The following is a 45,282-nucleotide window of genomic DNA, read 5'->3' as shown; positions in this document are numbered from 1 at the left end:
CTCCTGGCATCAGGGGTGGGTGAATCGCCCCCTTCCCTCCGCTTGCCTGCCGATGTGGCAGGGGCTTAGGGTTTCGATCTGTGACTGCCGGGTCGGCCATGTGCCATGAGCGAGTGAGGCACCCGGCTACTGCGTGAACGCCCGGCGGGCCAGGGGCCCGCCCATCGCCGTTTCCACGCGCCCACGCCACCGTTTGAAACCCCGCGCGATGCCGACGTGTCCACCGACGGGCTCCCCACTGGTCGGGCTGCTCCCCTGACCGGCCTTCGCCGTCAAGCCCGTACCTCGGCTCACCAAAACGGTTGCGGCCCCAAAGGCAGTCGCAGTTCGGAATGAGGCACCTCTAACCGTGTCGGCCCCCGGGGCGCGTTTTCTCGTGACCACGTCATGACGTCAGAACGCTCGACGTCGCCTTTGTCATTGTTTTGCGCCGCCTGTGCGCGGTTTCCGTCATTTCGGCGAACAACCGACATGACGCCAGATTTCGGAGAAGAAGCCAAAAAATGCCGAACGAGTTCAACCAAAAGATCATCGAGGAGTTTCGGGCCAACGGCGGGCGCGTCGGCGGTCCTTTCGAAGGAGGCCGGTTGCTCCTCTTGACCACGACAGGAGCGCGATCGGGCGCTCCGCACACGACGCCCGTCGGATACCTTCCGGACGAAGAACGGGTACTGGTGATCGCATCCGCAGCCGGCGCGCCCAAGCATCCGGACTGGTTCCGCAACCTCGTCGCCAACCCTCGGGTCACCGTCGAGGACGGCGTGTTCACGTATGAGGCGGAGGCCGTCGTGTTGCAGGGCGACGAACGCGACCGCGTCTTCGCCCGTGCCGTCGAGGCCGACCCCGGGTGGGGCGCCTATCAGGCCAAGACGACGCGCGTCATCCCCGTGGTCGCTCTCACGCCGGTAGCGGGCGGGCCTCCCCAGGCGTCGTCCCCGGGCGCGGCACTCAAGGCCGTCCATGACGCGTTCCGGCGAGAGCTCGCCCTGATCCGCAAGGAGATCGCCGAATCCGGCGCGAGCCTGGGCGCCCAACTCCGCGTGAACTGCCTGACCGTCTGCCAGGGGCTGCACAATCACCACACCGGCGAGGACGGGACGATGTTCCCCTACCTCGCCGAGCATCACCCCGCGCTCGGCCCCGCCCTGGAGCGGCTGCACCAGGAACATCAGAAGGTGGCCGCGCTCCTCGACGCCCTTCAGACGGTCGTGACCGCCGAGGACGCGGACCCCCGGTCCGTGCTCCGTGAAGTCGAGCGACTCACCGACGAGCTGGAGAGCCATCTGACCTACGAGGAGGAGCAGCTCATCCCGATCCTGGACGCCTCCTGACTCCCACTCACCCCCTCCTCGTGCTGATGCGCCGCCGGTCTGGACGTGCTCCAGACCAGCAGCGCCACCGTGCGCCTTGGGCTCGCGACGCCGTAGCAGCGAAGGCGAGGCGAGACACGCCCAGCCTGGGTCCCTCGTCTGCCCCGCGACCACAGACAACGGACGCCAGCCCGGGTCCTTCGTCCGCCCCCCCGACCACAGACGACGCCCGTTCAACCAGGGCGGGGTCCCGCCGAACCACAGACGACGGACGCCAGGCCAGGTCCTTCGTCCGCCCCCGCGACCGCGGACGACGCCCGCTAAGCCGGGCTGGCACCCGCCGAACCGCGGACGACGCCCCGTCAACCGGGCTGGGGCCCGCCGAACCGCGAACGACGCCCGCTCAGCCGGGTGGGCGTGCCGCCGAGCCGATCGGTGATCTCCTCGCGGGCGCGATCACCGGCCGCGCGGAACGACCGAGAGGCGGCCGGCTTGCTCGATGACGGCGACGTCGCCTGACAGATCCGTCCGATAGGTACGCATCCCCAGCAGGTGCAGGCGAGCCATGGTCAACGGGGCGGGATGCCCGTAATCGTTGCCGGCGCCGACGCTGACAAGCGCCGCACCCGCCCTCGTCGCGGCCAGGAAAGCGGGGTCCTGTCGAAGCGAACCGTGGTGCGGCACCTTCAACACATCGACCTGCGGGACGCCGTGACGCAGCATCCTGGCCTGTGCCTCGGTCTCCACGTCACCCGCGAGCAGCGCCGACCCGATCGGCGAGCCTCTCGCGTCGTACCACCGTACGAGCAGGACGACGCTGGCGTTGTTCGCGACGGCCCCCTCACCGGACCCCTCCTGGGGAGCCTCGGGCTCGGGGGCGAGCACCGTGAGCTCGGCAGCGCCGAACCTCCATCGGCCACCCGGTGGCACCACCCACTCCGGAATGCGCCGCGCGCGCAGTTCCGTCGAAACGCGCGTGCTCTCACCTTCGGGTACCCGTCCCGGACTGACGACGACGGCGCCCACACTCCGTCCACGGAGCACTCCGGTCAACCCGCCGACGTGATCGAGATGAGGATGGCTGAGGAACAGAAGCGGCACCCGCGTGACTCCCAGATCACGTAGGCATCGGTTCGCAGACCCCGGCTTCGGACCGGAGTCGATCACCACAGCGCTGCCGGGTCCGGTAGACAGGGCGAGGCCGTCGCCCTGCCCCACGTCGCACGCGACGAGCAGCCATCCCGGAGGCGGCCACGGCGACGTCGCCGGTCCGATGACCAGGACGGCGGCGAGCGCGGCGGCCAGCACCGCCGCGACGAGGTACCGGCGGAACCTGCGACGCAGGATCAGCCAGCCCAGGACGGCCGCGACCGCCAGGAGCGCGAGCCCCGGGACACCGCCCGGCCAGCCGACCGTCGCCGCCGGGAGCGCCGCCGCCCGTTCCGCGACGGCGATGATCCAGGCGGCGGCCGCCCCCGCGGGCCGGACCAGCAGTTGGGCGGCGGCCATGCTCACGGGGGCGACGATCGCCGCGCCGAAGCCGAGCAGGGTCGCCGGCGCCACGGCCGGGCCCGCCAACAGGTTCGCGGGGATGGCCACCACGTCGAGTTGCCCGGACATGAGCACCAACAGCGGCGTGACGGCCACCTGCGCCGCCGCGGGTACGGCTATCGCCTCGGCGAGCCAACCGGGCATCCGCAGCGCCATCCGGTCTCGCCATCGGGGAGCCAGCACGAGGATGCCGCCGGTGGCGAAGACCGACAGCGCGAAGCCGTACTGCCGGGCGAGCCCGGGGTTGAAGAGGATCAGGCCGAGCACCGTGGCGGAGAGCGCGGCCACGCCGTCCCGGGACCGTCCCGTGCCCATGGCGAGCGCCGCCACGATCCCCATGGCGAGCGCCCGGACCACGCTGGGCGAAGGCCGGGCGACGATCGCGAACCCCACCATGGCGAGGGCCGCCAGAATCGCCCGCGCGCGGAGCGGAAGCCCCACGAGCCTCGCGATCGCCAGGACGGCACCGGCGATGAATGCCAGGTTGGCCCCGGACACCGCCGTCAAGTGGCTGAGACCGGCGGCGGTGAAGTTCTCCTTGATCTCCTCGTCCAGGCGTGAGACGTCCCCGACGACCAGGCCGGGCAGCAGTCCCCGCGGCCCCTGCGGAAGCACGTCGCTCGCCTCTCGCAGGCCCCCACGCAGTGCCCCGGCGACCCGCTGCACCGCGGAGGGAGCGGACAGCACCTCCGGCGGCCCCCGCACCACCAACACGGCGGCCGTCAGATCTCCCCTGTCGGCCGTGCCCAACCGGCCGCGCACGCGGACGCGCTGACTCGGCAGCAGGGTGCCCCATCCGTCGCCCGATGCGAGGATGACGATCGGCACATCGACCCGAACCCGGTCGCCCGCCACCTGACCCCGTCTGTCCGGCGGCCGAGCCCGGGCGCCCTCCGCGATCTGGACGGAGAGCATCCGTGCCTCCACCACGAAACTGTCTCGGTGCGTCAGGCCACCACGCTGCGGTCTCCTCCGCGGGTCATCACCGATCTCGACCTCGGCGATGACGGTGGCGTGCCGGGCCGCGAGCTCCACCACGGGACCGGTGCTGACCGCGTGCACCTTGACGGCCACGACCGCCGCGGTGGCCGCACCGCAGGCCAACACCGCGAGAGCCGTACCGGCCACGGGGCCGCGCGATCGCCCCGCACCGGAAACCGCCGATCCGCCCGAGGGACGACGGCCGCTCCTGGTCAGCGCCCAGACCAGCAGCGCGGCGGACGCGAAGCCGACGGCCACGACGGCACCCGCCGTGGCGGAGCATCCGAGGAGCACCAGCGCGACCAGCCACGACAGGAGCGCCGGGCACACCAGACGCAGGGAATGGCTCGCCGCCCACGGGGTGCCGCCCTTCGCGGGAGAGATCGGGCCGGGCGGCTCTGTCGACGAGCCCGAGCCGCGCCGACGATCCGGACCACTCACGGCGTGACCCTGCCTTTCAGATCGGCGAACTTCTGCGGTCCGATGCCTGAGACGTCCTGCAGTTGATCGACGCTCTGAAATCCTCCGTGGGCTTCGCGATATTCGATGATCCGCTGCGCCAGCACCTCGCCCACGCCGGGAAGGTCCTGCAACTGCTCGTACGTGGCCGAGCTGAGGCTGATCATCGTCGCGCCGCCGGCGCCGATCGCGGGTGCCGCACCCTGCGCGGCGGCGGCGGGGGCTCCCACCACGATCTGCTCGCCGTCCACAAGACGCCGGGCGAGATTCACCCCGTCAAGTGACGCACCTGGGCGGGCTCCCCCGGCCGCCTGGATGGCGTCGACGACCCTGGACCCCGGCGGGAGGGTGAGCACTCCCGCCTTCCGCACCTTGCCCGTGACATGGACCGTCACCCCCGGCGCCGACGGGGGTGAGGCGAGCCCGACGGCACCCGGTACGGCACCGGACGGCGCGGCTGTCGGCACTCCTTCGGCGGAGCCGACGCCGATGGCGGCCGCCCCCGAGGGAGCGGGCGGGACCAGCGGGTCGGCTACCGGCTGCGATCGCCACGCGTAGATCCCCGCCACGGCCGCCGCGAGCACCCCGAGCAACACCAGGACACGCAGACCGGGACGGCCGGGGTCGAGCAATGGGGCGGTCTCCCTGATCACCCGGCTTCCCCCGGCAAGCGCTCGTCCCTTCGACAGCACGCTCGCCATCAGGCCGACGCCCGACCCTTCGCCGTCCAGTCGTCGGGTCGCACCGATACGGCCGGGCAGCGACGCCCCCGCCGCATCGGCTGCCCGCGGCGCCCGGCCGCTCAACGCGAGTCGGGGCCCCTGAGCCTCGGCTTCCCAGTCCTCGTCCGCCCCGGTCCCCTCTTCCGGATCCGCCCACCCTCGCCCTGCGTCGCCCTCCCAACCACGCCCCGCCAGCGCGCCACCCTCCCGGTCGGCCTGTACCTCCGCGCTCTCATCCGACCGGCTCGCCCGCCCTCGTCCTGCCTCGCTCTCCCATCCGCGACCCACCTGCGTACCGCGCTGCCGAGCCGGCCAATCTTGATCGGCCGGGACCAGCTCTCCACGCTCCCGATCTGCCTGAACCTCCCGTGGCCGCTCGGCCTGGAGCCCGCCTGCGTGCGCCGTAGGGACGGACTGTCTCTCGGTGCCCGAATCGGCCGATCGCCCGAGCCCACCCACGGTTCCGGCGACCGACGATCTCTGGGGAGAGAGGACAGGATGGCTCGGCCGGGGCCCCAACAGGAGGCGGAGGCGTGCCTCGGCGGCGAGGCGGTGGTCCGGCTGCTCCCTGGTTCGCACGCAGGCGACGTTAGGCGCGGTCACACCCCCGCCGGGGCTCCGCGATGCGGCCTGTGGAAATCAGCTCGCCTGTGGATGGGCCGGGGCGATCGTCACCGCGAGCAGGCCGGGGCCGACGTGGGCACCGATCACCGCTCCCACCTCCACCAGGAGCGGCCGGGACGCCATGGGGAGCCGGGACGCGAGGGCGTCCACGAGCGCCCCGGCCCGCTCCGCCGCTCCGAGATGCTGTACGGCAACGCGTACCTCGTCGCCATCGGCCGCCTCGACGGCGAGGTCCACCAGCCGGGCGATGGCGCGGTTCGCCGTCCTGACCTTCTCCAGCACGGTGATCGTGCCGTCGGCGAGGTCGAGCAACGGCTTGATCGCGAGCGCGGCGCCCAGCAGGCCGGCGGCGGCGCCGATCCGCCCGCCCCGCCGGAGGTATTCCAGGGTGTCGACGTAGAAGATGCTGCGCGTCGCGGCGGCGGACGCCTTCGCCGTGGACGCCACGTCCGTGAGCGCGCTGCCCAGACGGGCGGCCTCGGCGGCGGAGAGGACCGGGAAACCGAGCCCCATGCCGACGGATCCGCTGTCGACGACCTCGACCGGCACCGGAGACTCGTTGGCGGCCAGCCGGGCGGCCTCCGCCGTGCCGGACAGGGAGCCGGAAAGATGGACCGAGACCACACCGTCGGCTCCCTTGGCCGCCGCCTCGGCGTAGGCGGCGGCGAAGCGCTGCGGCGCGGGCTGCGAAGTGGTGACGGACGCGTGCTCGCGAAGCGCCTCCGCCACTCCCACAACCGCGGGGTCCGCCATGTCGTCGTACTCTCGGCCGTCGATGGCCACCTGGAGCGGGACGACCGTGATGCCGAGTGCCGCGGCCACCGACGCGTCCAGGTAGGCAGTGGAGTCCGTGACGACGGCGACCGGCATGGCACGAGGTTACCGGGCGGCCATCTCTCCCCCAATGACAGAGACCGTCCGGTTCATCCCTTCTGTCGCGTCAGAGCGGCGGCGTCACTGAACGGGGGTGCCGCCGCGCCACACCCGGCGCGGTTTGAGACCGAACGACCATGCGAAGGCGCCCTCGTGGTCCGCGTCCCACTGGACGATGTCGGCGAGCCGTCCGGGCGCGAGCACGCCGCGGTCGGGCGCGCCGAGCACCTGCGCGCCGCCGAGCGTCGCGGCGCGCAGCGCGTCGCCCACGCTCATCCCGAACGCGGCCACCGCCAGGCTGATCACCAGGGACATCGACGTGATGCCGCAGTGGCCGGGGTTGTGGTCGCTGCCGAGCGCGACCGTGACGCCCTGGGCGAGCATCCGGCGCACCGCCGGGAGCCTGCCGTGCTGGAGGGCGGTGCCGGGGCACACGACGGCGGGCACGCCGTACCGCGCCATCAGCGCGATGTCCTCGTCCGAGGTGTGGTGCAGGATGTCGGCCGACGCGCAGCCCATCTCGGCCGCGAGCTGGACGGCGCCCCGCCTGCTGTACGCGCCGGCGTGGATGCGGGGCAGGAGGCCGACGTTGCGGCCGGAGGCGAGGACCCAGCGGGCCTCGTCGATGCCGAAGTGTCCCTCGTCGCAGTAGACGTCGACGCTGTCGGCCCCGGCGGCGGACGCGTCCGCGCACCACGCGGCGGCCGCCTCGACGTAGTCGCGCTGGCGGCCGAAGTACTCCGGCGGGACGACGTGGGCGGCCATGAACGTTACGTGCACCCGCGGCATCATCGGCTCTTTCTCGAGCTCGCGGAGCAGCCGGACGTCGGCCAGCTCACCGTCGCGGGTCAGGTGGTAGCCCGTCTTGGCCTCGACCGTGGTGGTGCCGCCGAGCAGCCACTCCCGTAGCCGCTCGCGGACGCCGTTGCAGAGCGTCCAGGGATCGGTGCCACGGGTGACGGTGATGGTGGACAGGATGCCGCCGCCGGCCGCCGTGATCGCGGACGCGGTGGAGCCGCCGGACCGCATCGCCATCTCGGCGTACCGGTTCCCGGCGTACACGGGGTGGGTGTGGGCGTCGATCAGCCCGGGGGTGACGAGCGCGCCGCCGAGGTTCTCGACGTGGTCGACGTCGACGATGTCGTCGACGACGCCGGGCACGCTCTGCGGCAGGTCCGCGGCGCGGCCGACCCAGGCGATGCGGTCGCCGTGCACCAGGATGGCCGCGTTGCTGCACACGTCGTGGCCGGTCCAGAGACGGCCGATGTTCGTCAGGAGGCGAACGGTCATCCGACCACCTGCTTTGCGGCCGGGGACAGCGAGCAGTCATCGATCGCGGGCGAAGCGCCCGCCGGGCCCGCTCGGTGTCCGGAGGTCATCGGGGGTCTCCTGCCTCATCGCGCACTTCGTGCGATGACCCTGTCGCCGAGGTCGTGGACCCAGGCGATTTCAGTCCAGTTACGTTATTTCACAGGCTGGCTTGCTGTACAGAGTTATTGGGAAGAACGCCGCTGCGCCGCGGCAAGGCCGGGACGGCCGGAGTGTTCCCCCATCACCTACGATGGCGTCTCCGCAGGTCAGAGACGGTGGTCACGCCGACCTCCACGCGTGACAGCATTTGACGGCGCCACCATGCTACTCGCACAGAATGTCTGATAAGGCTTGCGAAATCGTAGCAAGGTCAACGGGAATGAGCCAGTATTTCCGCACTTAATCCCTTAAGTCCTGCTTTCGCGCCGAATATCCAATAAGTCGGGAAATGCCGCACTTGTGACTGCAGTGCAGCGAGTGACGCAGGAGAAAGAACCATCCCACAAACGGACGAACGCCGCCCCCGCGAGCGGGAGCGGCGTCGAAAGCGGAATCCGCGCCGGGTCAGACGGTCTCGACCGGCTTGGCCACCCGGTCCAACTCGGCGTAGAGGTCGCCGAGGACACGGGCGTGCAGCACGCTGCCGTCGCCGGTGTGCTCCACGGAGAGCACCTCGCCCTCCTGGTGCGCCCGCGCGATCAGGTCGCCCCGCTCGTACGGCACCAGCACATGGACCTCGTGGTCGAGCCGCGGCAGCTCACGCTCGATCAGCTCCATGAGCTCGCGGACGCCGGAGCCGGTGCGGGCGGAGACGACGATGCTGTGCCGTTCCTTCATGGTCAGCCGGGCGAGCACGACGGGGTCGGCGGCGTCGGCCTTGTTGATGACCACGACCTCGGGCACGTCGAGAGCGCCGTCGATCTCGGACAGGACTTCGCGCACCGCGCTGAGCTGGGACTCGGGGTCGGGGTGCGATCCGTCCACGACGTGCAGGATCAGATCGGCGTCGGCGACCTCCTCCAGCGTCGAACGGAACGCCTCGACGAGCTGGTGCGGCAGGTGCCGGACGAAACCGACCGTGTCCGCGAGCGTGAACAGCCGGCCCTCGGGCGTGCGCGCCTTGCGGACGGTGGGGTCGAGGGTCGCGAACAGCGCGTCCTCGACCAGGACGCCCGCGCCGGTCAGCCGGTTGAGCAGCGACGACTTGCCGGCGTTGGTGTATCCGGCGATCGCCACGGCGGGCACCTGACGGCTGCTGCGCCGGGACCGCTTGGTCTCCCGGGCGGTGGACATCTCCTTGATCTGCCGGCGCAGCTTGGCCGTCCGCTCGCGGATGCGCCGCCGGTCCAGCTCGATCTTGGTCTCACCAGGGCCGCGGCCGCCGATGCCGACGCCGCCCGCGGCGCGTCCGCCGACCTGGCGGGACAGGTTGCCACCCCAGCCTCGCAGGCGGGGCAGGAGGTACTGGAGCTGCGCCAGCTCGACCTGGGCCTTGCCCTCACGGCTCTTGGCGTGCTGGGCGAAGATGTCGAGGATGAGCGCGGTCCGGTCGATGACCTTGACCTTGACCACGTCCTCGAGCTGCCGGAGCTGGCCGGGGGTCAGCTCGCCGTCGCAGATCACGGTGTCGGCGCCGGACACGGCCACGATGTCGCGCAGCTCGACCGCCTTGCCGGAGCCGATGTACGTCGCGGGGTCGGGCCGGTCGCGCCGCTGGATCAGGCCCTCCAGGACCTCGGATCCGGCGGTCTCGGCGAGGAGCTTCAGCTCCTGGAGCGAGTTCTCGGCGTCGATCACCGTGCCGCTGGTCCACACGCCCACCAGGACGACCCGCTCCAGCCTGAGCTGGCGGTATTCGACTTCGGTGATGTCTTCGAGCTCTGTCGACAGACCCGCCACGCGCCGGAGCGCCTGGCGCTCTTCGAGATCGTAATCGCCGTTGACGAAGTCTTCGGGCTCGTTGCGCATATATGTCATCTCTACTAGACCAACACGTCGACACCCCTGGTGTCTTCCCCACGATGGTGACACGCGGCCCGGCGCTGACGCACCCCCTTATCCGCCCAGGTCAGCGAGGACCCTCCGGCTCTCCTCCGACCAGTGCCGCAGCCGCAGCCGCTCGTGCTCCTCAAGGGCGCGGCGGGCGTGGCTCAGGGCCCTCTCGCGGTCGCCGGTCTCCGCGGCCAGCAGGGCCAGCACCTGGTGAATGGATCCCCATCCCGCGGTCCCGCTGCCGTTGACCGCCAGCCGGTCCGCGTAGGGCAGCAGCCTCCCGTACAGCCACGCCGGGTCGGGGACGCCCAGCTGAACCGTCACGTACGACCAGACGACGGCGGCGAACTCGCCCGACCAGTCGTCGGGAACGGGGGTGCCCCAGCGCGCGATCAGCCTCGCCGCGAGGTCGCGGTCGCCCACGTCGAGGGCCGCGAGCACGGCCATGGGGCGCAGCGGCTCCATGTGCGGCTCCGACGCGCCCGCGATCATGTCGTTGAGGATCTCGGCGACCCGTCCCTGCCCCCGCCGGCAGGTGTAGAGCACGGACAACCGCACGTAGTTGAGTCCCCATATCGTGCTCGCGCCGAAGATCTCGCCCAGCTCGTCCACCAGGCGTTCGGCGTCGCTCCACCGGCCTTCCAGGGTGAGCCGCGCCGCCTGGGCGACCCGCACCATGGCCGTCAGCTCCGAGCTGCGGACCTCGCGCAGCAGGCGTTCCGCCCGCGCCAGGTCGCGGTCCCATTCGGCCAGTTCGCCCATCCTGAACAGGCAGTGCAGCCGGTGGATCCGGGCGATGAGCTCGGCGCTCGAGGAGAGCCGCGACACCGCGAGCATCTCCTCCACAGTGCGTACCCGCTCGTGCTCGCGCTCGGACACCCAGGCGGCGATCAGGTAGTTGCCGAGGACCTGGAGGAGCAACGCGGGGACCCCCAGCCGCCGGGCGATCTCCACGCCCTCCGCCGCCATCGCCTCTCCCTCGGCGCGCCGGGGCCCGTAGTGCAGCTCGATGCCGAGCGTTCCGAGCAGCGCGGCCCGGTGGGCGTCGTCCAGCGGGCCCGCCAGCAGGTCCTCCACCAGGGCGACCGCCCGATCGTCGACCACGCCGTACGGCCGCCAGTTCCAGACGCTGAGCGTGCCGTACACCGTCACGGCGTCCACCAGGACGCTCCGGTCCCCCTGGGCCGCCGCGACCTCGACGGCCTCCTCGATGGCGGCGCGGGCGCGTACGGTGTCGCCGATGTCGCGGCGCGCGCGGCCCAGCTCGACGAGCAGGCGGCATCGCCTGCCCGGATCCCGCTGACCGAGCGCGAGCAGGGCCTTCTCCCAGAGTTCGACCGCCTCGTCGTAGGCCCGCTGGGCGGTGGCCTGCCGGGCGGCCGCCGCGGCGTACTCCACCGCTTTGGCCGCCCCGCCGATCCGCGCCGCCATGGCGAAATGGTGGGCGAGGATCGGCAGCCGCGCCGCGCCGCCTCCGACGGGCAGGGACTCCAGCGCCTCACCGGCCCGCAGGTGGAGGCGGGCCTTCTCCAGGCGGCCCAGTCCCGCGTACATGGCGTCCCTGACGAGAGCGTGGGAGAAGCGGTAGTCGACCCCCTCCGGGGTCTCCACCAGCAGCCCGGCGGCCACGGCGGGTTCGAGCCGGGCCATCACCTCCTCGGCGGGGACGCCGGTGAGCGCCTCCAGCACGTCGAGGTCGACGTCGCGGCCCAGGACGGCGGCGGAGCCGAGCAGTTCCCTCGTGGCGTCCGGCAGGCGGGCGACCCTCCGGCCGATCACCTCGCGGACACCCTCCGGGACGCCGAGTGCCGCCGTGTCCAGCCGGTGCTCGCTGCCCAGCAGCCGGATCAGCTCTCCCAGATAGAACGGGTTGCCGCCGGTACGCCGGTAAAGGACGCGGGCGAACGCGGGGTCGGCGAGGTCACGGTTCGACAGGAACGCCGTGACGTCCTCCTGGGTGAAAGGGGGAAGCGTCATGCGCTCGGTCCCGGGGTCACGGGCCAGCGCGGCGAGCGTCTCGCTGAGCTGCTCCGGATCGGTGCCGGGCTCGGGCCGCAGCGTGGCCAGGACGAGCACGGACGCGCGGCCCAGCCGGCCCGCCATGTAGCCGAGCAGCCGCAGCGACGAGGCGTCGGCCGCGTGCAGGTCGTCGAGCACGACGAGGGTGGGACCGCCCGCCGAGGTGAGCGCCGAAAGCACCTGCTCGTACAGCTCGAAGAGGGCCGCGCCCGGGTCGGCCGGCACGTCCGTCCGCTCTCCGGCGAGGATCCCGGCGGCCCGCTCTCCCCGCTCGCCGAGTGCGCGCAGCGCCTGGAGCCAGGGCCAGAACGGCAGCGCCACGTGGTCCTCGACGCAGCGCCCCCAGACGACCGAGATCCCGCGCGCCTCGGCCTCCTCGGCGGCGGACTGCGCGAGGCGCGTCTTCCCGATGCCCGCCTCGCCGGTCACCAGCACCATCCCGCCCCGGCCGCGCCGTACGTCGCCGAGGCGGTCGGCGACGCGGGAGAGATGGTGAGCCCGCGCGATGAGCGGCTCGGGTCGGGGGCGCGGCGGTTTGGGCGCCGCGGCCGGGACCGCGGCGTGCGGGGCCGCGGCGGGCGGGACCGCGGCGTGTGGGAAAGGTGGATCGAGTGGCGCGGACCCGACCTCGGTGTGCGGGAGAGGCGGATCGAGCGGCGCGGCCCCACCGGAGACCGCGACCGCGTCGAGGGAGGCGGGCCCTCCCGGCACCCCGGCGCCGTCGAGCGACGCGGACTGATCGAACACCGCCTTTTCGATCCGCCGCAGTTCGGGGCCGGGTTCGATGCCGAGCTCCGTAGAGAGCCGAGCGCGCACCCGGCGGAGCGCGCCCAGCGCGTCGGCCTGCCGTCCCGACCGGTAGAGGGCGAGAACGAGCAGCCCCCAGGACCGCTCGCGGTACGGGTGGGACTCCACCATGCGCTCCAGGTCGGCGACGCATGATCCGCTGTCGCCCAGGGCGAGCCTGGCCTCGAGCCGGTCCTCCTCGGCCAGGGCTCGCTGCTCGACGAGGCGGGCGATCACCGGCTGGGCGAACTCGTGGTCCGCGAACTCCATCAGCGGTTCGCCCCGCCACATGCCGAGCGCCCGGTCCAACGCCTCCAGTGCCGCGCCGTACCGGCGCTCGGCGGCCGCCCGGCGGCCCTCCTCCGCCCAGGAGGCGAAGCACGAGAGATCGACCTGCCGTGGGGCGATGGCCAGCATGTAACCGGGCTCGCGGGTCAGCAGGACCCTGGGCGGCGTGCGCGGCGCGCGACCGGGTTCGAGGACCCGCCGGAGATGCGAGATGTACGCCTGGAGCGTTCCCGTGGCGCTCGATGGCGCCTCGTCGGCCCAGATCTCCTCGATCAGCCGGTCGAGCGAGACGATTCGCCCGGGTTCGAGCGCGAGCAGGGCGAGAACGGAGCGTTGTTTCCGCGGTCCCAGGTCCAACCGCCGGCCGTCTCCGGAGACCACCTCGAGGTGCCCGAAAAGCCGGAAGAACAACGAATCCATGGCGTTCCCATCTAATCGGCCAGGCAAGCGTAAAGCCTCGTCAGAGGAGGGACGCAATCCCCCATTTGAAGGCGACTTGCGGAGTCCGCAAGCCGGCTACAGGGAAGCCGCAAAAGCCGAGCTCCACCCTCGATCACGAGACCCCGACAAGTGAGAGAGGGACACAGACGAGATGAGCGACAGGAACCGGTACATGACCGTGGACAGCGTGGCGGCGACCCTGGGCCAGGACCTCCGCCGTACGGTGCGCGGACGGGTTCTGGTCAGGGGCGACGAGGGCTTCGACGCCGCGCGTGCTCCGTGGGACCCCGCCGTCGAGCAGAACGTGCTCGCCGTCGTGGAGGCGGAGGACGCCGCCGACGCCGCCGCGGTCACGGCGGCCGCGCGGCTCGCCGGCGTCGGCGTGGCCGCTCAGGCGTACGGCCACGCGCCGGCCGCGTTCGATGGGGCGATTCTGCTCAGGACCGGCCGGATGCGCGGCGTCCAGGTGGACGCCGGGGCGCGGACGGCCCGCGTCGAGGCGGGCGCGAGCTGGGGCGACGTCCTCCAGGCCGCCGGCGGGCACGGGCTCACGGGACTCGCGGGCAGTTCCCCCGTGGTGAGCGCGACCGGCTTCACCCTGGGTGGCGGGCTGAGCTGGTTCAGCCGGGCGCACGGCTTCGGGGCCGACGCCGTACGCGCCTTCGAGGTGGTGGACGCCGAGGGCGAGCGAGGCCGGGTCACCGCGGACTCCGACCCCGACCTGTTCTGGGCGCTGCGGGGCGGTGGCGGCGACTTCGCGCTGGTGACCGCGATGGAGATCGACCTGTACCCCGCGCCCTCCCTGTACGGCGGGCGCCTCGTGTGGCCGGCGGAACGCGCCCAGGAGGTGCTGGCGGCGTACCGCTCCGTCACCGCGGCGGCCCCGGACGAGCTGAGCGTGTGGTTCCACCTGCTGCAGTTCCCGCCGTTCCCGGGCGTGCCCGAGCCGCTGCGTGGCCTGTCGGCCGTGACCGTCGAGGCCGTCTTCCTCGGCGAGCCGGAGAAGGGGCGGGCGCTGCTGCGCGAGTTCGACGCCATCCCGGGCGTGATCCTCGACACGAGGGGCCCGCTGAATGTGGCGGATCTCGGCGACGTCTGCGCCGAGCCGACGGAGCCCACCCCGGCCCTGCTCCGCGGCGAGTTGCTGACGGCGCTCGACGACGCGGCGGCCACGGCGCTGCTGGCCTCGGCGGGGCCGGGCACGATCGCGCCGTTGGCGTACGTGCAGCTGCGGCATCTCGGTGGAGCGCTGGCGCGGCCGACGAAGAACGCCGGGGCCTGCGGCCGCGTCGAGGAGCCGTACCTGCTCGGAATGCTGGGCGTGCCGGCGACCCCCGAGCTGGCGGCGGGGATCAGGGAACGGCAGGCGTCGATCGTCCGGGCGCTGACCCCGCACACAAGCGGACGCAAGCCGTTCACGTTCCTGGGGCACGAGGAGGGCGCGGCGGCCGCGTTCCCGGGTGACGTGCTGGCGAGGCTGCGGGAGGTCAAGCGCGACCGCGACCCGATGGGGGTGTTCCGGGCCAACCATTCCGTGCTGGGCTGAGGTCCCCGTGTCTGTCCGGCCGTGTCTCACCCGCACGGCCGGACGGTCAGATCTTGAGCACGTTGATGGCGCCCACGCCGGTCTTGACGACCACCTTCCGGGCCGCGGACGAGTCGCGGTCGACGTCGATCTTCCGCTCGCCGAGGCCGCTCTCCGCGCTCACGTTGTAGCGTTCGGCCGGAAGCCAGAGTGCGACCTCGCCGGTGCCGGCCTCCGCTCTGATGTCGTCGGGCGCCGCGACGAACTTCAGCTTCACCTCTCCCGTGCCGGTCTCGACCGCGACCTTCCGGCTCGCGAGTCCGGAGGCGTCGACGTCGCCGGCGCCGGAGTTCAGGTCAAGCGGGCCGCCCAGCTCCCGGAGCGTGATGTCTCCCGCGCCGGTGTCGATCTTCACGTTCATCGCGCGCGGCACCTCGATGTGGTAATCGATCCCGCACCTGTTGCAGTCGTATTCGAGGGCCAGCGTGTCGCCGTTCACCCGGTGACCGTCGCGAGGCTTGTCCCCCGACCAGTGCAGTGTCTCCGTGACCCTGATGTCAGACCTGTCGGACGCGTTCACCGTCACATCACCGGCCCCGGTCCGCACGGTCATCGCGCTGACCTTCTCGGCGATGTCGTACGTCAGGGTGTCGCGCTCGCCACCGACGTTGACCCGCAGGTCACAGGCGGCAACAGTGAGGCCGAGGCCGAGCACGAGACCCAGCACGGCGATGTTCTTCCTTCTCATGCCCTTGATTTTGCTTGCGGCCGGGGAGATCGCCCATCGGGGAATCCCCCTGCCCTCCCCTGAGACGACCCCCGACATTGACCTTGCTCGCACCCGCAGAGTACCGTTCAATTCCATAATCCAGAACTAATTTTCCGCATTATGGAAATACGACGCGAGGAAAGGAAGCGCGATGGAAGGCGTTGAGATCAGAGGTCCGCTCCTGGACCGGTTCGACGAGATCCTCACCACCGAGGCCCTCGACTTCGTCGCCACCCTCCAGCGGGAGTTCAACGCGCGCCGGCTCGAACTGCTCGCCGCGCGGCAGGCCCGCCAGGCGGAGCTGTCGGCCGGCGCGACGCTCGGCTTCCTCGCCGAGACCACGGACGTCCGCGAGTCGAAGTGGCGGGTCGCGCCCCCGGCCCCCGGCCTGGAGGACCGCCGGGTCGAGATCACCGGCCCGGTCGACCGCAAGATGACGATCAACGCGCTGAACTCGGGGGCCAAGGTGTGGCTCGCCGACTTCGAGGACGCCAACGCCCCCACCTGGGAGAACACCGTCAGCGGGCAGCTCAACCTGCGGGCCGCCCTCGACCGTGAGATCGACTTCACCACCGGCGGCAAGACGTACGCGCTGCGGCCGGACGAGGAGCTGGCCACGATCGTGGTCCGCCCGCGTGGCTGGCACCTGCCCGAGAAGCACATCCTGGTGGACGGGGAGGAGATGTCGGCGTCGCTCGTCGACTTCGGCCTCTACTTCTTCCACTGCGCGGAGCGGCAGATCGCCAAGGGCCGCGGGCCGTACTTCTACCTGCCGAAGATGGAGTCGCACCTGGAGGCGCGGCTCTGGAACGACGTGTTCGTCCGGGCGCAGGAGCTGCGCGGGGTCCCGCGCGGCACGATCCGGGCCACCGTGCTGATCGAGACCTATCCGGCGGCGTTCGAGATGGAGGAGATCCTCTACGAGCTGCGCGAGCACTCGGCGGGCCTGAACGCGGGCCGGTGGGACTACCTGTTCAGCGTCATCAAGAAGTTCCGCACCCGGGGCCGGGAGTTCCTGCTTCCCGAGCGCAACGCGGTCACGATGACCGCGCCGTTCATGCGCGCGTACACCGAGCTGCTGGTCCGCTCCTGCCACAAGCGGGGCGCGCACGCGATCGGCGGCATGGCGGCGTTCATCCCGTCGCGCCGCGACCCCGAGGTCAACAGGGTGGCGCTGGAGAAGGTGCGCGCCGACAAGACCCGCGAGTCCGCCGACGGCTTCGACGGCTCCTGGGTCGCCCACCCCGACCTGGTGCCGATCTGCCAGGAGGTCTTCGACGGCGTGCTCGGCGACCGCCCCAACCAGCTCGACCGGCTGCGCGAGGACGTGCGGGTCACCGCCGAGGACCTGCTCGCGGTCTCCAAGACGCCGGGTGAGATCACCGAGGCGGGCCTGCGCAACAACGTGGACGTCGCCCTGCGCTACCTCGCGGCCTGGATGGGCGGGCTCGGCGCGGTCGCGATCCACAACCTGATGGAGGACGCGGCGACCGCCGAGATCTCCCGCTCGCAGATCTGGCAGTGGATCCACAACGACATCGAGCTCGCCGACACCGGCGCGGTCGTGACGCGCGAGCTCGTCGAGCGGATCATCGGCGAGGAGCTGGACAAGATCGCGGCCGAGCCCGGCTACGACGAGAAGCTGTACGCCGAGGCGACCGCCCTGTTCAAGGAGGTCGCGCTCGACGACGACTTCGCCGAGTTCCTCACCCTGCCCGCGTACGCGCGGCTCCCCTGACGAGGGGCTCCGCGGCCCGGCCCGCCCGGCCGCTCCCGGCCGGGCGGGCTCTCCCCCTGGCGATGTCCGCCGCGCGGTGATGGACTGAAGCGTTGGGCGTTTCATCCCGCATCGTGGTGAAAGGGCGGGCGTCTCGACGCCGAAGGAGATCCGATGTCCGATCCGGTCCTGGACCGGCTGGCCGTCCGGTTCGAGGAGCTGCTGCCGGCAGGCGCGGTGATCACCGATCCCGTACGCCTGCGGACGTACGAATGCGACGGGCTGACCCACCACCGGGCGATGCCGGGGATCGTCGTCCTCCCGGAGACCGCCGAGCAGGTCGCCGCCGCGGTCCGGCTGTGCGGCGAGTACGGCGTGCCGTTCGTGGCGCGCGGCTCGGGGACCGGGCTGTCCGGCGGCGCGCTCCCCCGGACCGACGGAGTACTGATCGTCACGTCCCGGATGCGGCGCATCCTGGAGATCGACCTGCCGAACCGGCGGGCGGTGGTCGAGCCGGGGGTGACCAACCTGGCGATCACCGAAGCGGTGCGCGAGCAGGGCTACTACTACGCGCCCGACCCCTCCAGCCAGCAGGTCTGCTCGATCGGCGGCAACGTCGCGGAGAACGCCGGCGGCGCGCACTGCCTGAAATACGGCTTCACCGTCAACCACATCCTCGGTCTGGAGATCGTCACCCCCGACGGCGAGATCGTGGAGCTGTCGGCGCTGGACCCCGGCTATGACCTGCTCGGCGCCTTCGTCGGCTCCGAGGGCACGCTCGGCATCGCCACCAAGATCACCGTACGGCTCTCGCGGACGCCGGAGGCGGTCACCACCCTGCTCGCGGCGTTCGGGAGCATCGAGGGGGGCGGTGAGGCGGTGTCGGCGATCATCGCGGCGGGCATCGTCCCGGCGGCCATCGAGATGATGGACGCGCTGGCCGTCGAGGCGGCCGAGGCCGCGGTCGGGTGCGCGTACCCCGAGGGGGCGGGGGCGGTTCTCATCGTGGAGCTGGACGGCCCCCGGGCCGAGGTGGAGCACCAGTTCGCCGCGGTGGAGCGGATCTGCCGGGAGACCGGAGCGTTCGAGATCAGGGTCGCGGCCTCCGCCGAGGAGCGGGCCGCCATCTGGAAGGGACGCAAGTCGGCGTTCGCGGCCGTCGGCCGGATCAGCCCGGCGTACATCGTGCAGGACGGCGTGGTGCCGCGCACGGCGCTCCCCGAGGTGCTGGCCGGGATCGACCGGCTCCAGGAGGAGTACGGCATCCGCGTGGCCAACGTCTTCCACGCGGGCGACGGGAACCTGCACCCGCTGGTCCTGTTCGACGACGCGGCCCCGGGTGAGGGCGAGCGCGCCGCCACGGTGAGCGGGCGGATCCTCGACCTGTGCATCGAGCACGGCGGATCGATCACCGGCGAGCACGGCGTCGGCGTCGATAAATCCCGATATATGCCGAAAATGTTCACGGAGGAAGATCTGGACACGATGCAGCTCGTCCGCTGCGCCTTCGATCCCCGCAGTCTGTCCAACCCCGGGAAGGTCTTCCCCACCCCTCGGCTGTGCGGCGAGGTGCCGGGCGTCCGCAAGGGGGTCCATCCCCTCGTCGAGTCCGGCCGGGCGGAGCAGTTCTGATGAACGCTGCGACCGGCCCCGGAGCCGCGCTCGCCGCGGCGGGCGTGACGATCCGGCCCGCGGGCCCGGACGACGCGGTCGCCGGGGTCGCGCCGCGCTGGGTGGCCCTTCCGGAGACCACGCGGGAGATCGCGGCCGTGATGCGGGTGAGCGCCGCGCACGACCTCGCCGTCGTGGTGGCCGGCGCCGGGACCACGCTGCACTGGGGCCGCCCGCCCGAGCGGTGCGACGTTCTCATCGACACCTGCTGCCTCAACGAGATCCTGGAGCACGAGGCGGGCGACCTGGTGGTCCGTGTCCAGGCTGGAGTGCCGGTGGAGACGCTGACCGAGGCGCTCGCCGCGAAGGGGCAGGAGCTGGCCCTCGACCCGCCCCTGGCGGGCGGCACCGTCGGCGGCCTGCTCGCCGCCGGCCTCGCGGGCCCGCGCGCCTTCCGGTACGGCACCGCGCGCGACCTGCTCATCGGGATCACCGTCGTCCTCGCGGACGGCACGATCGCCAAGGCGGGCGGCAAGGTCGTCAAGAACGTCGCGGGCTACGACCTGGGCAAGCTGTTCACCGGCTCGTACGGCACGCTCGGGGTGATCGCGGACGCGACGTTCCGGCTGCACCCCCTGCCGGCGGCCCGCGCGTGCGTGGTGTGGTCGGGCCCGACACTGGACGAGATCCTCGCCGCCGTCCCGGCCGTCACCGCGTCCCAGGCCGAGCCGAGCGCAGTCGAGCTGGACCGGCCCGCCCCGGACGGCCCCCGCGCCGTCGCGGTGCTCGTCGAGGGCGCGGCCGCCGCCGAACGCGCCCGGGCCGTACGGGACCTGCTGGGCGGGGAAGCGCGAATCGCGGACGAACCGCCGCGATGGTGGGGACGGCTCCCGGAACCAGGCTTTGTCGAGCCCGGAGGGCCCTCCGGTGGCGGGGGCGTCCTGTTGGAGATCAGGACCGTGCCGTCGCGGCTGCCCGGCCTCTTCGCCGGCGCCCTCGCCAGGACGGACGCCGCCGTACGGGGTTCCCTGGCGTCGGCGGTGCTCCGCGTGGCGCTCCCCGCGGAGACCGATCCGGCCGCCGCGGCGGCCTTCGTCTCCGCGCTCCGCGCCGAGCTGGCGGACGAGGGCCGGGTCGTCGTGCTCTCCGCGCCCGAACCCGTCGCACGGCGCGTGGACCTGTGGGGGCACGTGGGCGGCCTCGCGCTCATGCGCCGGATCAAGGACCGTTTCGACCCCGATCGCCGGATGTCCCCCGGCCGGTTCGTGGGAGGTATCTGACCATGGACCCCGAGCTGATCAAAGACTGCGTGCACTGCGGGTTCTGCCTGCCCACCTGCCCGACGTACGTGCTGTGGGGCGAGGAGATGGACTCGCCGCGCGGCCGGATCCACCTCATGTCGCAACACGTCGAGGGCACCCCGGTCACCCCGGAGATGGCGGGCCACTTCGACGCCTGCCTCGGCTGCATGGCCTGCGTGACCGCCTGCCCGTCCGGCGTGCGGTACGACCGGCTCATCGAGCAGACCCGGGCCGTGGTGGAGCGGGAGCACGTCCGCGCCCCCGAGGAGCGCGCGATCAGGGAGCTGGTCTTCGCGCTGTTCCCCTACCGGCGGCGGCTGCGCGCGCTGCGCCTGCCGATGCGGCTGGCCACCCGGCTGCGGCCGTTGCTAGAACGGGTGCATCCCTCCCTGGGCGCCATGGCCGAGCTCGTCCCGCCGCCCGCCCGGCCGGTACGGCTGCCGCCGCGCGTCCACGCCGTCGGACGGCGCAGAGCGACCGTGGGCATGCTCGTCGGATGCGTGCAGAGCCAGTTCTTCCCCCAGGTCAACGCGGCGACGGCGCGCGTGCTCGCGCTGGAGGGCTGTGACGTGGTGATCCCTCCGCGGCAGGGATGCTGCGGCGCGCTGTCACTGCACTCGGGCCGGGACGCCCGCCGGTTCGCCAAGGCCACGATCGAGACGTTCGAGCGGGCCGGCGTTGAGGCCGTTGTCGTGAACGTGGCCGGCTGCGGGTCGAGCATGAAGGAGTACGCCGAGGTGCTCAAGGACGAGCCCGGAGGCTGGGCGGAGCGGGCCGCGGCGCTGCGGGTGCGCGACCTCGCCGAATACCTGGTCGAGCTGGGACCGGTGGCGCCCCGCCATCCCCTTCCGGTCACCGTGGCGTACCACGACGCGTGCCATCTGGCGCACGCCCAAGGAGTGCGCTCCCAGCCCCGTGAGCTGCTGCGCGCGATCCCCGGCCTGGAACTGCGGGAGATCGCGGAGTCGGCCGTCTGCTGCGGGTCGGCGGGGACATATAACCTTTTCCAGCCGGGGCCCGCCCGAGAGTTGGGCGACCGCAAGGCCCGGCACGTCCTGGCCACCCGCGCCGACGTGCTGGTCTCCGCGAACCCCGGCTGTTCCATGCAGATCGCGGCCGCGATGCGCAGGTCGGGAGAGGGCGAGATGAGGGTGGCGCACACCGCCGAGGTGCTCGATGCGAGCCTGCGCGGGCTCGGCGCCCGGGCGCTGGGAGGCCGATGAGCGGGATGAGGACGGTGCATCCGTGAGCGTGCAGAGCGTCGAGCGGGCGCTCGACGTGCTGGAGGCCCTGGCCGGCCAGGGGGGCGCGGCCGGGCTGTCGGAGATCGCCGCCCGGACCGGCCTGCCGTACGGCACGATCCACCGGCTGCTGCAGACGCTGCTCGCGCGCGGCTACGTCCGGCAGGAGACCGACCGCAGGTACGCCCTCGGCGGCGCGCTGCTGCGGATCGGCGGCGCGGCGGAGCGGATGGTCGCCGCGTGGGCCGAGCCGTACCTCGCGAAGATGGTCGAGCTGTCCGGCGAGACCGCCAACATGGCGGTGCTGGAGGGCGACTTCGTGGTCTACGTGGCGCAGGTGCCGTCGCCGCGCCGGCTGCGGATGTTCGCCGAGGTCGGGCGGCGGGTGCTTCCGCACAGCACGGCGGTGGGCAAGGTGCTGCTGGCCGACCGGCCGGACGCCGGGGCCGTCCTCGGGCGTACCGGCCTGCCGCGCCGTACCGACCGGACGATCGTCGAGACGGACGAGTTGCTCGCCGAGATCGGCCGGGTCCGCGAGCGCGGGTACGCGCTGGACCTGGGCGAGGAGGAGAGCGGCGTCCACTGCCTGGCGGTTCCGGTGTACAGCGGCGGCCGGGTGCTGGCGGCGATGTCGGTGTCCGGGCCGGCCGAGCGGATCGACGCGCACGACCGCGAGGAGCTGGCCGCCTCCCTACGCGCGGTGGCGGACGACTTCGGCGTCTCCGTCTTCGGCGGCTGAGAGCTCCCCGGGGTGCCGGGCGGCGCGAGAACGAGGAGGATGGGCGCATGTGCCGAAGCATCAAGACCCTGCGCCCGCCCTTCACGGACGACGTGACCGACGACGACATCCGGGCCGCCGCGCTGCAGTACGTCAGAAAGATCTCGGGGTTCCGTGCCCCGGCCGCGCACAACGCCGCCGCGTTCGAGCGGGCCGTCGAGGAGATCACGCGGGTCAGCGCCGACCTGCTCGCCTCGATCGAGGTCCGCGGGGCGCGGTCCTAGGCTCACGGTCACGGCCCGGCGAGCGGCGGGAGAGCCGCCCCGCAGGCAACGTGCAAGCGAGGCCCAAGTCACGCTCCCGACACTTGGCGACATGGCATTCTTCTCCGACTTCTTCCTGGCGCGGCGGCTGCGCAAGGGGCCGACGCTGCTCCTGCCGTACGTGCCCGACCCGGCGGCCGTGCTGGAGGTCGTACAGCTGCACGCTTCGGACGCCCGGCCGTACGGCGACGGCCTGCGGGTGGGCGGCAATGTCCGGTTGCAGGGCCCGATCACGGTGACTCCGGAGCTGGCGACGAAGGCGGGGATCCCGGCCGGGTGGCAGACCGCCTACGTCGCGGGCAACATCGACGACGAGGAGGGCGGCGAGTACGACCGGCCCATGGCCCTGGCGGCCGGCCTGGCCGAGCGGCTGAACGGCACGGTGCACCCGCGTGGGCCGGAACCCCCGGCCGACCTGGCCGAGGTCACCGGCGGGCGGCCCGTCCCCATCGCCGAGCTGATCGCGTCGCTCGCCGAAGAGCTGCCCGGCCTGACCGCCCGCGCCATGGCCGGGGGGGTCACCGTGCTGAGCTGCGGCGGGAGCCCGATCGAGATCGTCGTGGAGGAGGACGAGGACGAGGTCGGCTACTCCGTCTGCGTGGACGACGGCGTGCACGGTCCGGGCCTCGCCGAGACGGCCCGCCGGGTCGCCCTGACCATCGCCGCCCGTGGCGGAGGCGTCGCCAGGGACCACAACGGGTTCCTGATCACCGAGACCGGCTGACCCGAGACAGGACGGCATGGAACTCGATCCGCGCGAGCGGCGGAGGACAGGGTGAAGGGCGCGTCCGCGCCCGCCCATCCCTGGAAGGACCCATCCTCCCCATGCCGATAGAAACCGGAAGTCCACCCCTCACGCCCTCCTTGGCGGACAGGCGGAGCGGGTGGTGAGTTCGACGGCTCCGCGTCTGGACCTGCCGGCCGGCGACCCGGCTGAGCCGGACGGTCCGACGGACGCCGGGCTGATCCGCGCCTCCCTGGAGAGGCCGGAGGAGTTCTCCGGCGTGTTCGACCGGTACGCGGACGAGATCCACGCCTACGTCTCCCGCCGTCTCGGCCCCGAACTCGGTCAGGCCGACGACGTGACCGCGGAGACCTTCCTCGTCGCCTTCCGCAAGCGGCACAAGTACGACCTGACCCGGCCGGACGCCCGGCCCTGGCTGTACGGCATCGCGGGCAAGCTGATCTCCGGGCATCGCCGCTCCGAGACGCGCCGGCTCAAGTCGCTGGCCAAAGCCGCGGGCGGTGCGGACGGGCCCGGGGCCGCCCTCCACGAGGAGGAGCGCAGCGCCGAACGCGTGAGCGCCGCCGCCATGCGGCCCGCGCTCGCCGCCGCCCTGGCGCGGCTGTCCGCGGCCGAGCGGGACCTGCTCCTGCTCGTCGCCTGGGCCGACCTCACCTATGAGGAGACCGCCGAGGCCCTCAAGATCCCTGTCGGCACGGTCCGCTCCCGGTTGCACCGGATCAGGGCGAAGCTCCGCCGCCACCTTCACCTTCCCGAGGAGCCAACCGCATGAACGACGAAATCGAGATGGTCCGGCAGGCCCGTCCGGAGGCCGCGCCGTACTCGCGGGAGGCCAGGCTCGCCGCGCGGCGCGCCCTGACCGGCCCGGCCCCACGCCGGCGGCGGCCGTACGGCATCGCGCTCGCCGGGGCGCTCGCGGTCGCGGCGGCGAGCGTCGTCGCGATCGGCACGCTCGTTCCCGGCACGAGGGACGCCGGGCCAGGCTCGGTGAGCACGGCGAGCGTCGGCGGGCAGGCCCCGGTCACCCTGCCGAAGATCGCGAAGATGTCGGCGGAGGAGGTGCTCGGCCGGGCCGCCGACGCGGTGACCGACCTGCATCCGCGCGACGACCAGTTCATCAAGGTCACGTCCGAGACGATGTACGGGGCCTTCCAGGTAAGCCTGAAAGCCGAGAACGGCGATCAAGTGGGCGAGAACCGCTACCTCTACCGGACCAAGCGGGCGATCTGGCTCTCGGCGGACGGCACGAGGGACGGCGCGCTCAAGATCGAGCGTCTGGCGCCACGCGCCTACCCCGGTTGGCCGCTTCCCAAGGAGGCGAACGAGGAGAAGCCGGGCACCGAGTGGAACAAGTTGCCCACCTGTGGCCGCGTCTCCGACACCGCGTACACCAGCCTGAAGAAGCTGCCGGAGGACGCCGAGGGCATGCGCGCCTACCTGTACTCCAGGGAGCACGGTGACCGGCCGGCGGACGCCGCCGCCTGGACGGCCGTGGGCGACCTGCTCAGGGAGACGTACATGCCCGCCGCGCAGCGCGCCGCGCTGTTCAAGGCGGCGGCGACGATCCCCGGCGTCACCGTCACCGAGGACGCCGAGGACGCGGCCGGACGCAAGGGCATCGGCGTCGGGCGCGAGTCGGCCGGCGTCCGCGAGGACATCGTCTTCCACCCCGAGACGTACGAGCTGCTGGGCGAGCGCGGCATCGTGGTGGACGAGAAGGAGGCCAAGGCGCCACTCGGCAGCCTGGTCGCCTCCACGGCCCAGCTGACGGTCTCGGTCGAGGACACGGCGCCCGAGGTCGACGACCCGTACGTGCGCTGCGGCTGATCTCCGGCTTTCCGCCGCGCGCCTGATCGAGGGCCCGCTCCCCACGGCCATAGGAGCGCGCCCTCGATCAGGCGATCACCTCGTCAGGCGCACTGCTCCAGCATGGTCGTCTTGTCCTCGGGGGTCACCGGCAGCGCGTACTTCAGCGCGACCTGCGCGAACCGCACGGCGTACGAGCAGCGGATCTCGGTGACGGGCGGGAGCCAGTCGGCCGGGCCGGAGTCGCTCTTCGACGCGTTCATCGACCCGTTCACGGGCAGCAGGTTGAGCGGGTCGTTGGCGATCTGCTTGCGCTTGGTGTCGCTCCACCGGGACGCGCCCATCTGCCAGTCGTAGGAGAGCGGCATGACGTGGTCGATCTGGACCTCGGAGGCCTTCTCCTTGCGCCACTCGATCATCTTGCCGGTGTAGGGGTCGTCCAGCGTCATGGAGATGAGGATGCAGGTCGACCCTTCGCGATATTTCAGCTTCTGACCGTCCCGGCGGAGGAGGTCGTTGCGGGTGTCGCACCCGTTGCGGCCGAACGGAATGTCGTCCACGCTGTCGGTCCACGCGGAGCCGAACTTGTCCCGGCTGTATCCGTCCTTGGTGCCGCGCTTCTTGGTGGCGACCTGCTCGATGAGCTCGCGGGCCTTCGCCTTCTCCTTCGCCCCCGTGATGGGCGCGAGTCCCGGCCGGGTCCCGTCGGGGTTCTCCAGCGGACTGGCCCCCCGCCCGCTCCCGCCGGCCTTCGGCGAGGCGCTCTTGGCGAGGTGTTCGACTCCGATGTCCGGCACGTCCAGCGGCCCACATCCCGCCAGTACGGCCGCCACCACCGAGAAACCGAGGATCGCCCTGGACCCGCGTACCCGCATTTCCACCCCTAGGTAAAGAAATTTCCTACCTAGGTATAGCAAAGGGTCAAGAAATAGTAATTATCAGGACATGTCAGGTTTTGCAGTCAAGGCCGGACATTAGGGCGACCGGTCACGTCCCGGCCGCGGACGGCCCGGCCCCGGCGGCGGCCGAGGAAACCGACGACGATGTTCCGCTGACAGGCCCGGCGGCGGACGACGACGCGGGGGCGGAGTGCGACGCGGACGCCGCCGGGGAGTCGGACGGTTCCGCTTCCGCGGGCTTCGCACCGCCCCGCCGCCCGCCCAGCAGGGCGCGGAAGGCCAGGCCGGCGGCGAGCCCCCAGAACGCGGCCCCGATGCCGAAGGGAGCGATCCCCGACGCGGTGACCACGAACGTGACCACCGCCGCGTCGCGCTCCCTCTCGTCCGCGACGGCGGCCTGGACCGCCGACCCGAGCGTGGCCAGCAGCGCCAGCCCCGCCACCGTCTCGATGAGCAGCGGCGGCGATCCGGCGATCAGCGAGACGGTCAGGCCGATGGACAGGCCGAGCACGATGTAGACGACCCCGCCGGTGACCGAGGCGATCCAGCGCCGCTCCCGGTCGGGATGCGCGTCCGGGCCCGCCGCCAGCGCCGTCGTGATCGCCGCGAGGTTGACGGCGTGCCCGCCGAAGGGGGCCACGGCGATCGTGGCGAGCCCCGTCGAGGTCAGGATCGGCCGGAGCCTCGGGTGGTAGCCGAACGTCGCGAGCATGCTCATCCCGGCCACGTTCTGGGACGCCATCGTGACGATGAACAGCGGGATCGCGATGCCGACCACGGCGCCGACCGAGAACGCGGGCGCCTCGACGGTCACCGCGGGCCACAGGCCGCCGCCGTGCTCCGCCCGGGGCTGGGTGAGCAGGATGACGGCGACGGCGACGACCAGCGCGCCCGGCACCGCCCACCTCCTGGCGAAGCGGAACAGCACCGCCCAGGCGACGACGATCGGTATCGCCGGCCCGGGGAACCGTACGACCGCCTGGACGGGGGCCAGGCACAGCGGCAGCAGCACTCCGGCGAGCATGGCCCCGGCCAGCGGGGCGGGGATGGCGTGCAGCAGGCGGCTGAACCGGTCGGACAGCCCGGCCAGCACGAACAGCAGGCCGGTGACGGCGAAGGCGCCCAGCGCGGCGCGGTAGTCCGCTCGGTGATCGGCGCCGTCCGACCCCACCGACGCCAGCAGCGCGGCGCCCGGCGTGGACCAGGCGACGCTCATCGGCATCCGGTAGCGCAGCCCGAGCACGATCCCGAGGATCCCCATCGCGAGACAGAGCGCCAGCAGCCCGGACGTCGCCTGCGCCTGGTCGGCCCCGACGGCCCGCAGCCCGGCTAGCACGACGGCGAAGGAACTGGCGAAGCCCACGACGGCCAGGACCACCCCGGCGAGGATCGGCTGCAACACGCGCCCCATGACAGAACTCCGTTCGTTCCGTATACGGAACAGAAGTTTATGCCGCCGCGTTCCGAGAACGGAACGGGTGGGCCCGATACTGGGCTCATGAGGGAGAACTCCGCCGCCTTCGCCGCCGAGGTGGGCCGCCGCGTCCGGCGGTTGCGCGCCGAACGCGGACTTTCGCTGTCGGAGCTCGCCCTGCGGGCGGGGGTCGGCAAGGCCACGCTGTCCGGGCTGGAGGCCGGCACCCGTAACCCGACCGTCGAGACCCTCTACGCGATCACCGCCCAGCTCGACGTGCCCCTCGCGGCCCTGCTCACCGACGCGTCGTCCGACCCGGCGCGGGGAACCGTCCCGGCGGAGGTCGTCCACGGGGACGCGGTCTCCGCGACACTCCTGGAGACCTTCGTGGACGGTCGCGTCACGACCGAGCTCTACCGGCTGCAGATCAGGCCGGGCCGGGTGCAGGTCTCCCCCGCGCACCCCCTGGGCGCCGTGGAGTTCCTCACCGTCTTCACCGGGACCGCCAAGGTGGGCCCGCTCGACAGCCCGATCGTCATCCCGGCCGGCGGCCACGCGAGCTGGGTGTCCGACGTGCCGCACATGTACGCCACGGAGACCGGCGAGGACGTGCACGCCTCCCTCGTCATCCGCCACACCTCCCCGGCGCCGCCGGAGAGGCCCTGACTCGCCGCGACGACAAAGGGGCGCCCGCGCCCGGTCGGTGAGACCGGGACGGACGCCCCTCACGCTTTCGCCGGCTCCCCGCGACCGGAGAGCCGGAGCTCAGAGGCCGTACTCCTTGGAGATGCGCTCGTGCCGCTCGACCTCGATCCCGACCTCGCGGGCGAGGTCGAGCCAGGCGAGCGGGTGCACCCACTGCTCGGTCGCGTCGTCGAGCACCGCGTCCAGCTCGGCCGGGGTCACCGCCGGCGGCACCGCGATCCAGCCGAACACTCCGGGCAGCTGCTCCCCGGTCGCCGGGTGGGTCACCTGGTAGTTCTCGTCGCTGTAGACCCACATCGGCCAGCCGCGCTCGGCGAGCAGCTCGTTGAACTCGGTCCACTCCTCCTCCGACGGCGCCGCGCCGTCGAAGAACCAGCTCGTGTACCCGCCGGGGCGCAACATCGTCACGCCCGCGAACGGGATGACGAAGCTCTCCCGCTCCTGCGGGTCCTCCGGGACCGGCTCGAGCGGACGCGGGTCGATCACGATCACGTCGCCCGCGTTGTAGTCGACGCCGCGCGGCTGCGGGATCGCGAGGCGCGCCGTCGCCGGACCGGTCCGTACGGCGAGCACCTCCCGCTGGCTGCCGTCGGGCGCGGGCAGGATGGCGCGGACGAGGTGCCACTCCTCCTCGATCGGCCCCTCCGCGGACTGGATCGGCATGCCCAGCTTGGCGGCGGCGGTGCGGACGGCGGGCCAGTTCTCGGCTGCGGTGGCCAGGACGATGATCCGCCAGGTGTCCTCCTCCTCCGCCTCGTCGGAGTCGAGGAGCGGCAGCATGATCTCGGCGCCCTTGGCGTTGTCGCCGAGCTGCTGCACGGCGCCCGACCAGAGCCGGCGGCCCTCGACGGTCGCTCCGGCGGCGACGGCCTGCTCCGCCTCGGCCGCGGTCTCCGGCCAGCGCTCGCGGGCGCGGTGCAGCCGGGCGAGGGCGAGGTGGGAGTGCCGCTCGGGAAGGCGGGCGGCGAGCTCCTCGACCCGCTCGTCCTGGTTCGCCTCGATCAGCAGGCCGGTGAGGTACGCGAGGTCCTCCTCGGTGGCGGTGGCCGGGTCGCCGTCCACGGCGATCATCTTCCAGTAGATGTCCGCCCCGGTGCCGGGGAAGCCGAGGAAGCCGAGCGTGGTGGTGTGGCGGCGGGTGGCCTCCAGGTCCCGGCCGGACAGCGGCCAGAGCCAGCCCACCCACCGCTCCGGGTCGGCCGTGCGGCCGTCGGCGGCGTCGAAGTAGGCGACCAGCTCCTCCTGCGGGCCGGGCGCGGGCAGGAGGGGGGCCGCGTCGACGGCGGCGCGCAGCGCGGCGATCCGCTCGGGGAGGCCCTCCGTGGTCCTGAGGTCGGCCAGCGCCGCCTCGGCCAGGTCGGCGAGCATCCGGGCCTGCCACAGGCCCTGGCGGGCGACGGCCAGGTCGCCGGCGGCCAGCGCCAGCTCCACCCGGGCCCGGTGCCCGCCCATCGTCTCGAAGTACGCGAGCCACTGGCGCAGCACCCGGCCGAGCTGCCAGCTGTTGGCGATCGAGCCGCTGCCGGCCAGCTTGGCGACCGTCCGCGCCCACTCCACCCACTCGCGCGGGTGCTCGCCGACGACGTCGAGGTCGGGCAGCGCCTCGACGGCCTCATCCATACGGCCGAGCTCGATCAGGACGGCGGTGCGCAGCAGCGCCTCGCGGCGCGCCTTGGCGACCGGGTCGTCCGGCTTGAAGCCGGTGGCCGCCTCGAGCGCGGCCAGGGCGGCCTCGGCCCGCCCGTCGGCGAGCAGCGCCTGCGCGGCGATCGCGCCGAGCTCCCAGCTCGCCTCGCGGCCGGCCGCCCGCAGCCGTTCGACCGCGGCCTCGGCGTAGGTGACCGCCTCGCCGGCCTTGCCCGCGTCGAGCAGGGCGGCGACGTACTGGGTGGTGAGCCCCGGGAAGGCGAGCGAGTCCGGCTCCATGCCGTCGAGCGCGGCGCCGACGGAGGCCAGCCGCTCGTCGGCGTATCCGGGACCGTCCGTGTTCGCCTGGGCCATCGCCAGCGCCTCGACCGCGACGGACGCGGCCGGGCACTCCCGGACGTCGTCCCGCTGGGCGAACTCGAAGAGCTGCCGCGCGTCGTCGAGCGCGACCGCGCCGTTCGCCCGGTCGCCCACTCGGCCGATCATGTGCCAGTAGCGGGCGAAGAGCTCCAGCCACGGCTTGCCGAGCACCTCCGCCTGCTGGGCGATGGCCGGGGCCACGACGTCGAGCTGCCCGTACCGCCCTTCGAGGGCCTGCGCGGGGACGTCACCCAGCGCCACGGCCAGACCGGCGTTGCCGGCTTCGTGCAGTTCCCGCTGGGTGTCGCCGACCCAGGCCCAGATGTCCACGTCCATGGGGAGTCAGTCTGCCAGCTCACCGACCATGCCCCAAACGCCGCGACCCCTGTGTTAACCGGGCGTTGGGGAAATCCGTCGGTTAGAGGTCCAGGACGGCGGGCCACTCTCCGGAGGCGACCAGGACGGCCGGGCCGGAGAGGTAGCTGGTCTCCTCGTCGAGGGTGACGGTCATGGTGCCGCCGAGCACGCGGACGGCCCAGGTTCCGGTGCTCTCGCCGGCGGCGTGGGCGGCGGCCACGGCGGTCGCGACCGCACCGGTTCCGCAGGACCGGGTCTCCCCCGACCCGCGCTCGTGCACGCGCATGGAGACGGTGCGGTCGTCCACCCGGTTGATCAGTTCGACGTTGACCCCGTCGGGGTAGACGTCGCGGTCGAAGCCGGGCTGCGCGGTGAGGTCGAGCCCGGCCACCGGGTCGTCGATGAGGCAGGCCAGGTGCGGGTTCCCCATGTTCACGTTCAGGCCGCGGTACTCGCGGCCGTTCACGGTCGTACGGCTCTCACCGAGGACGCGGGGCCGGCCCATGTCCACGGTGACGTCGCCCTCGGCGGCCAGCCGTACCCGCCTGACTCCGGCCCGGGTGGCGACGCCGAACTCGCCGGGCGCGGCCAGCCCCGACGCGACGAGGTAGCGGGCGAAGACCCGCACGCCGTTGCCGCACATCTCGGCCAGGCTGCCGTCGGCGTTGCGGTAGTCCATGAACCACTCGGCCCGGCCCGCCTGGTCGGCCACTTCCGGGCACAGCTTGGTGCGCACCACGCGCAGGACGCCGTCGCCGCCGATCCCCGCACGCCGGTCGCACAGCGCCGCGACGGCCGCGGCCGTCAGATCGAGCGCCGCGTCCGGATCCGGGATGATGACGAAGTCGTTCTCGGTGCCGTGTCCCTTGACGAACCGCATAGCAGCGGATTTTAGTCGCCGCCCACCATTCCGGACGCGACCTGCCTCCGGCTGAGGGGGGACTACCGCCGGATCAGGGCGAGTGCCCGGTCCGTCAGGTCAGGGGCGTCGAAGGGCAGCCACACGACGCGGGGGTCGCGGCGGAACCACGACTCCTGGCGGCGGGCGAACCGTCGGGTGGCCCGGATCGTCTCGTCCCTGGCCTGCTCCTCGGTCCACTCCCCCTCGAGGAAGCGCAGCACCTGGGCGTAGCCGAGCGCCCGGCTGGCCGTACGCCCCTCCGCCAGGCCGAGCTCGGCGAGCCGCCGCACCTCCTCGACGAGGCCGGCGTTCCACATGCGGTCCACCCGCAGGGCGATCCGCTCGTCCAGGATCGGCCGCGGCACCTCGACGCCGATCTGCACGCTGTCGTAGACGGAGTCGTACGACGGCATCGTGGCCGAGAAGGGCCGCCCGGACAGCTCGATCACTTCAAGCGCGCGGACGATCCGGCGGCCGTTGCTCGGCAGGATCTGGGCCGCCGCGACCGGGTCCTGCCGGGTGAGCCTCTCGTGGAGGGGGGCCGGTCCGATCTCGGCCAGCTCCTTCTCCAGTCGCTCGCGGATGGCGGGGTCGGTCCCCGGGAACTCCAGGTCGTCGAGCGCGGCCCGGACGTAGAGCCCGGAGCCGCCGGCGAGGACCACCGCCCGGTCCGCCGACCTGAGCCGGTCGATCAACGGACGGACCAGCCCCTGGTACTCGGCGACGCTCGCGGTCCGGGTCACCGGCCAGATGTCCAGCAAGTGGTGGGGCACACCCCTGCGCTCGGAGACGGTCAGCTTCGCCGTCCCGATGTCCATGCCTCGGTAAAGCTGCATGGAATCGGTGTTGATGACGTCGCCGCCCAGCCGGAGCGCCAGATCGACGGCCAGGTCGGACTTTCCGGCCGCCGTGGCCCCCACGACGGCGATGACAGGTAGCAGGCCCACAACGATAAGTCTCTCAACTCCTGGGTAAGGGGGTGCCGTACGGCCCGGTCGCATCGAATCGGGGTGAATGTCACGATGTCGATCATCGACAAGGTCAAGGAGATACTCAGCAACACGGCCGAGAGGCTGCAGAGTATCCCGAAGCAGCGTCACGCCAAGATGCACGAGACCATGGAGCGCGACGCCACAGGCACCGCACGCGACACGTTCGAGGGCACCGAGGGCAGGCTCGGCGAGGAGCCGGGCAGGAGGGAAGGCCCTGGCGACATCACCGGCGGGCCCGGTGGAGGCGGACCCCGCTGAGGCCGGCCGCGCCGACGGGCGCGAAGGGGGCCGCGTCGCCGCCCCCGAAGGGTCCCGGGTGCCGCTCCGCGAGTCCGGAGCGGCACCGGATCAGAGGTCCCAGTCCAGGGTGGGCTGCAGGTATCCCTCAAGGGTGAGCAGCCAGCGCTTCGACTCCACACCCTCTCCGCCGCTGAAGCCGCCCAGGCCGTTGCCCGCGACGACGCGATGGCAGGGCACGATGATCGGGATGGGGTTGCTGCCCATGATCGATCCGATCCCGCGCGCCGGAACGCCGGTGCCGCTCCGGGCGGCCAGTTCGCCATATGTCACGACGTGTCCGTACGGGACCGTGGCGAAGAGCGTGCCGAGCACCCGGCGCTGAATGCTGGACATCAGCCGCCAGTCGAGGGCCACGCCGAACTCGCGCAGGTCGCCGGCGAAATAGGCCGCCAGCTCCTCCCGGACCGGCGCCGTGCGGTCCGGGTCCTCGACGACGGTCATCCGCAGCCGCTCGCTGATCCGCGCCCGGGCCTCGGGGCCATCCTGGAACAGTGTGACGGCGACGCCGTCCTCCGTCACGGCGGCGAGGACGTCGCCGACTTTGGTCGGGACGCTGCCGAAGGCGACTGTCTCCATACGTTCCATTCTTCCGGTCCGTTCCGCCACAGCGGACACCGTCCCGGCCCGGAACAGCCGTGCTGGGAGGATTCCCACCACCGCGATAGTTTTCAGACGTGCTGCGCGAACTCGTCGTTCTCGGAACCGCAAGCGCCGTGCCGACCCGGCGGCGCAACCACAACGGCTATCTACTGCGCTGGGACGGCGAGGGATTCCTGTTCGACCCCGGCGAGGGCACGCAGCGGCAGATGCTGCACGCCGGGGTGAGCGCGCACGACATCACCTGGATCTGCGTCACGCACTTCCACGGCGACCACTGCCTCGGGGTGCCCGGCGTCGTGCAGCGGATCGCCCGGGACCGCGTCGGCCACCAGGTGCAGGCGGCCTACCCCGCCGCGGGCCAGACGTACTGGGAGCGGTTGCGGCACGCCTCGGCCTTCGCCGACACCTCCGTCATCAAGGCGCGGCCGGTGTCCGGCGAGGTCATGCACCTGCCCGCGGGACCGGTCACCCTCACCGCGCGGCCGCTCTCGCACCCCGTCGTGTCGTACGGCTATCGCGTGGACGAGCCGGCCGGGCGACGGATGCTCCCCGCCGAGCTCGCCAGGCGCGGCGTGACCGGCCCCATGATCGGGGAGCTGCACCGGAACGGCACGGTGACCGCCCCCGACGGCTCCACCGTCCATCTCGCCGACTGCAGCGCGCCGCGCCCCGGCCAGAGCGCGGCGTTCGTGATGGACACCCGGCTCTGCGACGGCGTGTACGCGCTGGCCGAGGGCGTCGATCTGCTGGTCGTCGAGTCCACGTTCCTGTCCGCCGAGGCGGCCCTGGCCACCGAGTACGGCCACCTCACCGCGGCCCAGGCGGGCAAGGTGGCGGCCGAGTGCGGGGTGCGCCGGCTCGTCCTGGCCCACTTCTCGGAGCGGTATTCGGCGGACGACGAGCCGCGCTTCCTCGACGAGGCGGGCGAGGCGTTCGGTGGCGAGGTCGTCCTCGCCCGCGACCTCATGCGGGTCCCGGTACCGAAGCGGCAGGGCTGATCGATCGACGGCGCGGTCAGGCGGCGTCCGCGGCGGACCATCGGGCCACCAGGTAGCCGACGCCGTAGGGCGCGTCCTTGTAGAGCAGCTCGCCGCACAGCCCGCCGGGACCGCCCTCGGCGATCGCCGCGGCGGCGAGGGTCTGGAACGCGGCCCGCCCGGCCACCCACAGATCCGCGGCCTCCGCCGGGTCGAGGGCGGCCAGCCGGTCCACCCGGGCGTTCCCGAGCGCGTCCGCCAGCAACTCGTCGTACGGCGCCGCCGCCGGGCGCAGATATCCCGGGGACTTCTCGGTCAGCCGGGCCGAGCCGTCCCCCATGGCGAGGACCGCGACCCGGTCGCCCGCCCGGGAGATCTTGGCGCCGAGCGCCGCGCACTCGTCGGGCGGCGCGTCGAAGGCGACCGCCTCGGACCGGACGGCCGGAACCGTCCCGGGAAGCTCCGCGTGGTCGAGCAGCCAGCGGCCGACGGTGAGCGACAGCGGGAGGACGGGGTCGCCCCGGCCCACCCGGACGTCCACGCCCCACGGCCGCAACGTGCCCGCGGCGTCAGCGGGATACGAGGCGCTCCGCTCGGCGCCGCCGAGCACGACGATCACGTCGGGCCGGGACCGGACGAGGGACCGCAGCGCCTCCGTGCACGCCGTACGGAGCGGATCGAGCTCGGACGCGGCCGATCCGGCGAGCTCGGGGACGATCAATGGCGGATGCGGGCATACCGCTGCGGCGACGAGCACCGCCCCAGGCTATCCGTCGCGACATCGGCCGCCGACCGTCCCGCCGGACGGGCGCGGGTCAGTTGCCGCCGGCGGGCTCTCCGGGCTCGACGACGCCGGCGCCTCCGGTGCGGTCCAGCCCGTCCGGGTCGCTCGTCTCGCCGGCGGGCGACTTGGCCGGCGACTTCCCGGTGGCGGACGACGTCTTCCCACTCGTGGTGGGCGCCGTGCCGCCGTTCGCGCCGGAGGTGCCGGAGCCGGACCCGCCGCCGGTCGCGGACGAGCCTCCCGCGGTCGAGCCACCGCCCGAGCCCGCGTCATCCTTACCCGCGCCGTCCTTACCCGCGTCATCGGGTGCGGCGTCTGCGTCCGGCGGGCTCTCGTCGCCCGCCCCGGCGTCGGCGCCCGGCGTGGGGCGGCCGTCCGCGGACTGGCCGTTCTGGGCCGGCCCGCCCGCTCCTCCCGAGCCCGCGACGGCGTACACCACGCCGCCGGTGGCCAGGATCGCGACGAGCGCGGCTCCGGCAACGATGCGCTTGTCCAGACCGCTCTTGCGGCGGGATCGCGGGCCGCCCGCCGATCTCGGCGGGTGAGCGGGAGTGAGCCGGGCCGGCTCCTCCTCGTGGTACGGCGGTCGATCGTGCGTGTCCAAGGTGAAACAGCTCCCTGCGGCTGGTCGGGGGAAACCTCCAGGCTTCCGAAGGGTCCGGCCAGCCTAGCCAGCAGAAGCCACCTTTCGCACATTAACCACTCAAATAACACCACTTCATCTGTAATGATCTTAAATCGCCCGAGGTGAAGCGGGTCGGCGGAACGGGATCGCCGAATCGGCGCCACGCGCCCGGCCGGTGCACCACACTGGTCCCCCGCCCGCCGTGACGGAGCGGCGTCGGCCGATCACGAAAGAGTCATGTCTTGTCAGGCTTGAGCGATTTTGCGGACGTCTCGCGACGACAGCACCCATGGCGTACGGGCATCGCCCTGGCGGGAGCCGCCGGCGTCGTCGCCCTGGCCGGGGTGGGCGTGCTGCTCGGCGCCGCCGGCGGTCCGGTGGAAGGCGACGACGGTCATCGGCGTCATCCCTCGATCGGCGGGGCGGCTCTGGGAGCCCGGGACTCCGCACGCGGCCCGGCGTCGCTCGGCCACGTTCACGGCCTGGACCCGGCGCTCGGCGGCGCGCCGGGGGCCGCGGACGGCTCGGCGACCGGCCGGAGCCCCAGCGGGCACGCCGGCACGCCGGTCGGCCGCAACGGCGACTCCGCGAACGCCTCCCGCGCCGGGACCGCGGCCATCGGCACGACCGGACCGGACCGCGCGCGGGCGAGCGACGCCAGCGCAGACGATGGGGAAACCAGCCACATCGGCACGGACGGCCTGGTCCTGGACCCCGGAGGGCTCGGCACGGTCCGCCTCGGCCCCGGCGGCCCGGGAGGAACGGCTCCGCAGTCCCTCACCGGGCTCACGCTGCCGCCGCTGTCGCGTCCCGCGGCGCGGATGTCGCCGGTGCCGTTCCCTCCCCCGGTCCGGAGCACCGGAGACGCGTGGCCGTCGCCCGCGCCCGGAGTGACGGCGGCCCCGAAGCCGACGCCGACCCCTCCGAAACCGACTCCCAAGACGGCGGACACCGGAGGAGCCTCGATCACCGGGAAGACGGGGACCGCGCGACGGAGGCCCGCCACGCCGTCCGACCGCATCCGGCCGCGCGGTCGGCTCTTTCCGGACCCCTGCGCGACCTTCCACGACTTCCGCCGGGACTACTGCTACCGGCTCCTCGACAGCATGACCGCGCCCCGCCCCTGAGCCCCGTACTACGCGGAAAAGGGACGGCCACCGCACGGCGACCGTCCCTTTCGGAAGCATCCCGGCGCTCGGCCAGGCCGAGCGCCTACGTCACGAGTGAGCGGAACAGGCCGAGGAGGGAGCGGGCTCGGCCGGCGGCCGGCCGATGGTCGGCATGCCCAGGCTGACCGCGCTCCCGGCGCTCGGCGCGGCCTGCCGCGCCTCCCACGCGTCCCCCGCGCGCGTACGCCGCACGGAGGCGACCTTGTCGGCGACGAGGTGGTGCGGGGCGGCGTACGTCACCTCGGCGGTCACCATGTCGCCGGGACGGGCGTCCACGGCGGCGAGGTGCACCAGGCGGTTGTCGGCGGCGCGACCGGACAGGCGGTGGGTGGCGTCGTCCTTGCGTCCCTCACCCTCGGCGATCAGCACCTCGAGCGTGCGCCCGACCTGCTTCTTGTTCTCCTCCCAGGAGATCTCCTCCTGGAGGGCCACCAGGCGCTCGTAACGCTCCTGGACGACGGCCTTGGGCACCTGGTCCTCCATGGTCGCCGCCGGAGTGCCGGGGCGGATGGAGTACTGGAAGGTGAAGGCGTTGGCGAAGCGGGACGCGCGGACCACGTCGAGGGTCTGCTGGAAGTCCTCCTCGGTCTCGCCGGGGAAGCCCACGATGATGTCGGTCGAGATGGCCGCGTCGGGCATGGCGGCCCTGACCCGGTCGATGATGCCGAGGTAGCGCTCCGCCCGGTACGAGCGGCGCATGGCCTTGAGCACCCGGTCGGAGCCCGACTGCAGCGGCATGTGCAACTGGTGCATGACGTTGGGCGTCTCGGCCATCGCGTGGATGACGTCGTCGGTGAACGCCGCCGGGTGGGGTGAGGTGAAGCGGACCCGCTCCAGCCCCTCGACGTCCCCGCAGGCGCGCAGCAGCTTGCCGAACGCGAGCCGGTCGCCGAACTCGACGCCGTACGTGTTGACGTTCTGGCCGAGGAGGGTGATCTCCAGGACGCCCTGGTCGACCAGGGTGCGGATCTCGCTCAGGATGTCGCCGGGACGGCGGTCCTTCTCCTTGCCGCGCAGCGACGGCACGATGCAGAAGGTGCAGGTGTTGTTACACCCGACGGAGATGGCGACCCACGCGGCGTAGGCGGACTCGCGCCTGGTCGGCAGCGTCGAGGGGAAGGTCTCCAGCGAGTCCTTGATCTCGACCTGCGCCTCCTGGGCGATGCGGGCGCGTTCGAGCAGCACCGGAAGCGAGCCGATGTTGTGCGTGCCGAAGACGACGTCCACCCACGGGGCCTTGCGGACGATCTCGCCCTGGTCCTTCTGGGCGAGGCAGCCGCCGACGGCGATCTGCATGCCCTCCCGGGCCATCTTGATCGGCCGCAGGTGCCCGAGGTTGCCGTAGAGCCGGTTGTCCGCGTTCTCCCGCACGGCGCAGGTGTTGAACACGATGACGTCCGCCGTCTCCCCTTCCGGGGCGCGGACGTATCCGGCGTCCTCCAGCAGCCCGGAGAGCCGCTCGGAGTCGTGCACGTTCATCTGGCACCCATAGGTCCGTACCTCGTACGTGCGGGCGCCTGCTTCGGTGACAGTCATCTCAACCAACAAGGGTAGGCGCTCCGGCGACCCCGGAACGCCTCCGCCGGCCCATCCCGAGCCGGGACAAGGAAGATCCAATCCGAAGGGTCCGACAATGGCCGGAAACAGGTGGTCAAAGAGTCAGGTAGGGCTCGTTTCTCGCCCGCGCCCGGAAGCCGGACTTCGCCGCCCGGTTCACCCCTGGCCGTATCCACGTATCAGGCCCGGCCGAATCGGGGCGTAAGGCCCCCGCACCCCCTCACGGAGAACACGAGAGCCACGTCCCACATACCGGTCACCCTCCCCCTTGCGACGGATCGGGCGCTACGGGAAGATCTCTAAACGACTTTTTTGACCAGAAGATGACATCCATTACGGATTGACTGCATTTTGGTCACATGTCCCCCTCGCATTGAGAAATGACGATATGAGGAGGCTGTGGTGCAGCCCCAGGAGAATGTCGAGCAGTTCGGTTACCGGCAGGAATTACGCCGCCGCATCGGACTGACCGACCTGGTGTTCTACGGTCTGATCTTCATGGTGCCGATCGCGCCATTCGCGATTTTCGGCCACGTGTACTCCATCTCCAAGGGCATGCCCGCCCTCACGTACGCGATCGGGATGGTCGCGCTGCTGTTCACCGCGTCCTCCTACACGCAGATGGTCAAGGCGTTCCCGCTGTCGGGCTCGGTCTACAACTACGCCGGCCGCGGTATCGCGGCTCCTGTCGGTTTTATGACCGGGTGGGCGGTCCTGCTCGACTACATCCTCGCCCCGGGCCTGCTTTACCTCGTCGCCTCGATCGCCATGAACGCCTCCATTCCCGCGATCCCCGTCGGGGTGTGGCTGGTCTTCTTCGTGGTGGTCAACACGGTCATCAACCTGCGCGGCATCCGGATGACCATCTCGCTCACCAAGGCGCTGATCACGATCGAGCTGATCGTGCTCGGGCTGTTCCTCGCGGCCGGGTTCTGGGCCCTGCTGCAGGGCAAGGGCCACGGGTTCAGCTTCGCGCCGTTGTTCAACCCGGACACCTTCTCCTGGCCCGTCGTGTTCGGCGCGGTCTCCGTGGCCGTCCTGTCCTTCCTCGGGTTCGACGGCATCAGCATGCTCGTCGAGGAGGCCAAGGGCGGCTCCGCCCAGGTCGGCAGGGCCATGCGGCTGGCGCTGATCCTGGCTGGCGCGCTCTTCATCGTCCAGGTGTGGGTCGCCGCGCTGCTGGTCCCCGACCCGGCCGGCCTGCTCGCGCACGGCGACCCGGGCGGCACCGCCTTCTTCGACACGGCGGAGGTCGCCGGAGGGAGCTGGCTCGCCCACGTCACGTCCACCGCGACCGCCGTCTCCTGGGGCCTGGCCGACACGATGGTCGCGCAGGTGGCCGTCTCCCGGCTCCTCTACGCGATGGCGCGCGACCGGCAGCTGCCGTCCTTCCTGGCCAAGGTCTCGGTCAAGCACTCTGTGCCGACCAACGCCACCCTCTTCGTCGCGACGCTGTCCATCGTTCTCGGCCTGTGGATGTCGACCCGCGAGGACGGCGTCGACCTGCTCAGCAGCCTGATCAACATGGGCGCGCTGATCGCCTTCATCGTGCTGCACGTCTCCGTCATCACGCACTACGTGATCCGCCGCAAGTCGACCGACTTCCTGAGGCACCTGGTCGTCCCGCTCATCGGCATGGCGATCCTGATCTTCGTTGTCATCAACGCCAATATCCTGGCGCAGAGGGTGGGTCTGATCTGGCTCGCCGTCGGCGCCGTGGTCCTGCTCGTCCTGTACGCCATGGGACGCAGACCGACCCCGTCCGGCTTCGCCGCAGCGGAGGAGCACCGGTGAGGGGCGCCGTCGGCGGCCGGACGTCCTGCCCGCCCACAGGCACGCACTCCCCTCAGGACCGGCCGGGACGGCATCCGGCCGATCCGCCAGTCCGGACGCCCCCAGCAAAGGACCCCCCGACGTCATGAACCGGTCGCCGCTCCATCACGACCTCTACCTGATCGCCCACGACCAGACCGGCAAGCCCCTGATCCACCTGTCCTCGCTGGGCGTCGGGCTCGCGGGCGCGGTGCTGCTCGAACTGGCCCTGAACGGCCGCCTGGAGATCACCCAGGGACGGCTCGCCGTCTACGACCGCAGCCCCACCGGGGACATGATCGCCGACAGCCTGATCCCGGCGATCCTCAAGGACCGCGACAACCGGGACAGCAGGTTCTGGCTCAAGAAGGTGGCCGAGGACGTCTACGACCGCGTCTGCGGCGGCCTGGTCGCCGCGGGCGTCCTCACCCGGGTTACCCGGAGGCGCATGGGCGTCGTGTCGCAGACCCGGTACCAGCCGGCGGACATCGCCCCTGTCGTACGGGCGCGGGCCGGGGTGCGCGGCGCGGTCGAGGGCGGCGAGCAGCCGGACGCGCGGAGCGCCGCGCTGTGCGGCCTGGTCGGCGTCCTGCGACTGGAGGCGGCGCTCCACCTCGCCCAGCCGTCCGGGCCGCTCGTCAACCGCCTGCGCGCCATCGCCCGGGAGCACCCCCGCCCGGTCAACGAGGTCATCGGCGTCGTCGAGACCCTCATCAGCGAGAACGCCATCGCCCTGTACCGGTGATCCCGCCTCGCCGCACCGATCCCTCTCCAATCGGGACAAAGTCCCATCTTTCTCGGCGGTGACGTCACTAGCCTGGCGACAAGGGAGGTCACGGTGCGGCGTACGGCATTGATCGTGTGTGCGGCCACGCTCCTGCTGGTCGTCACCGCGCTCCTGCTCGGCGTGCGCAACGGGGCGGAGCCGTTCTCCCAGAGCCACCTGCTCTTCGTGGCCGCCTTCGGCGGCGTGGGCGGCCTGATCGGCGTGCGGCGGCCCGGCAACGCGATCGGCCTCATCATGGCGACCGGCGGCCTGTCCTTCACCCTGCTCGACGCCTTCGGTCAATATGCGATCTTCGCGCGTTCCACCGGGGCGCCGCTGGCCGAGGCATCGGCCTGGCCGCAGTCCTGGCTGTGGGTCCCGGCGAACGTCTCGCTCGCCTCGGTCCCCCTCTTCTTCCCCGCCGGGCGGCTCCCCTCGCAGCGCTGGCGGCCGTTGCTGGGCGCGGTGGGCGTGATCTGCGTGGCGGCGATGGCGCTGAGCGCCGTACGGCCGGGGCCCAACGACCAGGCGGGGCTCGGCACCGCGGTGGTCAACCCGCTCGGCGTGCCCGCTCTCGCGGACCTCTCCCGGATCGCCGAACCGGCGACGACGGTCCTCTCGGGCACGCTGTTCGTCGTCGGCGCGGTGGATCTCGTCCGCCGGTCCCGGCACGGCGGACGGCGGGAGCGCGACCAGGTCAAGTGGCTGGCGTACGCGGCCGGGCTGGCCGGTCTGATCGTCGTCGCCCGCCTGGTCGCCGGGCTCACCGACGACATGCCGGAGGCCGTCTGGCCGGCGAGCAGCACGCTCTGGGAGCTCGCGGGGACGCTGGGCGGCGTCCTCCTGCCCGTCGCGGTCGGCGTGGCCGTGCTCCAGCACCGGCTGCTCGACATCGACCTCGTCATCAACCGGACGTTCGTGTACCTCCTGCTCTCCGGATGCGTCGTCGGCGGATACGTCGCGACGGTCGCCTACCTCGGGGCGATCTTCCGATCCGGGAGCACGCTGCCGGTCTCGATCGTGGCCGCCGGGGTGGTGGCGCTGGTCTTCGCCCCGCTGCGCGACCGCGTCCAACGCTGGATCAATCTGCTCATGTACGGCAGGCGTGACGATCCGTACGCCGTGGTGGCGCTGCTGGGCAGGCGGCTGGAGGAGACGGCGGAGCCCTCGGCCGTGCTGGCGGCGGTGGCCCGCTCCGTGGCCGAGGCGCTGCGACTGCCGCACGTCGCGGTCGAGGTGGCCGGCGGTCCGTCCCACGCGCACGGCGTGCCCGCCCCCGACCTCGTACGGCTGCCGCTGGTCTACCACAACGAGCCCGTCGGGGAACTGGTCCTGTCCCCACGTCCGGGCGAGAGCGGGTTCGGGCCGAAGGACCGGCGCGTCCTCGCCGACCTGGCCAGGCAGACCGGCGTAGCCGTCCACTCCGTACGGCTGTCCGCCGACCTCCGGAGGTCGCGCGAACGCCTGGTCGTCGCCCGGGAGGAGGAGCGCCGCCGGCTCCGCAGGGACCTGCACGACGGCCTCGGTCCCACCCTCGCGGCGCTCACCATGCGGGCGGAGGCCCTGCAGGACATGGTCGAGGACGAGGCGGCGAAGGCCATGCTGGAAGACATCATGACCGACGCCCAGGCGGCCATGAACGACGTGCGCACGTTGGTGGAGGGGCTGCGCCCGCCCGCGCTGGACACCCTCGGCCTGCTCGGCGCGATCCGCGCGCACGTCGCCGGCCTCCCGAGGAGCGCGGGGGCGCGGCTGGACGTGCGGGTGGAGTCCGCGGGAGAGCTGCCCACGCTGCCCGCGGCGGTGGAGGTCGCCGCGTACCGGATCGCGGTGGAGGCGCTGGCCAACGTGCGCGGGCACTCCGGGGCCACACGTGCCCTGATCCGCCTGTCCGCGGCCGACGGCCGCCTGTGTCTGGAGGTCGCCGACGACGGACCCGACCCGTCGAACACGGATGCCGGCCCGGCATCGAGGGGCGTGGGCGCGGGCGTGGGGATGGCGTCGATGCGCGAGCGGGCGGCCGAGCTCGGCGGTTCGTGCCTGGTCGAGCCCCGGGCGGAGGGCGGCACCCGGGTGCTCGCCGAGCTGCCTCTCGGCGACGATCGAGAGACTTTCCCGGAGCGCCGGGAGACGACGGAAGGAGAGCCGGTAACCGATGGACCCGATCCGCGTGCTGCTCGTTGACGACCATGCCGCGTTCCGCGCCGGGCTGCGCGCGCTGCTCCGGTCCGTCGAGGGCGTGGAGGTGGTGGACGAGGCGGCCAGCGGCGAGCAGGCCCTGGCCCTCGTCACGAGGGCGCAGCCCGACGTCGTCCTGATGGACCTGGCCATGCCCGGCATGGGCGGGGTCGCGGCCACCGAGCGGATCGTGCGGGACCATCCCCACGTCCGGGTCCTCGTCCTCAGCATGTCGGACGACGACGACGCGGTGCTCGCCGCGGTACGCGCCGGGGCGAGGGGCTACGTGCTGAAGGGTGCGCGGCGGGCCGAGCTGGTCCGCTCGATCCAGGCGGTGGCCGAGGGCGAGGCCATCTTCGGCGCCGCCCTGGCCGTACGACTGACGGACTACTTCTCCCGGGGGTCCGGCGAGAAGGAGGCCTTCCCGGAGCTGACCCGGCGGGAACGGGAGATCCTGGAGCTGCTCGCCTCCCACCTGACCAACCCGCAGATCGCCACGCGGATCGGCCTGAGCCAGAAGACGGTGCGCAACCACGTGTCGAACATCCTGGCGAAGCTGCGGGTGGCCGACCGGGCCGAGGCGATCATCCGCGCCAGGGAGTCCGGTCTCGGCGGCTGACGAGCAGGATCAGGCGGCCGCCCAGGTCGCCACGGGCATGCGCAGCACGCGCACCCCGACCCAGCCGAACGCGGCGAGCTGGAACAGCGCTCCGATCGACTGGACGGCCGGCGTCTGGCCCAGGGTCAGGAACGGCCCCACGATCCCCATGAGCGTCACCGGGAGCAGCCACCACGGCCCGGCCTTGGCGAGGGCCAGGCCCGTCATGAGGGTGAGCACGCCGACGTGGGCGAGGAACCCCGGAAGCAGCATGCCGTACACGAAGCCGCCGAGCGCGCCGGCGGTCTCGGTCACGCGTACGGCCTGCTCGGCCGGCACGGTCTGGGCCAGCGCGAGGTCGTAGAAATCGGTGGTGAAGAGGGCGACCGCGCTCGCGGCTCCGGTCAGCCCGATCGCGGCGCCCACGTTGCCGGTGCGCGGCATGCGTACGCGCAGCAGGTGCGCGAGCCCGAGTATCGCGGGGATCAGGGCCATGGTGGCCCACTGGAACAGCAGCGCGCTCGCCTGGACCTGCACCGGCCGGCTCGCGAAGACCGCCGGGGCGTGGCTCGTGCCCGGCGGCGAGGTGAGGAAGCCCAGGAACTCCAGCACCGGCCACGCCAGCATGGCGCCCCCGGCGACATTCCTTCTGAACAGGTCGGAATTTTTCACCATCGATGACTCACCGCTTCTCCCTGGGCCGCTCTCGACCGCTCTGGACGTATCGCTGCGAATCCAGCCAAGCGGCCCACCGTCCCGGGACGGATGCGCCTCCGTCCCGGTGAAGGCGGGAGAAATGACCTGACATGTGCACGTAGGGAGCCTGTGATCTGATCGGTACCGTGACCTAGTGACACGGCAAGGTTGACCCCCCTACGTTGTAGGCCATGACAGAGCCTGGTGACCCGCTTGTCAGCTTGAGAGGCGTCAACAAGAGCTTCGGCACACTGCATGTGCTCAAGGACATCGACCTGAACGTCGCGCGCGGCGAGGTCGTCGTGGTCATCGGGCCGTCCGGCGGCGGCAAGTCCACCCTGTGCCGTCTGGTGAACCGCCTGGAGACCATCGACTCGGGCACGATCACCTTCGACGGCCAGGAGCTTCCCGCGGAGGGCAAGGCGTTGGCGCGGTTCCGCTCCGACGTCGGGATGGTGTTCCAATCCTTCAACCTCTTCTCGCACAAGACGATCCTGGAGAACGTCACCCTCGGACCGATGAAGGTCCGCAAGGTCCCCAGGGAGACGGCCGAGAAGCGCGGCATGGAGTTGCTTGAGCGGGTCGGCATCGCCTCGCAGGCCGCGAAGTATCCGGCCCAGCTCTCCGGAGGCCAGCAGCAGCGCACCGCCATCGCCCGCGCGCTGGCCATGGACCCCAAGATGATCCTCTTCGACGAGCCGACCTCCGCGCTGGACCCCGAGATGGTGCAGGAGGTGCTCGACGTCATGACCGGCCTCGCCCGTGACGGCATGACCATGATGGTCGTCACCCACGAGATGGGCTTCGCCCGCCGGGCCGCCAACCGCGTCGT

At 72.3% G+C, this 45,282-nt stretch carries 37 protein-coding genes (1 of these 37 running past the window's edge); 20 read left to right on the top strand and 17 right to left on the bottom strand.

The annotated features are described in order from the left end of the window. Nucleotides 1–503: 503 nt before the first annotated feature. Complete coding sequence (locus AWQ68_RS31640) at nt 504–1,331, top strand: nitroreductase/quinone reductase family protein (RefSeq protein WP_066947499.1); 828 nt, start codon at nt 504–506, stop codon at nt 1,329–1,331. Between the two features lie 435 nt (nt 1,332–1,766). Here AWQ68_RS31640 and AWQ68_RS31635 read toward each other — a convergent pair whose 3' ends face one another. From AWQ68_RS31635 to AWQ68_RS31610, 6 genes are all read right to left on the bottom strand, one after another. Beyond that, the gene (locus AWQ68_RS31635; RefSeq protein WP_245656279.1) at nt 1,767–4,283 is read right to left on the bottom strand and encodes a ComEC/Rec2 family competence protein; all 2,517 of its coding nucleotides are present in this window, start codon (nt 4,281–4,283) and stop codon (nt 1,767–1,769) included. After that, a complete protein-coding gene (locus AWQ68_RS31630; protein ID WP_245656278.1) occupies nt 4,280–4,954 on the bottom strand; it encodes a ComEA family DNA-binding protein in 675 nt (224 codons plus the stop codon). The genes AWQ68_RS31635 and AWQ68_RS31630 overlap by 4 nt, the downstream gene beginning before the upstream one ends. Before the next feature lie 708 nt (nt 4,955–5,662). After that, nucleotides 5,663–6,517: a DegV family protein gene (locus tag AWQ68_RS31625; RefSeq protein WP_066947497.1), complete on the bottom strand. Its 855-nt coding sequence runs from the start codon at nt 6,515–6,517 to the stop codon at nt 5,663–5,665. 84 nt (nt 6,518–6,601) lie between these two features. Further along, nucleotides 6,602–7,810 carry an imidazolonepropionase gene (hutI, locus tag AWQ68_RS31620; protein WP_066947494.1) on the bottom strand — a complete coding sequence of 403 codons (1,209 nt, stop codon included), beginning with the start codon at nt 7,808–7,810 and terminating at the stop codon, nt 6,602–6,604. Nucleotides 7,811–8,395: 585 nt separating this feature from the next. Further along, nucleotides 8,396–9,799: a GTPase HflX gene (hflX, locus tag AWQ68_RS31615; RefSeq protein ID WP_245656276.1), complete on the bottom strand. Its 1,404-nt coding sequence runs from the start codon at nt 9,797–9,799 to the stop codon at nt 8,396–8,398. A gap of 87 nt (nt 9,800–9,886) precedes the next feature. Continuing rightward, entirely contained in the window at nt 9,887–13,336 is a 3,450-nt protein-coding gene (locus tag AWQ68_RS31610) for an ATP-binding protein (protein WP_066947489.1), read from the bottom strand. A 172-nt stretch (nt 13,337–13,508) separates the two neighbouring features. On the opposite strand from AWQ68_RS31610, the gene AWQ68_RS31605 reads away from it, so the two are divergent. Beyond that, nucleotides 13,509–14,903 (top strand): FAD-binding oxidoreductase, encoded by a 1,395-nt coding sequence (locus AWQ68_RS31605; RefSeq protein WP_245656274.1) that lies wholly within the window; start codon nt 13,509–13,511, stop codon nt 14,901–14,903. Nucleotides 14,904–14,949: 46 nt separating this feature from the next. Here AWQ68_RS31605 and AWQ68_RS31600 read toward each other — a convergent pair whose 3' ends face one another. Continuing rightward, nucleotides 14,950–15,630 (bottom strand): DUF4097 family beta strand repeat-containing protein, encoded by a 681-nt coding sequence (locus AWQ68_RS31600; protein ID WP_066947482.1) that lies wholly within the window; start codon nt 15,628–15,630, stop codon nt 14,950–14,952. A gap of 172 nt (nt 15,631–15,802) precedes the next feature. Between AWQ68_RS31600 and aceB the strand changes: the two genes are divergently transcribed. The 9 genes from aceB to AWQ68_RS31555 all read left to right on the top strand — a co-directional run bounded on the left by aceB (nt 15,803) and on the right by AWQ68_RS31555 (nt 25,134). Further along, nucleotides 15,803–17,389: a malate synthase A gene (gene aceB / locus AWQ68_RS31595; RefSeq protein WP_066947479.1), complete on the top strand. Its 1,587-nt coding sequence runs from the start codon at nt 15,803–15,805 to the stop codon at nt 17,387–17,389. A 153-nt stretch (nt 17,390–17,542) separates the two neighbouring features. Beyond that, the gene (locus AWQ68_RS31590) at nt 17,543–19,000 is read left to right on the top strand and encodes an FAD-linked oxidase C-terminal domain-containing protein (RefSeq protein ID WP_066947477.1); all 1,458 of its coding nucleotides are present in this window, start codon (nt 17,543–17,545) and stop codon (nt 18,998–19,000) included. After that, on the top strand, nt 19,000–20,259 hold the full coding sequence (locus tag AWQ68_RS31585) for an FAD-binding oxidoreductase (protein WP_066947474.1): 1,260 nt from the start codon (nt 19,000–19,002) through the stop codon (nt 20,257–20,259). The genes AWQ68_RS31590 and AWQ68_RS31585 overlap by 1 nt, the downstream gene beginning before the upstream one ends. A gap of 2 nt (nt 20,260–20,261) precedes the next feature. After that, nucleotides 20,262–21,503 (top strand): (Fe-S)-binding protein, encoded by a 1,242-nt coding sequence (locus tag AWQ68_RS31580; RefSeq protein WP_066947471.1) that lies wholly within the window; start codon nt 20,262–20,264, stop codon nt 21,501–21,503. A 22-nt stretch (nt 21,504–21,525) separates the two neighbouring features. Next, nucleotides 21,526–22,260, top strand: a complete 735-nt coding sequence (locus AWQ68_RS31575; RefSeq protein ID WP_245656272.1) for an IclR family transcriptional regulator — start codon at nt 21,526–21,528, stop codon at nt 22,258–22,260. Between the two features lie 47 nt (nt 22,261–22,307). Continuing rightward, nucleotides 22,308–22,523 carry a DUF2277 domain-containing protein gene (locus tag AWQ68_RS31570; protein WP_066947465.1) on the top strand — a complete coding sequence of 72 codons (216 nt, stop codon included), beginning with the start codon at nt 22,308–22,310 and terminating at the stop codon, nt 22,521–22,523. A gap of 91 nt (nt 22,524–22,614) precedes the next feature. Further along, entirely contained in the window at nt 22,615–23,286 is a 672-nt protein-coding gene (locus AWQ68_RS31565; RefSeq protein WP_066947462.1) for a hypothetical protein, read from the top strand. Between the two features lie 163 nt (nt 23,287–23,449). Continuing rightward, entirely contained in the window at nt 23,450–24,079 is a 630-nt protein-coding gene (locus AWQ68_RS31560; protein ID WP_245656270.1) for an RNA polymerase sigma factor, read from the top strand. Then, nucleotides 24,076–25,134: a CU044_5270 family protein gene (locus tag AWQ68_RS31555; protein ID WP_066947459.1), complete on the top strand. Its 1,059-nt coding sequence runs from the start codon at nt 24,076–24,078 to the stop codon at nt 25,132–25,134. Before AWQ68_RS31560 ends, AWQ68_RS31555 begins: the two co-directional genes overlap by 4 nt. Before the next feature lie 83 nt (nt 25,135–25,217). Here AWQ68_RS31555 and AWQ68_RS31550 read toward each other — a convergent pair whose 3' ends face one another. Next, nucleotides 25,218–25,988 (bottom strand): HNH endonuclease family protein, encoded by a 771-nt coding sequence (locus AWQ68_RS31550; RefSeq protein ID WP_066947456.1) that lies wholly within the window; start codon nt 25,986–25,988, stop codon nt 25,218–25,220. A gap of 112 nt (nt 25,989–26,100) precedes the next feature. Beyond that, complete coding sequence (locus tag AWQ68_RS31545; protein ID WP_281217798.1) at nt 26,101–27,447, bottom strand: benzoate/H(+) symporter BenE family transporter; 1,347 nt, start codon at nt 27,445–27,447, stop codon at nt 26,101–26,103. 63 nt (nt 27,448–27,510) lie between these two features. Between AWQ68_RS31545 and AWQ68_RS31540 the strand changes: the two genes are divergently transcribed. Further along, nucleotides 27,511–28,092 (top strand): helix-turn-helix domain-containing protein, encoded by a 582-nt coding sequence (locus AWQ68_RS31540; protein ID WP_066947450.1) that lies wholly within the window; start codon nt 27,511–27,513, stop codon nt 28,090–28,092. Nucleotides 28,093–28,191: 99 nt separating this feature from the next. Here AWQ68_RS31540 and AWQ68_RS31535 read toward each other — a convergent pair whose 3' ends face one another. The 3 genes from AWQ68_RS31535 to miaA form a co-directional block, all read right to left on the bottom strand. Next, nucleotides 28,192–30,474 carry a hypothetical protein gene (locus AWQ68_RS31535; RefSeq protein WP_066947447.1) on the bottom strand — a complete coding sequence of 761 codons (2,283 nt, stop codon included), beginning with the start codon at nt 30,472–30,474 and terminating at the stop codon, nt 28,192–28,194. Nucleotides 30,475–30,556: 82 nt separating this feature from the next. Then, nucleotides 30,557–31,375, bottom strand: a complete 819-nt coding sequence (gene dapF / locus AWQ68_RS31530; RefSeq protein ID WP_066947444.1) for a diaminopimelate epimerase — start codon at nt 31,373–31,375, stop codon at nt 30,557–30,559. A gap of 62 nt (nt 31,376–31,437) precedes the next feature. Then, the gene (miaA, locus tag AWQ68_RS31525) at nt 31,438–32,337 is read right to left on the bottom strand and encodes a tRNA (adenosine(37)-N6)-dimethylallyltransferase MiaA (protein ID WP_373281565.1); all 900 of its coding nucleotides are present in this window, start codon (nt 32,335–32,337) and stop codon (nt 31,438–31,440) included. A gap of 81 nt (nt 32,338–32,418) precedes the next feature. On the opposite strand from miaA, the gene AWQ68_RS31520 reads away from it, so the two are divergent. After that, nucleotides 32,419–32,646: a hypothetical protein gene (locus tag AWQ68_RS31520; RefSeq protein WP_066947439.1), complete on the top strand. Its 228-nt coding sequence runs from the start codon at nt 32,419–32,421 to the stop codon at nt 32,644–32,646. A 90-nt stretch (nt 32,647–32,736) separates the two neighbouring features. Here AWQ68_RS31520 and AWQ68_RS31515 read toward each other — a convergent pair whose 3' ends face one another. After that, nucleotides 32,737–33,264, bottom strand: coding sequence for a methylated-DNA--[protein]-cysteine S-methyltransferase (locus AWQ68_RS31515; protein WP_174554169.1), 528 nt, complete (start codon nt 33,262–33,264; stop codon nt 32,737–32,739). 98 nt (nt 33,265–33,362) lie between these two features. Here AWQ68_RS31515 and AWQ68_RS31510 point away from each other — a divergent pair, with 98 nt between their 5' ends. Next, complete coding sequence (locus AWQ68_RS31510; protein WP_066947435.1) at nt 33,363–34,286, top strand: ribonuclease Z; 924 nt, start codon at nt 33,363–33,365, stop codon at nt 34,284–34,286. A 16-nt stretch (nt 34,287–34,302) separates the two neighbouring features. On the opposite strand, the gene AWQ68_RS31505 is transcribed toward AWQ68_RS31510, so the two are convergent. Further along, nucleotides 34,303–35,022 carry a class III extradiol ring-cleavage dioxygenase family protein gene (locus AWQ68_RS31505; protein ID WP_066947432.1) on the bottom strand — a complete coding sequence of 240 codons (720 nt, stop codon included), beginning with the start codon at nt 35,020–35,022 and terminating at the stop codon, nt 34,303–34,305. Between the two features lie 58 nt (nt 35,023–35,080). After that, nucleotides 35,081–35,653, bottom strand: coding sequence for a hypothetical protein (locus AWQ68_RS31500; protein ID WP_066947429.1), 573 nt, complete (start codon nt 35,651–35,653; stop codon nt 35,081–35,083). A gap of 272 nt (nt 35,654–35,925) precedes the next feature. Here AWQ68_RS31500 and AWQ68_RS31495 point away from each other — a divergent pair, with 272 nt between their 5' ends. Then, nucleotides 35,926–36,801 carry a hypothetical protein gene (locus AWQ68_RS31495; RefSeq protein ID WP_157545993.1) on the top strand — a complete coding sequence of 292 codons (876 nt, stop codon included), beginning with the start codon at nt 35,926–35,928 and terminating at the stop codon, nt 36,799–36,801. Between the two features lie 90 nt (nt 36,802–36,891). On the opposite strand, the gene miaB is transcribed toward AWQ68_RS31495, so the two are convergent. After that, nucleotides 36,892–38,379 (bottom strand): tRNA (N6-isopentenyl adenosine(37)-C2)-methylthiotransferase MiaB, encoded by a 1,488-nt coding sequence (miaB, locus tag AWQ68_RS31490; protein ID WP_066947423.1) that lies wholly within the window; start codon nt 38,377–38,379, stop codon nt 36,892–36,894. Between the two features lie 423 nt (nt 38,380–38,802). Here miaB and AWQ68_RS31485 point away from each other — a divergent pair, with 423 nt between their 5' ends. From AWQ68_RS31485 to AWQ68_RS31470, 4 genes are all read left to right on the top strand, one after another. Then, a complete protein-coding gene (locus AWQ68_RS31485; RefSeq protein WP_066947519.1) occupies nt 38,803–40,194 on the top strand; it encodes an APC family permease in 1,392 nt (463 codons plus the stop codon). A 124-nt stretch (nt 40,195–40,318) separates the two neighbouring features. Continuing rightward, nucleotides 40,319–40,957 carry a GOLPH3/VPS74 family protein gene (locus tag AWQ68_RS31480; protein ID WP_066947420.1) on the top strand — a complete coding sequence of 213 codons (639 nt, stop codon included), beginning with the start codon at nt 40,319–40,321 and terminating at the stop codon, nt 40,955–40,957. A 93-nt stretch (nt 40,958–41,050) separates the two neighbouring features. Beyond that, entirely contained in the window at nt 41,051–43,162 is a 2,112-nt protein-coding gene (locus tag AWQ68_RS31475; RefSeq protein WP_157545990.1) for a sensor histidine kinase, read from the top strand. Continuing rightward, complete coding sequence (locus AWQ68_RS31470) at nt 43,134–43,775, top strand: response regulator transcription factor (RefSeq protein ID WP_157545987.1); 642 nt, start codon at nt 43,134–43,136, stop codon at nt 43,773–43,775. Before AWQ68_RS31475 ends, AWQ68_RS31470 begins: the two co-directional genes overlap by 29 nt. 9 nt (nt 43,776–43,784) lie before the next feature. Here the strand turns inward: AWQ68_RS31470 and AWQ68_RS31465 are convergent, their stop codons facing one another. Further along, nucleotides 43,785–44,429 carry a hypothetical protein gene (locus tag AWQ68_RS31465; RefSeq protein ID WP_157545984.1) on the bottom strand — a complete coding sequence of 215 codons (645 nt, stop codon included), beginning with the start codon at nt 44,427–44,429 and terminating at the stop codon, nt 43,785–43,787. Between the two features lie 212 nt (nt 44,430–44,641). Here AWQ68_RS31465 and AWQ68_RS31460 point away from each other — a divergent pair, with 212 nt between their 5' ends. Continuing rightward, nucleotides 44,642–45,282, top strand: partial view of an amino acid ABC transporter ATP-binding protein gene (locus tag AWQ68_RS31460; RefSeq protein WP_066947413.1) — the 5' portion only. 109 nt of this gene lie beyond the right edge of the window; 641 of the gene's 750 nt are visible here — the first part of the coding sequence; its start codon is at nt 44,642–44,644; its stop codon lies off the right edge, out of view.

It is taken from the genome of Microtetraspora fusca, assembly GCF_001570365.1.
GTDB lineage: Bacteria > Actinomycetota > Actinomycetes > Streptosporangiales > Streptosporangiaceae > Microtetraspora > Microtetraspora fusca.
This window is presented reverse-complemented; position numbering and strand designations above follow the sequence as displayed.

Bases quoted from the DNA above. Each gene is read 5' to 3' on its own strand.
- AWQ68_RS31550 (WP_066947456.1), bottom strand. From the start codon at position 25,988: ATGCGGGTACGCGGGTCCAGGGCGATCCTCGGTTTCTCGGTGGTGGCG.
- AWQ68_RS31465 (WP_157545984.1), bottom strand. From the start codon at position 44,429: ATGGTGAAAAATTCCGACCTGTTCAGAAGGAATGTCGCCGGGGGCGCC.
- hflX (WP_245656276.1), bottom strand. From the start codon at position 9,799: ATGCGCAACGAGCCCGAAGACTTCGTCAACGGCGATTACGATCTCGAA.
- miaB (WP_066947423.1), bottom strand. From the start codon at position 38,379: ATGACTGTCACCGAAGCAGGCGCCCGCACGTACGAGGTACGGACCTAT.
- AWQ68_RS31470 (WP_157545987.1), top strand. From the start codon at position 43,134: ATGGACCCGATCCGCGTGCTGCTCGTTGACGACCATGCCGCGTTCCGC.
- AWQ68_RS31585 (WP_066947474.1), top strand. From the start codon at position 19,000: ATGAACGCTGCGACCGGCCCCGGAGCCGCGCTCGCCGCGGCGGGCGTG.
- AWQ68_RS31480 (WP_066947420.1), top strand. From the start codon at position 40,319: ATGAACCGGTCGCCGCTCCATCACGACCTCTACCTGATCGCCCACGAC.
- AWQ68_RS31600 (WP_066947482.1), bottom strand. From the start codon at position 15,630: ATGAGAAGGAAGAACATCGCCGTGCTGGGTCTCGTGCTCGGCCTCGGC.
- AWQ68_RS31515 (WP_174554169.1), bottom strand. From the start codon at position 33,264: ATGGAGACAGTCGCCTTCGGCAGCGTCCCGACCAAAGTCGGCGACGTC.
- AWQ68_RS31605 (WP_245656274.1), top strand. From the start codon at position 13,509: ATGAGCGACAGGAACCGGTACATGACCGTGGACAGCGTGGCGGCGACC.
- hutI (WP_066947494.1), bottom strand. From the start codon at position 7,810: ATGACCGTTCGCCTCCTGACGAACATCGGCCGTCTCTGGACCGGCCAC.
- AWQ68_RS31590 (WP_066947477.1), top strand. From the start codon at position 17,543: ATGTCCGATCCGGTCCTGGACCGGCTGGCCGTCCGGTTCGAGGAGCTG.
- AWQ68_RS31535 (WP_066947447.1), bottom strand. From the start codon at position 30,474: ATGGACGTGGACATCTGGGCCTGGGTCGGCGACACCCAGCGGGAACTG.
- AWQ68_RS31570 (WP_066947465.1), top strand. From the start codon at position 22,308: ATGTGCCGAAGCATCAAGACCCTGCGCCCGCCCTTCACGGACGACGTG.
- dapF (WP_066947444.1), bottom strand. From the start codon at position 31,375: ATGCGGTTCGTCAAGGGACACGGCACCGAGAACGACTTCGTCATCATC.
- AWQ68_RS31640 (WP_066947499.1), top strand. From the start codon at position 504: ATGCCGAACGAGTTCAACCAAAAGATCATCGAGGAGTTTCGGGCCAAC.
- AWQ68_RS31610 (WP_066947489.1), bottom strand. From the start codon at position 13,336: ATGGATTCGTTGTTCTTCCGGCTTTTCGGGCACCTCGAGGTGGTCTCC.
- AWQ68_RS31540 (WP_066947450.1), top strand. From the start codon at position 27,511: ATGAGGGAGAACTCCGCCGCCTTCGCCGCCGAGGTGGGCCGCCGCGTC.
- AWQ68_RS31580 (WP_066947471.1), top strand. From the start codon at position 20,262: ATGGACCCCGAGCTGATCAAAGACTGCGTGCACTGCGGGTTCTGCCTG.
- AWQ68_RS31565 (WP_066947462.1), top strand. From the start codon at position 22,615: ATGGCATTCTTCTCCGACTTCTTCCTGGCGCGGCGGCTGCGCAAGGGG.
- AWQ68_RS31625 (WP_066947497.1), bottom strand. From the start codon at position 6,517: ATGCCGGTCGCCGTCGTCACGGACTCCACTGCCTACCTGGACGCGTCG.
- AWQ68_RS31555 (WP_066947459.1), top strand. From the start codon at position 24,076: ATGAACGACGAAATCGAGATGGTCCGGCAGGCCCGTCCGGAGGCCGCG.
- aceB (WP_066947479.1), top strand. From the start codon at position 15,803: ATGGAAGGCGTTGAGATCAGAGGTCCGCTCCTGGACCGGTTCGACGAG.
- AWQ68_RS31520 (WP_066947439.1), top strand. From the start codon at position 32,419: ATGTCGATCATCGACAAGGTCAAGGAGATACTCAGCAACACGGCCGAG.